We start from the raw sequence: 53,662 nt of genomic DNA on the forward strand, positions 1-53,662 counted from the left end.
GAGCTTCCGGGCGATGAGGCGCCCGCGGTCCGGCCGTCCGACCAGGATCGCGACATCGGCCTCGCGCCGGGAGAGCGAGAAGCCGCGCGGCGTGGGGACGAGCTGGATGCGCAGGTCTGGATGCCGTTCGCCGAGCCGGGCGAGCCGGGGCGCGAGGAAGGCCACGCCGAACCCGTCCGGCGCGCCGACGCGCACCACGCCCGCCACCCCGCCCTCGGCGCCGCGCAGCCGCGCCTGGCGCGCGATGAGCTCCGCCTCCACCCGCTCCAGCGTCTCGAGCAGTTCCTGCCCCGCCTCGGTCAGATCCGAGCCATGCGTGCGCCGGACCAGCAGCTTCGCGCCGATCGCCGCCTCGAGCGCGCCCATCCGGCGGCTCAGCGTCGCCTGGTTCAGTCCGAGCGCCCGGGCCGCCGCGAGGATCTGTCCCGCCCGCGCCACCGCGAGGAACAGCCGGCAATCGTCCCAGTTCAGGCCGGATTCGCTCATGATGTCGATTTTATGCATATCAGTTCGCGCATTCCGGGTGATTGCATGATGATTTCGATAATGTCACTTCGGCACGCAGAAACTCAAGGAGGAACCCGATGACCGAGATCAACAACTACGTCGGCGGCGAGGAAGTGGCCGGCACGTCCGGCCGGTTCGCGGATGTGTTCAACCCGGCGACGGGCCAGGCGGAGAAGCGCGTCGCGCTCGCCACGACCGCCGAGGTCGACGCCGTGGTCGCGAATGCGAAGGCCGCCTGGCCGAAGTGGGCCAAGACGCCGCCGCTGCGCCGCGCGCGCATCCTCGACAAGTTCAAGTTCCTCCTCCAGGAAAACGCCGACCGCATCGCCGAGGCGATCTCCGCCGAGCACGGCAAGACCCATGACGACGCGCTCGGCGAGGTGACCCGCGGCCTCGAGGTGGTCGAATTCGCCGTCGGCATCCCGCATCTCCTGAAGGGCGAGATCACCGAGAACGTCGGCACCAATGTCGACAGCCACTCGCTGCGCCAGCCGCTCGGCGTCGTCGCCGGCATCACGCCGTTCAACTTCCCCTGCATGGTGCCGATGTGGATGTTCCCCGTCGCGCTCGCCTGCGGCAACTGCTTCGTGCTGAAGCCCTCGGAGCGCGATCCGTCCCCCTCGCTCATCATCGCCGAACTGCTGACGAAGGCCGGCCTGCCGGCGGGCGTCTTCAACGTCGTCCATGGCGACAAGGAGGCGGTCGACGCGCTGCTGCACAACCCGGACGTGAAGGCGGTGAGCTTCGTCGGCTCCACCCCGATCGCGCGCTACATCTACGCGACCGGCACCGCGAACGGAAAGCGCGTCCAGGCGCTCGGCGGCGCGAAGAACCACATGGTCATCATGCCCGACGCCGACCTCGACATGGCGGTCTCGGCGCTGATGGGCGCGGCCTACGGCTCGGCGGGCGAGCGCTGCATGGCGATTTCGGTCGCGGTGCCGGTGGGCGAGGAGACCGCGAACCGGCTCATCGACAAGCTCGTGCCGCAGATCGAATCGCTCAAGATCGGCCCGGCGGCCGACCGCGCCTCCGAGATGGGACCGGTCGTGACCGCCCAGCATCTGGCGAAGATCCGGGGCTACATCGACCAGGGCGAGAAGGAAGGCGCGAAACTCGTCGTCGACGGCCGCGACTTCAAGGCGCCGCAGGGCTACGAGGGCGGCTATTTCATCGGCGGCACGCTCTTCGACGGCGTGACCTCCGACATGACGATCTGGAAGGAGGAGATCTTCGGCCCCGTCCTCGGCATCGCCCGCGCCAAGGACTATTCCGAGGCCGTGGACCTGATCGGCAAGCACGAATACGGCAACGGCGTCGCGATCTTCACCCGCGACGGCGACTCGGCCCGCGCCTTCGCCCATGACATCGAGGTGGGCATGGTCGGCGTCAACGTGCCGATCCCGGTGCCGATGGCGTTCCACTCCTTCGGCGGCTGGAAGGCCTCGCTCTTCGGCGACCACCACATGCACGGGCCGGAAGGCGTGCGCTTCTACACCCGGCTGAAGACGATCACGACCCGCTGGCCCACGGGCATGCGCGCGGTCTCCGAATTCGTCATGCCGACGATGGGCTGAGCCTCCGGGCTCTCTCCCTCTCCAGGACCAACTCTATGCCCCGGAGCACCGCTCCGGGGCCTTTTCGTTCGGGCGGTGGCGCCGCGCGACGCCGCGCCCAAGTACTTGCCATCCGCGGGTTTTCGGGCGCAGGCTCGCGAAACGAGCGACCGGAGCCAGCCGGCCGCCTTCCCGGGGGAGAACAATGGACCAAATCACACCGGCCTACGGCACGGCGACGCTGCTCCTGATCGCCGCCGCCGCCGTCGCGCTCCTGCTCGTCCTCATCCTGCGCTTCCGGCTGCACGCCTTCGTCGCGCTGACGCTGGTGAGCCTGCTCACCGCCCTCGTCACCGGCGTCGCCTTCAAGGACATCGTGCCGACGCTGCTCACGGGCTTCGGCTCCACGCTCGCCTCGGTCGCGCTGCTCGTCGGCTTCGGCGCGATGATCGGACGGCTCCTGCAGGTGACCGGCGGCGCGCAGGTGCTCGCGGACCGGCTGATCGCCGCCTTCGGCGAGCATCGCGCCCCGCTCGCGCTCGGCGTCGCCTCGCTGCTCTTCGGCTTTCCGATCTTCTTCGACGCCGGGCTCGTCGTGATGCTGCCGATCATCTTCTCGGTCGCCTCCCGGCTCGGCGGTTCGGTGCTCAGGTACGCCTTCCCGGCGGCCGGCGCCTTCGCGGTCATGCACGCCTTCGTGCCGCCGCACCCCGGCCCCGTCGCCGCCGGCGACCTGCTCGGCGCCGATCTCGGGCTGCTCGTGCTCGTCGGCCTCGTGATCGGCCTGCCGACCTGGTTCTTCGGCGCCTACCTCTACGGCCTCTGGGTGGGCCGGCGTTTCGACCTCCCCGTCCCGAAACTGATGAGCGGCGGTAACCTGCCCGCCCTCGCCGGTCCGCCGCCGAGCTTCGGCACGGTGATGTCCGTCCTGCTGCTCCCGCTCGCGCTCATCTTCCTCAACACCGGCCTCAACACCCTCGCCACCGCCGGGCTCGTCCCGGGCGACGCGGTCTGGGTCAACCTGCTGCGCATGATCGGCCAGACGCCGGTCGCGCTCCTGATCACCGTGCTCTTCGCGATGCGGGTGCTCGGCCGGGGCCATGGCGGCGTCGAGATCGAGAAGATCATGGACGGCGCGCTCGGCCCGGTCTGCGCGATCATCCTCGTGACCGGCGCCGGCGGCATGTTCGGCGGCGTGCTCCGCGCCTCGGGCATCGGTCAGGCGCTCGCGGGCAGCCTGTCGTCGATCGGCCTGCCGCTCATCGTCGCGGCCTTCCTGATCGCAACCGCGCTGCGTGTCGCGCAGGGTTCGGCCACGGTCGCGCTCACCACCACCGCCGGGCTGCTCGCCCCCACCGTCGCCGCGACCTCCGGCCTCTCGGCGCTCGACCATTGCTTCCTCGTGATCGCCATCGCCTGCGGTTCGACCGTGCTCAGCCATGTGAACGATTCGGGCTTCTGGCTGGTCGGCCGCTTCCTCGAGATGGACGAGAAGACGACGCTCAGGACCTGGACGGTGATGGAGACGCTGCTGGGGACGATCGGCTTCGCGATCGCGCTCGTCGGCTGGTGGCTGCTGTGAGCGAGACCGCGGACAGGCCCGCGCATATCGTCGTGATGGGCGTTTCGGGCAGCGGCAAGACGACGGTCGGGGAGGCGCTGGCCGCCGCCCTCGGCTGGCGCTTCGTCGAGGGCGACAGCTTCCACCCGCCGCGCAACGTCGAGAAGATGGCCGCCGGCCATCCGCTGGACGACGCCGACCGCCGCCCCTGGCTCGAGGCGCTCGCGGCAGAGATCGCGAAGGACGACGCGGCGGGCCGGTCCTCGGTCATCGGCTGCTCGGCGCTCAAACGGTCCTATCGCGACATCCTGCGCTCCGGCGCCCCGGACGTGCGCTTCCTCCACGTCCATGGCGACCGGACGCTGCTCGCCGAGCGCGTCTCGCACCGGCCGGGGCATTTCTTTCCGGCGGCGCTGCTCGAGTCGCAGCTCGCGACGCTGGAGCCGCTCGGGCCGGACGAGCGGGGCGTCGTCGTCGACATCGCGGCGCCCGTCGCGGAGATGGTCGCGGAGGCGCGCGCCGATTTCGGCCTCTGACGGAGGGGCGGAGGGCTCAGCCGTGAGCGCCGGCCGCCAGTTCCCGCACGAAGCCCAGCACCTGCTCGGGGGCGTCGCCGCGCCCGATCCGGTCCACGATCGCGGAGCCGACCACCGCGCCGTCGGCCACGCCCGCGATCTCGCGCGCGGAGTCGGCCGTCTTGATCCCGAAGCCGACGCAGACCGGCAGATCCGTCCCCGCCTTGATCCGCGCCACCTCCGGCGCGACCATCTCCGCGTTCGCGGAGGCCGAGCCGGTGATGCCGGTGATCGAGACGTAATAGACGAAGCCCGAGGTGTTGCTCAGCACCTTCGGCAGCCGCCGGTCGTCGGTCGTCGGCGTCGCGAGGCGGATGAAGTCGATTCCGGCGGCCTGGGCGGGCAGGCAGAGCTCGTCATCCTCCTCGGGCGGCAGGTCGACGACGATGAGCCCGTCCACGCCGGCCTCGACCGCCTCGGCGAGGAATTTCTCCACGCCCCGCGAATAGATCGGGTTGTAGTAGCCCATCAGCACGATCGGCGTCTCGGCGTCGCCCTCGCGGAACTTCCGGACCATCGCGAGCGTCCGGCTCATCGTCTGCCCGGCCGCGAGCGCGCGCTGGCCGGCGAGCTGGATCGCCGGCCCGTCCGCCATCGGGTCGGTGAAGGGCATGCCGATCTCGATCACGTCGGCCCCCGCGGCCGGCAGGCCGGCGAGGATCGCCTCGAAGGTCCCGGCGTCGGGATCGCCCGCCATCACGAAGGTGACGAAGGCCTTGCGGCCCTCGGCCCTCAGTTTCGCGAAACGCGCCTCGATCCGTGTCATGCCGCTCTCCCAGTCGATCGGTCCCCGTGAATGCCGCGCGCGGCGCCGAAACGCAATGGGCGCGCGGCTTGACGGACCCCACGCCGGGGCCATAGATGCGCCGCGCGCGCAAGAGGAGACGAGAGATGGGGTTCAAGACTGGAATCGTGGGACTGCCCAATGTCGGCAAGTCCACGCTCTTCAACGCGCTGACGCGGACCGCCGCGGCCCAGGCGGCGAATTTCCCCTTCTGCACGATCGAACCCAACGTGGGCGAGGTGAGCGTGCCCGACGACCGGCTCGACCGGCTCGCGGCGATCGCGAAGTCGAAGCAGATCATCCCGACGCGGATGACCTTCGTCGACATCGCGGGCCTCGTGCGCGGCGCCTCGAAGGGGGAGGGGCTCGGCAACCAGTTCCTCGCCAACATCCGCGAATGCGACGCGATCGCCCATGTGCTGCGTTGCTTCGAAGGCGGCGACGTCACCCATGTCGAGGGCCGGGTCGATCCGGTCGCCGATGCCGAGACGGTCGAGACCGAGCTGATGCTGGCCGATCTCGAGAGCGTCGAGAAGCGCCTCGCGGGGCTCCAGCGCAAGCTGAAGGGTGGCGACAAGGAAGCCGCCGACCAGGCGCGGCTTCTCGAAGCGGCGAAGGCCGTGCTCGAGGATGGCCGCCCCGCGCGCATGGTCGAGGTGGCGGAGGACGACGCGCGGACCTGGCGGCTCCTGCAGCTCCTGACCGCGAAGCCGGTGCTCTACGTCTGCAACGTCGACGAGGAGCACGCGGCGGAGGGGAACGAACATTCCGCCGCGGTCGCGCGGATGGCGGCGGAGCAGGGCGCGGCCTCGGTCGTGATCTCGGCCGCGATCGAGGAGGAGATCGCCCAGCTCGACGATGCCGAGCGCGCCGATTTTCTCGAGTCGCTCGGCCTCCACGAGGCGGGCCTCGACCGGCTGATCAAGGCGGGCTACGCGCTCCTCGGCCTCAGGACCTATTTCACCGTCGGCCCGAAGGAGGCCCGCGCCTGGACGATTCCGGACGGTGCCAGCGCGCCACAGGCGGCGGGGGTCATCCACGGCGATTTCGAGCGCGGCTTCATCCGGGCCGAGACCATCGCCTTCGACGACTACGTGGCACTCGGCGGCGAGCAGGGGGCGAAGGAGGCGGGCAAGATGCGCGCCGAGGGGAAGGCCTACCGGGTCGCCGACGGCGACGTGCTGCATTTCCTCTTCAACGCCTGAGCATGACGGGCAGCCTGACGTTCGTCCTCGGCGGCGCCCGCTCGGGCAAGAGCCGCCACGGCGAGGCGCTGATCGCCGAACACCCCGCGCCCTGGCACTACATCGCCACCGCCGAGGCGCTCGACGCCGAGATGGGCGCGCGCATCGCCGCGCACCGCGCCCGCCGGGATGCGCGCTGGATCACCGCCGAGGCGCCGCGCGACGTCGCGGGCGCGCTCGGCGCGATCCCGGACGGCGCGCCGGTCCTCGTCGACTGCCTGACGCTCTGGCTCTCGAACCTGCTGCTCGCGGAGGCCGATCTCGAAGCCGAGACCGGGCGCCTCGTGGAAATCCTCGCGGCGCCGCGCGGACCCTGGGTCGCGATCGCGAACGAGGTGGGGCTAGGCATCGTGCCGGAAAACGCGCTGGCGCGCCGCTTCCGCGACGCGGCCGGCGTCCTGAACCAGCGGCTGGCGGCGCGCGCCGACCGGGTCATCCTGACCGTCGCGGGCATCCCGATCCGGGCGCGATAGAGAAAGGCCCTCCGGGCGGTGGCGCCGCGTCCGGCGCTCCGCGCGTGGCAAGGCCGCGCCCGCGGCGCGCTTCGGGATCTTCGCCCGTGGCCGGGGCGCTTCGCTCCGAGGCACGACGCCGAACCCGCCGGCTGTTCGCCGTGCCGGGTGCTCGGCCAGGGCTCGCTTCTTCCTCATGTTTCATATGGGCATGAAATCTATCGGGCAGTCCGCGCCGGAGCCGTCAGGCTCCGGAACGAGGGGCCCCGCCAACAGGCGGGGAGAAACCGGACTCGCGGCCAAAGGGCCGCTCCGCCCGATCAGGGCCGAAGGCCCGGATCGCCCGTCACGACGCGTCGGGCAGGTAGAGCCGGAAGACCGTCCCCTCCGGTCCCGTCGAGGCGAGGCCGAGCGATCCGCCATGACCCTTGGCGATCTCGGAGGCGATCACCAGCCCGAGCCCCGAGCCGCCCTGGCGGGCGCCGCCCCGGAAGGGCTGGAACAGGTTCTCGCGTGCCTTGGGCGGCAGGCCGGGACCGGTATCGGCGACGGTGATCACGGTGCCCGCGCCTTCGCGGCTGGCCGCGATCACGACCTCGCCGGTCTTGCCCGCCCCGTCGATCGCCTGGGCGGCGTTGCGCACGAGGTTGGTCAGCACCCGGAACAGCTGGTCGGCATCGGCGCGCGCGCTCACCTCCGGCGCGACGCTGGCCCGGATCGAGACCTTCTCGCCGGCTAGGAGGCATTCGTTGTGCACCACCTCCTCGATCAGCGGCGCGAGGCGCAGGGTCTCGAGCGTGGGCGGCGGCTCCTCGGCGCGGCCGAAGGCGAGCGTGCGTTCGCAGAGCGCGATGGCGCGGGAGAGGGAGTTGACCAGCTTCGGCGCGCTGCGCTTCACCGCCGGGTCGGAACTCATCTCGATCCGGTCGGCGAGGAGCTGGGCTGTGGTGAGCAGGTTGCGCAGGTCGTGGCTGATCTTCGCCACGGCGCCGCCCAGCTGGGCCAGCCGATCCTTCTGGCGCAGGAGCGCGGTCAGCTGGATCTGGAGGTCGCGCAGCGCGGCCTCGGCCTCGCGCAGTTCGGCCGCGCCGCTCCGGGGCTCGATGACCCGGCCCGCGTCCTCGGGATTGGCGCGGTAATGCGACATGTTCGCCACCACCCGCCGGACCGGGCGCACGATGAACCAGCGCACCGCGAGATACATGAGCAGCGCGACGCCGATCGAGATCGCGAGCGAGGTGTAAAGTATCCGGAGCGCGTAGTTCACCATCGCCGCGCGGAGCGGTCCCTCGTACATCGTGATCTCGATCACGTTCTCCGACTGCCGGGCCTGGCCGATCACCATGATCACCCGGTTGCCGGGCACGAGGAAGACGCGCATCGCCGCCCGCGCGAGCTGGAGATCCGAGGCGGCCGTCAGGTCGTAGGTCTGCGAGACCCGGGGCGGGTTCTCCACCCGCAGCGCCATCTCGCGCACCTGCGGCCGGCGAAGCGCGATGGTGAGCACCTGGGCGTTGTCGAGAAGCTGCTTCTCGAGATCGGGCGCGGGCACGTCCCCGGGCGTCGCCAGCACGGCGAGCGCCGCCTGCTGCGAGAGCTCGAGCTGGTTCTGCAGGTAGTTCTGGCGGAACCGGGACACCGCGGGCACGAAGAACAGCGCCTCGACGATGACAAGGAAGATCGCGGCGAGCCCGAGAAAGCGACGCGACAGCGTGTTGAAGAACATATGGCTTTCCGCGCAGGTCCCTTCCGTCCCGAGCGCCCCCTTCCGCCCCGGCCTCTGACTCGCGCGAAATCTAGGGCTTCCGGCTCAGGGGAACAAGGGACCCCGGCGCGGGTGATTCGGCGCCGGGCGGGCGCCGCGCCGGGCGGGCACGGATTTTTCCGTCCGTCCGCCCCCTTCCGGGGCATTATCCGGGCGCGGAACGAATTGACTTCCCCCCGCCCGGTCCCTATAGGCAGGGCTTCGAATTTTCGGGGTTCCACGCGCCGGGCTCGTCCGGGGTGGGGAGCCTTTGGCCGGGTGAACCTCCGGCGCAGTCTGGAGATGGCGAAGATGAGCAAGCGTACCTATCAGCCGAGCAACCTGGTGCGGAAGCGCCGCCACGGGTTCCGCGCCCGCATGGCGACCAAGAACGGCCGGATCATCCTGAACCGCCGCCGGGCGCAGGGCCGCAAGCGCCTGTCCGCCTGAGCGGACGGGGCGCGCGCGAACCGATGACGGCGCCCGTCGCGACGACGCAGGCGCCCGACGGCGAGGCATCCGCCGCGCCGGCCCCGGGGCCGGGCGCGGCCTTCGCCGTTCTGCGCCAGCGGTCCGAATTCGTCGCCGCGTCGAAGGCCCGGCGCACCTCGCGCGCGGGGCTGAACCTGCAGGCGCGCCGCCGCGGCGCCGGGGAACCGGCCGAGGGGGTGCGCGTCGGTTTCACCTGTTCGAAGAAGGTCGGCAACGCCGTCGCCCGCAACCGGGCGAAGCGGCGGCTGCGCGCCGCCGCCGCCGCGGTGCTGCCCGAGGCCGGGCGGCCGGGCTGGGACTATGTGCTGATCGGCCGGCCGGAGGCGACCGCCGCCCGTCCCTGGCCGGACCTGCTCGACGATCTCAGGGACGGTCTGGCGCAGCTTCACCAGGGCAGGGGAGCCCCCCCGCGATGACCGCGCGCCGCGCCGCGCGGGCGCTCCCGGCGATGGGGCCGCTGGCCTTCCTCCTCGCGCTGCCGGTCCGGGCCTATCGTCTCGTCCTTTCTCCCTGGGTCGGGATGCACTGCCGCTTTCACCCGACCTGCTCGGCCTACGCGCTGGAGGCGCTGGCCCGGCATGGCGCCTTCCGGGGCGCCTGGCTCGCGGCGCGCCGGATCGCGCGCTGCCACCCCTGGGGCGGGTCCGGGATCGACGAGGTGCCGAGGTAGCGATGTTCGACGAGACCGAAATCCATCCGCTGTTTCACGGCGCTCCGGACACGACCGAGTTCCGGAAGCTCCGCAAGCGGATCGTGCGCCAGACGCGCGAGGCGATCGAGACCTATGGCATGATCCGCCGCGGCGACCGCTGGCTGGTCTGCCTCTCCGGCGGCAAGGACAGCTACACGCTGCTCGCCGCGCTCGTGGAACTGAAGTGGCGCGGCCTGCTGCCGGTCGATCTGCTCGCCTGCAATCTCGACCAGGGCCAGCCGGGCTTTCCGGCGACGGTGCTGCCCGAGTTCCTGACCCGGATGGGCGTGCCGCACCGGATCGAGTACCAGGACACCTATTCGATCGTGATCGACAAGGTGCCGGCGAAAAAGACCTATTGCGCGCTTTGCTCGCGGCTCCGGCGCGGCAATCTCTACCGGATCGCGCGCGAGGAGGGCTGCGCCGCCGTCGTGCTCGGCCACCACCGCGACGACGTGATCGAGACCTTCCTGCTGAACCTCTTCCACGGCGGCAAGCTCGCGGCGATGCCGCCGAAACTCCTGAACGACGAGGGCGATCTCTACGTGCACCGCCCGCTCGCCCTCGTCGCCGAGGCCGATTGCGAGAAGTTCGCGCGGTCGATGAACTACCCGATCATCCCCTGCGACCTCTGCGGCAGCCAGGACGGGCTGCAGCGCCAGCGGATCAAGCGCATGGTCGACGAATGGGAGGCGCGGAGCCCCGGCCGCCGCCAGATCCTGTTCCGCGCGCTGACCCAGGTGAACGCGAGCCACCTGCTCGACCCGGCCCTCTTCGACTTCAAGGGCCTCTGAGCGCGGGCGCTCCGGCTGCGGCGCGGCGTTCACCTTCAATGCGGCGCATTCCGCCCCCGGCGGATTAACGCTTGTTCACCCCCCGCGGGCCTAGCGTGCCGGCATGGAGAACGAGCCTGACATTCCCGTCCCACCCGATCCGCGCGCGCTCTTCCGCCGCGTGCTCGGGGCCACGGTCGGCGCGCTGGGCGTCATCGCGCTTACCCTCGCCATCGGGGCGCGCGCGCCGCTCGCCGGGCAGGCGGGCGCCAGGCGCGCGCTCGAGGCCGCGCGCGCGGAGACCGAGACGGCGCATGCGCTGCTCGGCGAGATCGCCACGCCAGTTCCCTTCGGTCATCGCGGGGGGCTCGACGCGCGGGTAGCGGCGCTCCGCGCGGCGGGGCTGCTCTCGGAAACGGCGGCCGGCGGCTTCTTCGCGATGTCGCACGATCTCACCGACCGGCCCGAGGCGCGGGCGCGGCTCGGCGCGCTCCTGACGACCGCGGTGCTGCCCGAGACCGACAGGCGGGCGCGGGAGGCCCTGGCCGGTCTCGCGGCGGCGGAGGCGCGCTGGGCGCGGCTTCTGCTCCTGCTCGCCGGCGGCGGCGCGCTGGCGGCGGGGGGGCTCCTGCTCTTCGTCGCGCTGCCCGCGGGAAGGCGGATCCGGGCCTGGGCGGCGCGGGCGGGCGAGGCCGAGCGCGAGAACCGGTTCCGCCTGCTTCACGATCCGGTGACGGGGATGCCGAACGGCACCTTCCTGCGCGCGCATCTCGGCCGGCTCGTCGCGGGCGCGGACCGCGAGGCGACGCAGACGGCGGTGCTCCGGCTCGACATCGACAGGTTCGGGATGCTGCGCGACACGCTCGGCCCGCGCACCAGCGACGAGATCCTGCGCATGGTCGCGCGGCGGCTGCGCAACACGCTGCGCGCGGGGGATTTCGCCGCGCACATGGGCCATGACGATTTCGTCCTCGTCGCGAGCGGCCTCGCCGACGCCGGCGCGGCCGCCGCGATCGCCGCGCGGACCCAGGCGGCGCTGTCGAAGCCCTTCGCGATCCGGGGCGGCACACAGCGGATCGCGACCAGCATCGGCGTCACCCTCGTCTCCGACGACGCGCCAGACACCGAACGGGTGCTCGCCAACGCCGAGATCGCCCTCGCCGCCGCCGAGGCCGCGAACGGCGCCTGCGTGGTACGCTATTTCCGCGACGAGCTGCGCGTCGAGGTCGAGCGGCGCGAGGCGCTCTTCACCGAACTGCTCGCGGGGCTCGGGCGGGGCGAACTCGTGCCCTATTTCCAGCCGCAGATCTGCCTCCGGACCGGCGCCCTCGCCGGGTTCGAGGCGCTGGTGCGCTGGCGGCATCCGCGCCGGGGGGTGCTCGCGCCCGGCGCCTTCCTGGATTTCGCCGAGGACGCGGACCTGACCGAGCGGATCGGCGAGGCGGTTCTCGGCCAGTCGCTCCGCGCGATCCGCGCCTGGGACCGGGCGAAGCTCGACGTGCCGCGCGTGGGCGTGAACTTCGCCGCGAAGCAGCTGCGCGACCCGGCGCTGATCGAGAAGATCAAGTGGGAGGTCGAGCGGGCCGACATCGACCCGTCGCGGCTGGCGATCGAGGTGCTGGAGACGGTGATGATCCGGGGCGACGCCGACATGGTGGCGCGCAACCTGCGCGGCCTCGCCTCGGCGGGGTTCCACATCGAACTCGACGATTTCGGCACCGGCCACGCCTCGCTCGCGAATCTCCGCCGGCTCATGGTCAACCGGATCAAGATCGACCGGAGCTTCGTCGACGGGATCGAGACCACCCCGGAGCAGCGCGAGATCACCGCCTCGATGATCGCGATGGCGGGCGCGCTCGGCATCGGCACGCTGGCCGAGGGCGTGGAGAGCCGGGCGGCCGCCGAGGTGCTGCGCGAACTCGGCTGCGATCTCGCGCAGGGCTATCTGATCGCGAAGCCGATGCCGCTCGGCGAGACCTTCGACTGGCTGCGCGCCTTCGAGGCGGCGGGGAAGGGCGGGGCTTGCCGGGTCGCGGCCGGGCCGAATACACCTTGACCTTTCAGGCGCGCGGCTGTTGAAGGCCTGTCAGTTTGCTTAGCTGACCGGAGAGCCGTCGCCATGGAAGACCAGACCAAGAATCTGATCCTGGCGACTCTGCTCAGCATCGCGGTGCTGGTGCTCTGGATGTTCCTGTCGCCGATCCTCATCGGCACGCCGCCGGTCGACGAGACCCCCACCCCCGCCGTCACCGCCGAGCAGGGCGAGACCGGGGCCACCGCGCCCGCCCCCGCTGGCGGCGGCGCGCCCGAGCTCGCCGCCGCGCCGACGGTGACCCGCGCCGAGGCGCTGGGCGAGACCCAGCGCGTGCGGATCGACACCGCTCGTCTCGGCGGCTCGCTTTCGCTGCGCGGCGGGCGGATCGACGATCTCGACCTGAAGGACTACCGCGAGACCATCGCGAAGGATTCGCCCGACGTCACGCTTCTGACCCCCGCCGGGGTGGCGCATGCCTATTACGCGCTCTACGGCTGGTCCCCCTCGGGCGGCCTGCCCGCCTCGGCCGTGCCGGGCCCGGCGACCAACTGGACGGTCGAGGGCAACGACACGCTGACCGAGACGACCCCGGTCACGCTCAGCTGGGACAACGGCCAGGGCCTCGTCTTCCGGCGCGAGATGGCGATCGACAAGAACTACATGTTCACGATCACCCAGACGGTCGAGAACAACACCGGCGCCGAGGTGAAGCTCGCCCCCTATGGCATCATCGCCCGCCACGGCATGCCGGCGGACCTGCTGAACTTCTACATCCTGCACGAGGGCGTGATCGGCGCCGCGGACGGCCAGCTGACCGAGATCAAGTACAAGAACGTCATGGAGCTGCCGACCGACGCCGCCGAGGGCGGCGCCGCGCTCGAGAAGATCGACGTGAAGGACAACGGCTGGATCGGCTTCACCGACCATTACTGGATGACCACGCTGATCCCGCCGCCGGGCCAGCCCTTCACGGCGGTCTCCAAGTACACGGCCGCCACCGATACCTTCCAGACCGACGTGCGGATGCCGCTCGTCACCGTCGCCCCCGGCCAGACCGCGAGCTCCACCACCTCGCTCTTCGCCGGCGCGAAGGAATGGGCGACGATCCGCGACTACCAGAACGACATGCATATCGACCGCTTCGTCGATTCGATCGACTGGGGCTGGTTCTTCTTCCTGACCAAGCCGATCTTCTGGATGCTGCACCACCTGCACATGCTGATCGGCAACATGGGCCTCGCGATCATCGGCCTGACCTTCTTCATCAAGGCGCTGCTCTTCCCGCTCGCCTACAAGTCCTACGTCTCGATGTCGAAGATGAAGGCGCTGCAGCCCGAGCTCGAGAAGATCAAGGAGAAGGCGGGCGACGACCGGATGAAGGTCCAGACCGAGATGATGGCGCTCTACAAGCGCGAGAAGGTCAACCCGGCCGCCGGCTGTCTGCCGATCCTGCTGCAGGTGCCGATCTTCTTCTCGCTCTACAAGGTGATCTTCGTCACGCTGGAACTGAGGCACGCGCCGTTCTTCGGCTGGATCCAGGACCTCTCGGCGCCCGACCCGTCGTCGATCCTCAATCTCTTCGGCCTGCTGCCCTGGGCGACGCCCGCGGCGACGAGCCCGTTGCACATCATCTCCATCGGGGTCTGGCCGATCCTGCTCGGCATCTCGATGTGGCTGCAGCAGAAGCTCAATCCGGCGCCGGCGGACAAGACCCAGGCGCAGATCTTCGCCTGGATGCCCTGGGTCTTCATGTTCATGCTGGGACGTTTCGCGAGCGGCCTCGTGATCTACTGGGTCGCGAACAACACGATCACCTTCACCCAGCAGTACCTGATCATGCGCAGCCAGGGCATCAAGCCGGACGTCTTCGGCAACATGTTCGGCTTCCGGGGCAAGTCGAAGAAGGCCGGGTAGCATGGCGCGGGTCAGCCATCTCTGGCGCCACCCGATCAAGGGCCATGGCGCCGAGGCGGTGCGCGAGACGAGGCTCGCCCCCAGCGAGACCATGCCCTGGGACCGGGTCTGGGCGATCGCCCACGACGCGGCCCGGATCACCCCCGGGGCGACCGGCTGGATGCCCTGCGCGAACTTCGCGCGGGGCGCGCGCACGCCCGCGCTGATGGCGATCCGCGCCAGGATGGACGAGGAGGCGGGGACCGTGACGCTGACCCATCCGCGGATGCCGGAACTGACCGTCGATCCCGACCTGCCCGAGGATGCCGAGCGCCTCGTCGCCTGGGCGCGGGGCCTCGCGGAGGAGGGCCGCGTGGCGCCGGCCTTCGTGGTGCGCCCGACGCGCGGCATGACCGACAGCGGCTTTCCCTCGATCGCGATCCTCAACCGCGCGAGTCTCGCCGCGCTCTCGGAACGCGCCGGGCAGCCGCTCGCGATGGAGCGGTTCCGGGGCAACGTCTGGCTCGACGGGCTCGAGCCCTGGGCCGAATTCGACCTCGTCGGCCGGGAGATCCGGATCGGCGAGTCGCTGCTGCTCGTGCGCGAGCGCATCACCCGCTGCCGCGCGACCGGGGCCAGTCCGGAAACCGGGCGGATCGACGTCGACACGCTCGGCCTGCTCCAGTCCGGCTGGGGCCACCGGGATTTCGGCGTCTACGCCGAAGTCGTCGAGGGCGGCCGCGTCGCGCTGGGCGATCCCGCGGAGGTGATGGCGTGAAACCGGTCTTCACCCTCGCCCCGGAACCCGCCCCCGAGGAGGTGGAGGCCGGGCGCAAGCTCTTCGCCGGCCCCTGCGACTTTCTCAAGGGCGTCGTCGCGATGGACGGCCTGCCGCCGGCCGACCGGCTGGAGGTGTGTTTCGCCGGCCGCTCCAACGTCGGCAAGTCGAGCCTCATCAACGCGCTGACCGGACGCAAGGCGCTCGCCCGCGCGTCGAACACGCCGGGCCGGACGCAGGAGATCAACTTCTTCACCCTGGGCGAACAGTTCTACCTCGTCGACCTGCCGGGCTACGGTTTCGCCGAGGCGCCGAAGCCGGTGGTCGAGAAATGGCAGGCGCTGCTGCGCGCCTATCTTTCCGGGCGGCCGACGCTGCGCCGCGTCATGCTGCTCATCGACGCGCGCCACGGGATCAAGGCGGTGGACGAGGAGATCATGACCTTGCTCAACCGCGCCGCCGTGACCTTCCAGGTCGTGCTCACCAAGGCGGACAAGCCGCGCGGCGGGGCGCTCAACGCCACCGTCGCGGAAGTGGCCGAGCGTCTCGGCAAGCAGCCGGCGGCCTTTCCGGAAATCCTCCTCACCTCGTCGGAGAGCGGCGCGGGAATCGAGCAACTCAGGGCTGTCATCGCCGCGATGCATTGACCATGGGCGGTATTCTATATTTGTTTCCCTGCCCGGGCATGGCATACTAATCCTCGAGTTTTGCTCGGGATTCGGCGGAAAAAATGCGTCTCGACCAGCGTGGGGCCGCGAACGGAGTTGACCTTTCGCCGCAAGATATTTGAACTGACATGGCTTGCTCACGAGTATGAGTGACGAGGGGTGGGAATGAATGACGAAGCATTGATCCGGGTCGCCCTGCGCGCGGCGCTCGATCACATCCTGGAACTCGACGGGGAGCGTCCGTTGACGGACGCGGAATGGGACGAGCGGCCCGACGCCGATCCGGAGCTTTTCTCCGCGCTGGTCAGCGCCGGCCATGTCGCGCTGAGCACGGCCCGGGCCTGCGGCGCGACGCGGGAGCGGGAAGTTCCCGCCCGCCACCTGCGCGTCGGTCCCGGCAAGCGGCCCGGCCATCTCCGCGTCCAGCATCTGCCGACCGGCGCCGTGGTCGAGGTGAGCCATCTCACCCCGCAGGTCGACGCCTCGCTCGCCCTCGGCATGGTCCGCGCCGCCTTCGAACAGCGCGCATGACGGCTCATCCGGCGCGGGCCGCCGGATGACACGCGGGCGGCGTCCTTCTCAGGGCGCCGCGTCGGGTTCGCGCGAGTCGAGGCGGGCGCGAAGCTCGGCGATCTCCGCCTCGGCGGCGGCGAAGCGGGCGACGAGCGCGTGATGCTCGGCGAGATCCACCCGCGGCCCCGCGTTGAGATGCCCGAAGATCCAGCGCAGCACCCAGCCGAGCAGCATGGCCCCGAAGAGCGCGCCGGCGAGGGCGAGCGTAAGCTGTTCCTGGTTCATTCGTCTCCCGATCCTTGCGGCGGCGGGGGTGCCACCTCCTCCGGCGCGGTCTCCACCGTGGCCCGCGGCGCGGGGGCCACCACCGTCGTGCCTGGCGCCGGCGCCGCCCCCGGGGTGCCTTCCGCCGTGTCCGGGGAAGCATCCGGCGCCGAGGTGACGCGGATGGTGATCCGCCGGTTCTTCGCCCGGCCCGCCTCGGTCGCGTTGTCGGCGATCGGCTCGGCCTCGCCATAACCCTTCGCGGTCAGCGTCACGCCCTCGGGGATCTCGGCGCGAAGCGCCGCCACCACCGCCTCCGCCCGGCTCTGGCTGAGGCGCAGGTTGCCGGCGTCCGAGCCTTGGGAATCGGTATGCCCGCCAAGCTCGAACCCCGCGCCCGGGCAGCCGCGCAGCACGTCCGCGATCGCAAGGATCGTGCCGTGGCTCTCCGGATCGATCTCGGCGGAGCCCGGGGCGAAGGCGATCTGCGAATCATCGAGGATCGCCGTCACGTCCTCGCTGCAATGCGCGGCGGTCTCGGGCGCCGGCGCGGCCGGGGGCGGGGGCGCCGGCGGGCGGTCGGGCGGCGCCGGGGCGGGCGGGGGTACGAGCGTCAGTTCCGCCGCGGCGCCGTCCCCGAGCTTCTCTGCGAGCAGGGCGCGGACGCGCGCGTTGGTTCCGACATCCGCGCCCTCGCCCCGGAGCGTGACCTGGTCCGGCGTCACCTCGGCCGCGCCCTCGCGAAGTTCGGAAAGCGCCGCGAGGGCGACCAGCACGCGGCTCGGCCAGCCGTCGGGCAGCGAGGGATCGATCACCGTCTCGTTCGTCACCCGGTCATGGCCCGCGAGCGCCGCCGCGTAGCTCTCGATCGCGTCGCGCGAGGTCGCGTTCTGGAGCGCCCCGGAGAGGCGCAGCGCGCCATCCGCTCCGAGCCGCGCGTCGAATCGCGGCGCGTAGTGCTCCGCCCCGTCCGGTCCGGCGGCGGTGCGCGGCGGGGCGATCGTGTTGAGGCTGAAGCCTTCGGGCAGGTCGCGGCCGAGGCGCGCGCCGGCCTCGGCGAGCCGCGCGGGATCCATGCCCTCGGGGCCGGTCAGCGTCGCCTCGAGGTCGCGGATCGCGAACCGGCCGCCGCCGAGCGCGCGCAGCGCGTCGAGCCCCGTCACCACCGCCGCCGTCCAGTCGGCCGAGGGCGCGCCGAGGCCGATGGCGCAATCCGGATCGCCCTCGGCGCCGAGCCGATGGGCGGCGACGCTGATCTCCACCACGTCGGCGACGCTCTCCGCCGAGCAGGCCTCGAAATGACCGCTTTCGCCGGTCGAGACGAAATCGATCCGGAAGGGCGAGATGACTTGCCGGGGCGCGGTGACGTCGAGCGTCAGCATCACGCTGCGCGGCCGCGCCCCGCGCAACGCCGCCTCGAGCGCGCGCCGCGCCTCCTCGGTCTCGACGGCGGCGGCGACGCGCACATGGCCGGGGTCGATGCTGACCTTCGAGCGCGGCGCCTGCCGGAGCGCGCGCAGGCCGAGCGCGAGCGCGTCGGTCCAGCCGGCGGGGATGGGCTCCTCCGCCGTCTGCAGCATGTCGCTCACCGTGCCGCCGAGGCCTGCGTCCTCGAGCCCGGTCCGGATCGCCGCGCGCCCGCCGCGCGCCGGAACGAGGCCGATCAGCGAGACCTCGTCGCCGTCGCGCAGCAGTTCGAGCGAGAAATCGGGCGGGGCGACCGGGTCGGCGGCCCTGACCGTCACATGGTCCCGGACCCGGCCCTCGTCGACGAGGGAGCGGGCGACCGCGACGGCGCGCACCCGCGCCGCCTCGTCGGGGGCCTCGCCCGAGAGCGCGACGACGAGCCCGTCGGTCGTGACCCGCGCCCAGTCCTGCCCGGCCTCCGAGAGCGCGCCCGCGACCTCCGCGCGCGAGGCGGCCTCGAACCGCGCGACGCCGAGCCGGGCGAGTTCGAAGGCGCCGGCTCCCGCCGCGCCGAAGGCGATCACGCCGAAGATGAGGGCCGCTGGCCGCATCGATCAGGTTGCCTCGATTGTCTCCCCGGGCCGCGCGCCCAGCGGGCGGCCGCCGTGTTTACCCCCAAGCCGCGGGGCGCTTCAACGGCCCGGCCCTCACGACCCCGTCACGTCCCGGAGCGCCGCCGCCGCGATGGCGAGCAGGAAGCCCGCCACGAGCAGCAGCCCCGCGTCGCGGTTCGAGCGGAACAGCGTCAGGCAGCCGTCGGGATCGTCGATGTCGAGCCGCCGCAGCTGCCAGAGGAGATGGCCCGCCATCGCCGCGAGCCCGGCGAAGGCGCAGGCGCGCGCGAGCGGTTCGAGCCCCGCCGCGAGGATGGCGAGCGCGAGCAGCGCGACGGTCAGCGTGGCGAAACCCGCGAGCCAGCGTTTCGTCGCCGTTCCGAAGAGGCGCGCGGTTGATTTGACCCCGATCAGCGCGTCGTCCTCGCGGTCCTGATGAGCGTAGATCGTGTCGTAGAACAGCGTCCAGGAGATGCCCGCGAGATAGAGCAGGACCGGGGGCCAGCCGAGCCCGCCCGCATGCGCCGCCCAGGCGAGCAGCGCGCCCCAGTTGAAGGCGAGGCCGAGAAAGACCTGCGGCCACCAGGTGAAGCGTTTCGCGAAGGGGTAGATCGCGACGAGCGCGAGCGAGGCGACGCCGAGCCAGATCGCCGCCGGGGGGAAGGTCAGGAGGATCGCGCAGGCCAGGAGCGCCTGGATCACCATCCAGGCGGCCGCGCCGCGCGGCGTCACCTGGCCCGAGGGCAGGGGGCGGGATCGGGTACGCGCGACCTTCGCATCGAAATCCTGGTCGGTCAGGTCATTCCAGGTGCAGCCGGCGCCGCGCATCAGCACCGCGCCGAGCGCGCAGCCGAGCGCGATCCAGAGATCGGGCGGCCGCGCGCCGCCCGCATCGGCCGCGGCCGCCAGCGCGACGCCCCACCAGCAGGGGATCAGCAGCAGCCAGGTTCCGATCGGCCTGTCGGCCCGGCTCAGCCTGAGATAAGGGCGGGTCCAGCGGGGGGCGCGGAAGTCGACCCAGTTGCCGCGGACCGCGTCCGCGACGCTTCCCTGGGAGGCTCCGCTCGGATTAGATTGCGCGCTCATGGGGGGATATATGGCAGAAGTCGGCGGCAAGATCAGGCTTTTTGTGCATCCCGCGCTCGACACCGGCGCCGAGGTTCCGCTCGCGCCGGAGCAGGCGCATTATCTCTTCAATGTCATGCGCCTGGGCCCCGAGGCGCCGGTCACCGTCTTCAACGGGCGCGACGGCGAATGGTACGCCCGCGTGACACGCGTCGCGCGCAACGGCGGCGCGCTCAGGGTCTTCGCGAAGGGCCAGCCGCAGCGGCGTCCGCCGGATCTCACGCTGCATTTCGCGCCGATCAAGAAGGCGCGGACCGATTTCATCGTCGAGAAGGCGACGGAGCTCGGTTGCGCCCGGATCGCGCCGGTCTTCACGCGTCATACCAATTCCGAGCGGCTGCGGCTCGACCGGCTGCGCGCCCATGCGATCGAGGCGGCCGAGCAATGCGGCGAGACCCATGTGCCCGAGATCGTCGAGCCGGCGAAGCTCGACCGGCTGCTCGACGGCTGGGATTCCGCGCGGCGGCTGATGTTCTGCGACGAGACGCGCATGGCGCGCCCGGCCGCCGAGGCGCTCGCCGAGGCCGCGCCCGGCGCGCCCTGGGCGATCCTGATCGGCCCGGAGGGCGGTTTCGCGGAGGAGGAACTCACGCGGCTGCGCGGTCTGCCCTTCGTCCTGCCGGTCACGCTCGGCCCCCGGGTGCTGCGCGCCGATACCGCCGCCGTCGCCGCGGTCACGCTCTGGCAGTCGGTGCTGGGGGACTGGCGGTGAGCTTCCTCGGGGCGGGCATCGTCGCGCGGCTGCGCGACTGGCGCGAGCCGATTCTCTGGGGCGCGCTCCTCGCGCTCGGCCTCTGGCTGATCTTCATCGGCTACATGAATCTCGCGCCGCTCAGCTTCGTCGTCGGCCTCGTCGCGGCGGCGGCGGGCTTCGGCCTGCTGCGCGACGCGCTGCGCCGGCGGCGGCTGCGGAGCGACGTACCCTCCGAGGGGATGGTCGTGATCGACGAGGCGCGCATCGGCTATCTCGGGCCGCGCGGCGGCGGCTTCGTCGACCTGCCCGCCGTGGTCTCGGTCGAGATCGTCACCCGGCCGCATGTTCCGCCCGATTCGTCCCACGCCTGGCTCATCCGGGCCGAGGACGGGTCCGAACTCGTGATTCCCCTCGGCGCGCACGGGGCCGAGGCGCTCGTCTCCACGCTGAGCGCGCTTCCCGGGATCGACTTCGATCTGGGCGCCGCGACGATCACCGAGCCGGGCGCGCGCCGCGCCACGCTCTGGCGCAAGGCGGGCTGAGCGGAGGCGGCGCGGGCGCCCGATTCGGGACTTTTCCACGACTTGCCTTGGCCATGGCGCGGCACTAAGGCTGGGCCGCGTTGAACGGCCGGTGCCACGAATTCGAAGGCGAGCTATCCCATGTCGATCCCACAATCCGGCGGCGGCCTCATCGAGTCGCATGACCAGCTCGCCGAATATCTCGCCTCCGGCTGCAAGCCCGCCGAGGACTGGCGCATCGGCACCGAGCACGAGAAGTTCGGCTATACGATCGCCGATCACAAGCCGCTGCCCTACGAGGGCGCGGCCTCGATCCTGACCATGCTCTCGGGCCTGCGCGACCGCTTCGGCTGGGCGCCGGTGGAGGAGGGCGGCAAGCTCATCGGGCTCGAGAAGAACGGGGCCAACGTCAGCCTCGAACCCGGCGGCCAGCTCGAGCTCTCCGGCGCGACGCTGAGGACGATCCACGAGACCTGCGACGAGGTGAACGCGCATCTGCGCGAGGTGAAGGCGATCGCCGACGAGGTGGGCGCGGCCTTCCTCGGCCTCGGCGCGGCGCCGGAATGGACCGCGGACGAGATGCCGGTGATGCCGAAGGGCCGCTACGCGCTGATGACGCGCTACATGGGCCAGGTCGGAAGCCACGGCACGCAGATGATGTACCGCACCTGCACCGTGCAGGTGAATCTCGACTTCGCCTCCGAGGCGGACATGGTGAAGAAGTTCCGCGTCTCGCTCGCGCTGCAGCCGGTCGCGACCGCGCTCTTCGCCTGCTCGCCCTTCTTCGAGGGCAAGGTGAACGGCTGGCAGTCCTGGCGCGCGCGGATCTGGCGCGACACCGATCCGGCGCGCACCGGCATGCTGCCCTTCGTCTTCGAGGACGGTATGGGCTTCGAGCGCTACGTCGACTACGCGCTCGACGTGCCGATGTATTTCGTCTACCGCGACGGCCGCTACATCGACGCGCTCGGCCAGAGCTTCCGCGACTTCCTGAGGGGCGAGCTTCCCGCGCTGCCGGGCGAGAAGCCGACGCTCTCGGACTGGGCGGACCACCTGACGACGATCTTCCCCGAGGTCCGGATCAAGAAGTTCATGGAGATGCGCGGCGCGGACGGCGGCCCCTGGCGCCGGCTCTGCGCGCTGCCGGCGCTCTGGGTCGGGCTCCTCTACGACACGGCCGCGCTCGACGGCGCCTGGGATCTGGTGAAGGGCTGGAGCGCGGAGGAGCGCGACCGGCTTCGCCACGACGCGGCGAAGGACGGGCTTCGCGCGACCATGCCCGACGGGCGCCCGCTTCGCGATTTCGCCCGCGACGTGCTCGCCGTCGCCGAGGCGGGGCTCAGGGCGCGGGCGCGGCCCGGCGCGGGCGGGCTGATGCCCGACGAGACCCACTTCCTGAACGCGCTGCAGGAGATCGTCGAATCGGGCCAGACCCAGGCCGACGAGATGCTCGCCCGCTACCGGGACGCGTGGAATGGCAAGCTTTCCCCGCTCTACGAGGCATATAGTTACTGATCCGGGGCGCGCGGGCGACGGTTTGTAACGGGCCTATCACGGCCGCATCACGGGGCGGGGCGCATCCTTGAGTCATTGATCAAGGAGATTCGCCATGCCCCGCCCGCGAAAGACCGCCCCCAGGGACGAATTCGAATTCGAGTCCGAAGACGACCTCTACGCCGATCCCGACGATTTCGTGGAGGGATTGCGCTACGCCGTGGCCCGCGCGCGCTGCTCGGTGAGCGGCGCCTTCGACCTCGGCGCCGGCCGGTGCTACGTCGATCTCGACAGCCTCGGCGCCGCCGATTTCGGCGATTGAGCGACAGTCGGGTAACGAAGCCGGGCCTGACCCGCGCGCCGGTTACGAATTGCTAACCGGCGGGGCCGCACGCTCGGCGCGAACCCCGTGGAGGACATCATGCAACCGTCGCTGACCCAACCGCATCCGATACCGCCCGCCGGCGCCCTCTATCCCGAGGAATGCGGCCTGATCGCCGCGCTCCAGCGTCTGGTCGATCAGGGCCAGCAGGTCGCCGCCGAGTCGACGCCCGGGGCCGATCCCAGGGCGCAGCTCGCGAAGATCTTCGCCGCCTTCGGCTGAGAGGCCTCAGCCCTTCGCGCCGATCCGGGGTTCCGTCCCGTTCATCAGGCGCCGGATATTGGCGTGGTGCCGCGCGAGGATCAGCGCGGCGAGCACGATCCCGAGCCAGACCGAGCCCGGCGGGCCGAGCAGCGCCAGCCAGACCGGCGCCAGCACGGCGGCGACGAGCGCCGAGAGCGAGGAGATCCGCGTGAGCTTGGCGACGAGAAGCCAGGTCGCGCAGCAGATCAGGCCGACGAGCGGCGCGAGCGCCAGCACCACGCCGAGGAAGGTCGCGACCCCCTTGCCGCCCCGGAAGCCGAGCCAGACCGGAAAGCAGTGGCCGAGGAAGGCCGCGCCACCCGCGACGAGCGCCGCCTCCGGCCCCGCGATCCGGCCGGCGAGCAGCACGGCCACCGCCCCCTTCAGCCCGTCGAGCAGCAGCGTGGCCGCCGCCGCGCCCTTGTTCCCGGTCCTGAGCACGTTGGTCGCGCCGATATTGCCCGAGCCGATGCCGCGCAGGTCGCCGAGGCCCATCGCCCGCGTGATCAGCAGGCCGAACGGGATCGAGCCGAGAAGATAGGCGCCGAGCGCCACCAGCGCGAGCATCAGGCCGCCTCCCGCGTGAAGACCCGGTTGCCGGCGACCCAGGTGCCCTCGACCCGGCCCTGCATCCGCGTCAGGTCGAAGGGCGTGTTCTTCGACTTCGAGCGCAGCTTCGCCCGGTCGAGCACGTAGGGCACGTCCGGATCGAAGAGCACGAGATCGGCGGGGGCGCCGGGGGCGAGCCGGCCCGCCTCGAGCCCGAGCAGCCGCGCGGGGTTGAGGGCGAGCGCGCGCCAGAGCGCGGGCAGCGTCATCTGCCCGGCGTGATGGAGGCGCAGCGCCGCCGGCAGCAGCGTCTCGAGCCCGACCGCCCCGGCCGCGGCCTCCTCGAAGGGCAGCCGCTTCTCCTCCTCGTCGCGCGGCGTGTGGAAGGAGCCGATGATCTCGATCTCGCCCGCCATCACCGCCTCGACCATCGCCATCCGGTCCGCCTCGGAGCGGAGCGGGGGCGTGAGCTTGAAGAAGGTGCGGTAGTCGCCGACGTCGAATTCGTTGAGCGTCAGATGGTGGATCGAGACGCCCGCGGTGACGTCGAGCCCGGCCTCGCGCGCGCGGCGCAGCGCCGGCAGGCTCCGCGCGGTCGAGAGCTGATCGGCGTGGTAGCGCGCCCCGGTCATCTCGACGAGCGCGAGGTCGCGTTCGAGCCCGATCCGCTCGGCCATCGGCGAGACGGCGGGCAGGCCGAGCTGGCTCGCGAACTGGCCCGAGGTCGCGCAGGCGCCTTGCGACAGCACCGGCTCCTGCGGATGGCCGATGACGAGCGCGCCGAGCCCGGCGGCGTAGGTGAGGCAGCGCTGGAAGACGCGCGGATTGGCGACGGCCGTCACATCGGTGAAGGCGACCGCGCCCGCGTCGGTCAGGAAGCCGATCTCGGTCATCTCCTGGCCCGCGCGCCCCTTGGTGAGCGCCGCGAGCGGCAGCACGTTGACCGGGCTCGCGTCGACCGCGCGTCGCAGCAGGAATTCGAGCACCTCGGGATCGTCGATCGCGGGTTCGGTGTCGGGCCGCGTCACCATGGTCGTGACGCCCCCGGCCGCCGCGGCGGCGCCCGCGGTGCGGAAGCTCTCCTTGTGCCGCTCGCCCGGCTCGCCGATCTTGACGCCGATGTCGATGATGCCGGGCGCGAGGCAGAGGCCGCGGCAATCCTCGACCGCGCCCCTGGCGGGCGCCCGCTCGCCGGGGCTCAGCAGTTCGACGATCCGCCCGGCGTCGATCACGATCCCGCCCTCGCGGATCTTGCCCTCTTCCGGGTCGATCAGGCGCGCGTTCACGAGGGTCAGCATGGCACGGTCTCGTCGCGATCATTGCGGGCGCGGAGGTTGCGCGCGAGCAGGTCCATCGCGGCCATGCGCACGGCCACGCCCATCTCGACCTGCTCCTGGATCACGCTCACGTTGATGTCGTCGGCGAGCAGCCCGTCGATCTCCACGCCCCGGTTCATCGGGCCGGGATGCATCACGATCGCATCCGGCTTCGCATGGACGAGCTTCTCCGCGTCCAGGCCGAAGCGGTGGTAGTATTCGCGCATCGACGGGATGAAGGCGCCGTCCATCCGCTCCTTCTGCAGCCTCAGCATCATCACCACGTCCGCGTCCCTCAGCCCCTCGCGCATGTCCTCGAAGACCTCGACGCCGAAATTCCCGATGCCGGGCGGCAGCAGCGTCGGCGGGCCGATGATCCGCAGCCGGTTCTCCATCCGGCCAAGCAGCAGGATGTTGGAGCGCGCCACCCGGCTGTGCGCGATGTCGCCGCAGATCGCGACGGTGAGCCGCGAGAGCCGCCCCTTGCGCCGGCGGATCGTCAAGGCATCGAGCAGCGCCTGCGTCGGATGCTCGTGCCGCCCGTCGCCGGCGTTCAGCACCGCGCAATTGACCTTGGAGGCGAGCAGGTTGACCGCGCCCGAATTCGGATGGCGCACGACGAGCAGGTCGGGATGCATCGCGTTCAGCGTCATCGCCGTGTCGATCAGCGTCTCGCCCTTCTTCACCGAGGACTGGGCCACGGCCATGTTCATCACATCCGCGCCGAGCCGCTTGCCCGCGAGTTCGAAACTCGCCTGGGTCCGGGTCGAGTTCTCGAAGAACATGTTGATCTGGGTCATGCCGCGCAGCGCGTCGGCGCGCTTGTCGCGGCCGCGGTTCAGCTCGACATAGCTGTCGGCGAGGTCGAGGATCGTCTCGATATCGGACCGGGAGAGGCCCTGGATGCCCAGAAGGTGGCGATGCGCGAACAAGAGGCCCTCCGCTTCCCGTGTCGCGGCATCTATACCAAGGTCGGCCGCGCGGGCAAGGTCGGCCGGCCGTCGCCGCCGGGCTTCGCCCGTCGCCCCCCTCCGGCGGGGGGCGCCGCGTCGGGCGGAGCGCCCGTGGCGGTGTCGCGCCCGCGGCGCGCTGCCGATGTCGCGCCGGCGGCGCGCTGCCGATGTCGCGCCCGCGGCGCGCTCCGGATGCCACGCCCGTGGCCGGTGCCTCGGCTCCGGGCGGGCTTTCTCCCGGGGCCGCGGCGGGGTAGAACCGGGGTCATGACAGCGGTTTCCTCCACCTTCGCGGCCGATCTCGCCGCGCTCGCCTGGCAGGTCGAGGCCGGCGCCGACGAGGCGATCGGCGAGGCGCCGGTCAACCGGTTCGAGGCGGCGGAGCGTCCGGCGAAGCCGCCCCGGCCCGCGCCGCCGCCGGCCGAGGCGCGCGTGGCCACGCCCGAGAGCGAGGCGGAGGCGGCGGCGGAGGACGCGCGCGCGATCGCCGCCGGCTGCGCCGATCTCGCGGCGCTCCGCGCCGCGATCGCGGCCTACGAGGGCTGCCCGCTCAAGGCGGCGTCGAAATCGACCGTCTTCGCCGACGGGAACCCGGCGGCGCGGGTGATGATCGTGGGCGAGGCGCCGGGGCGGGACGAGGACATGGCGGGCCTGCCCTTCGTCGGGCGCTCCGGGCGGCTGCTCGACCGGATGTTCGCCACGATCGGCCTGTCGCGCCAGGCGGAGGAGCCGGGGCAGGCGCTCTACATCACCAACGTGCTGCCCTGGCGCCCGCCGGAGAACCGCGACCCGGCGGGGGCGGAATCGGCGATGATGATGCCCTTCCTGTTCCGCCACATCGAACTCGCGGCGCCGGAGGTGATCGTCGTGATGGGCAATCCGGCGGCGCGCACGGTGCTCGGCACCACGACCGGGATCACCCGGCTGCGCGGGCAATGGGCGGAGTGGCGGGGCAGGCCGGTGCTGCCGATGCTCCATCCCGCCTATCTGCTCCGGAACGGGATCGCGAAGCGGGAGGCCTGGGCGGATCTGCTCGCGCTCCGCGTCTGGCTGGACGGAAACGGGCATGGCTGAGGAACGGGACTTCCTGCCGGTCAACATCGCGGTGCTGACCGTCTCCGACACACGCGATCTCGCGAGCGACCGCTCGGGCGATACGCTGGTCCAGCGGATCGCGGAGGCGGGGCACAGGCTGGCCGACCGGCGCATCCTGCGTGACGAGGAGGCGGAGATCGCGGCGAGCCTGCGCGAATGGATCGCCGATCCGGGGGTCGACGTGGTGATCTCGACCGGCGGCACCGGGCTCACCGGGCGCGACGTGACGGTGGAGGCGCATCGCGCGGTCTACGAGAAGGAGATCACGGCCTTCGCGACGGTCTTCACGCTGGTCTCGTACCAGAAGATCGGCACCTCCGCGGTGCAGAGCCGGGCCTGCGCCGGAGTCGCGGGCGGAACCTATCTCTTCGCGCTGCCAGGCTCGCCCGGAGCGTGCCGCGATGCCTGGGACGAGATCCTGAAGGGCCAGCTCGACTACCGCCACCGGCCCTGCAACTTCGTCGAGATCCTGCCGCGGCTCGAGGAGCACCGGCGGCGGAAGTAGGATGATATGCATATGCATATTGCGCCGCGGGGCTTTTCAGGCGGCGATTATGCATATGCATATCGCGCGGGTCAGAGTCCCTCGACCCAGGCGCGGGTCCGGGACGAGGTCGCGATCGCCTCGACCAGCGTCATGATCCGGGCGCCGGCGCGGAAGTTGAAGGGCTCCGGCTGCTCGCCCGCGATGGCGCGGACGAAGCCCGCGACCTCGATCGCCTTCAGGTCGTTGAAACCGAGCTGGTGCCCGCCCGCGACGCAGAAGCGGCCATAGGGCGGATGCTCCGGTCCCGAGAGGATGGTCCGGAAGCCCCGGCGGCCCTCGGGATCGCCCGCGTTGAAGTAGCGCAGCTCGTTCAGCCGCTCCTGGGAGAAGGTGATCGCGCCCTTCGAGCCGTAGACCTCGAATTCGTGCTGCATCTCCTGGCCCGTGGCGATCCAGCTCGCCTCGAGGCTGCCCGAGGCGCCGCTCTCGAAACGCAGGAAGGCGCGGCCGATGTCATCGACCTCGATCCTGCGCGCGCCGCCCTGGCCGTCCGGGCGCTCGGCGATCGCGGTCACGTGGTCGCCCATCACCGCGGTGATCGGCCCGAGCAGGTATTCCGCCGTGGCGAGCGCGTGGCTGCCGATGTCGGCGAAGGCGCCGCCGCCGGCCGGATCGACGCGGAAGCCGCCGGAATTCGCGGCGTCGGCCATGTAGTCCTCGGCATGGACGCCGCGGTAGGAGCGGATCTCGCCGAGCTCGCCCGAGCGGATCATCTCGCGCGCGAGCAGCATGATCGGGTTGCAGAGGTAGTTGAAGCCGACCTGCGTTTTGACGCCCGCCTTCTCGGCCGCGTCCGCCATCTCGATGGCGTCGGCGGCGAGCGGGGCCAGCGGCTTCTCGCAATAGACGTGCTTGCCGGCCGCGATGGCGGCCAGCGCCATCTCCTTGTGGAGCGCGTTCGGGGTGGTGATGTCCACCACGTCGATCGCGGGATCGGCGATGATCGCGCGCCAGTCGCCGGTCGAGCTCTCGAAGCCGAAGGAGGCGGCGGCCTCGGCGGCGAGCGCGTCGGTCCGGTCGGCGACCGCGCGCAGGGTGAGCGCATAGGGCAGGTCGAACACACGGTCGGCGGCGGCGAAGCCGAAGGTATGGGTCTTGCCCATGAATCCGGTGCCGATCAGGCCGATCCTCAGTTCGCGTTTCGCGACTGCCATTCCTTGTCCTCCCCCTCCGTTCCGTGACCCGCGGCCATTGGGAACAAAAATTCTGTCAGTTGTATCATTTGGAATGCTTGTGCTGTCAATCCGGAATCCCTAATCATCGCGAAGCCGCGCCGCGCCCGCGAATCGACGCCGCGGCCATATCGACCGGGAGGGTCCGCAATGAAGGCGAAACTTGGAATCGCGCCGATCGCGTGGTGGAACGACGATCTGGCGGAGCTGAGCGACGACGTGTCGCTCGAGGAATGCCTGCGCCAGGCGCGCGAGGCGGGCTATACCGGCATGGAGACCGGGCGGCGCTTCCCGATGGATCCGAAGGAACTCGGGCCGATCCTCGCGAAATACGGGATCTCGGTCTGCGGCGGCTGGTTCTCGGGCCTGCTGCTCGACGGCGAGATCGCGGTGGAGAAGGACCGGATCGCGCCGCAGATGGAGCTCTTCAAGGCGATGGGGGCGCCCTGCATCGTCTATGGCGAGACCGCGCGCTCGATCCAGGGGGTGAAATCGGCGCCGCTCGCGACCAAGCCGAAGCTCTCCGAGGAGGAGATCCGGGTCTATGGCCGCAAGATGACCGAGTTCGGTGAATGGTGCGCCGAGCAGGGGATGCCGCTTTCCTACCATCACCACATGGCGGCGGCGATCGAGACCGAAGAGGAGCTCGACCTTTTCATGAAGCATTCGGGCGAGGGCATTCCGCTTCTCTACGACGCGGGCCACATGGCCTTCGCCGGCGGCGACGTGCTGCGCGTGATCGACAACCATCATGCGCGGATATCCCATGTTCACACCAAGGACGTGCGGATGGGCGTGATCGACGGGCTCGACCGGACGCGCGAGAGCTTCCTCGACGCGGTGGTGAAGGGCGCCTTCACCGTGCCGGGCGACGGCTCGCTCGATTTCGAGGCGATCGTGAGGAAGCTCGCCGGCCACGGCTACGAGGGCTGGTTCGTCGTCGAGGCGGAGCAGGATCCGAAGGTCTCGCCGCCGCTCGAGATGGCGAAGATCGGGCACCGGGAACTCCTGCGCGTCATGGACGCGGCGGGATACGAGGTGGAAGGCACCGTCGGGGCGTGAGGCCTCGGGCCGGGGGCGGACAGATGTCCGCCCTACGGCGTGTGGCAGATGTGGACGGTCGCGGCGAGCGGCATCGCGAAGGGCGGCGGACCGAAGGCCGCGGTGAGCGCGCGGGCGACGGCGGCGACGGCCTCGGCCGGATCGACCGCCGCCGCGCGGATCTCGGCGCTTACCGGGGAGCCGAGCACCAGCCCCCTGGCGAATCCCTCCGGATCGGCGACGCGCGCGGTCACCGCGACCTCGGCCGCGTCGATCCGGCACCAGCCGGCGGCGCGCAGGTCGAGGCTGATCCGGCGCGGATCGGCATAGGCGTGGGGCGTCGTCCAGCTCTCCGGCGGATGGCCGATCAGCGTCGCGATCGCATCCCCCGCGATCCTGGCATAGGGATTGGCGGCGATCGGCCCCCAGCAGTTGAAGAGATAGGTCCCGCCCGGACGCACCACCCGCGCCACCTCCTGGAAGGCATCGGTCTTGCGCGGGAAGAGCGCGACGCCGAACTGGCAGACGGCGAGGTCGAAGGCCGCGTCCGCGAAGGGCAGGGCGGCGCAATCGGCGAGTTCGAAATCCGCGCCGTCGCCCATGCTGGCGCGGGCGCGGGCGAGCATCGCCGCGTCGATGTCGGTCACCGTCAGCGCCGCGCCGGGCAGCCGCGCGCGGAGCGCCCGGGTCAGGACCCCGGTCCCCGCGGCGAGTTCGAGAATGCGCCGGGGGCCGAGTTCCGCGGCGCGCCAGGCGAGATCGGCGGCGAAGCCCTCGAGCAGCACCGGTCCCAGCCCCGCGTCGTAGAAATCGGCGTGGTGGTCGAGGGAGGAGTGAATGAGCACGGACATCCGGACCTCGCGAAAAGCCGCGGCCTGAGCGGAGAATAGCGCGAAACGGGCGCCCAGGCGACTCGCCGGAGCGGCGCCGGCCCAGATCGCTCGCATTTTCGGCATTGGGGCGAGACGTCCCCTCCCGGCCGCGTTACCATGCCCGAAAAGCCAAAGAGCGATTCGGAACATGAGGCAGTGGCAGTCGCGGAAGTTTCTTCCGTCCCTAATCCCTTGTGCGCTCCTGTTGATCCTCGGATCCTGCGGTGGCGGACACGAGACGCCGCGGCCCGAGGCGGCGCGCGCCGCGCTGGGCGGCGCGCCGCTGTTCGACGATACCGATCCGCATGACTGGGTCGGGACCGCGCCCTGGCACTACGCGGTGCATGGCGTCGACGTCTCCCGCTACCAGGGCGAGATCGACTGGCACCGCGTGCGGAGCGCCGACATCTCCTTCGCCTATATCAAGGCGACCGAGGGCGGCGACGTGGTGGACGGGATGTTCGAGACCAACTGGTCCCGCGCCCGCGCCGCCGGCGTGCCGCGCGGCGCCTATCACTACTACTATTTCTGCCGGAGCCCGGAGGAGCAGGCGCGCTGGTTCGCCGCCCATGTGCCGGTCGACCCCTCCGCCCTGCCGCCGGTGCTCGACATCGAATGGACGCACCAGTCGAAGACCTGCCGCTTCCGGCCGGAGCCGGAGGAGGCGCGGGAGATGATCTATCGCTTCCTGAAGGCGCTGACGTTGCGCTATCACAAGCGGCCGGTGATCTATTCGACGGTGGATTTCTACGCCGACAACGAGCTCTGGAAGGTGACGGGGTTCAATTTCTGGCTTCGCTCCGTCGCCGGGCATCCCTCGGTCACCTATCCGGCGCAGGACTGGATCTTCTGGCAGTACACCGGGACCGGGGTCGTGCCGGGGATCGCCGGACGCTCGGATCTCAACGCCTTCGTGGGATCGCGCGCGGAATTCGCGACCTGGGCGGCGCGGTAGCGGGGCGGGGGGAGGCGGCGGGGGCGGCGGACCGAGGTCCGCCCTACGGTGGCGCGGGGGGGCGGACGGATGTCCGCCCTAGCGGCGGATCCAGCCGCCGCCGAGCACGCGGCTGCCCTCGGGCGCGTAGAAGACGCAGGCCTGGCCCGGCGCCACGCCCTCCTCGGGGTCGAGCAGGTCGACGCGGGCGCGGTCCGGCCCGAGCGGATGGAGGCGCGCGGGTTTCGGCGGCCGGGTCGAGCGCACCCTGACCGCGACCTCCCAGCCCTCCTCCGGCGCCGCCTCGAAGGGCGCGTCGCCAAGCCAGTTGATCTCGGCGAGCGGGAAGGAGCGGCTCGCCAGCGCCGCGCGCGGTCCGACGATCACGCGCCGGCCCCCGGCGTCGAGCCGGATCACGAACAGGGGCTCGCCGCCCGAGGGACCGCCGCCGATGCCGAGGCCGCGGCGCTGGCCCACGGTGTAGTGGATCACCCCCTCGTGGCGGCCGAGCACGCGGCCGTCGAGATAGACGATCTCGCCCGGCTCCGCCGCGCCGGGGCGGAGCTTCTCGATGACCGCCGCGTAGGAGCCGTTCGGCACGAAGCAGATGTCCTGGCTGTCGGGCTTGTCCGCGACCGCGAGGCCGAAGCGCGCCGCGAGCGCGCGCGTCTCGGCCTTCGAGCCGAGATGCCCGAGCGGGAAGCGCAGGAAGTCGAGCTGTTCGGGCGTGGTCGAGAACAGGAAATAGCTCTGGTCGCGTGACGGATCGGCGGCGCGGTGGAGTTCCGGCCCGGCCGGACCCTCGAGGCGGCGGATGTAATGGCCGGTCGCCATGCAGTCGGCGTCGAGGTCGCGCGCGGTCCCGAGCAGGTCGCGGAACTTCACTCGCTCGTTGCAGCGGATGCAGGGGACCGGGGTCGCGCCGGCGAGATAGGATTCGGCGAATTCCTCGATCACGCTTTCCCGGAAGCGGTTCTCGTAATCGAGCACGTAATGCGGAAATCCCAGCGTTTCCGCGACGCGGCGCGCGTCGTGGATGTCGCGCCCCGCGCAGCAGGCGCCCTTCCGCGCCAGCGCGGCGCCGTGGTCGTAGAGTTGCAGCGTGACGCCCACCACGTCGTAGCCCTCGGCGTGGAGCATGGCCGCGACGACGGAACTGTCGACGCCGCCCGACATGGCGACGACGACCCGCGTGTCGGCGGGGGCGCCGGGCAATCCGAGACTGTTCAGACCCGTCCGGGCCGTCTTGTCGAGCATGGGAGCGTTCCTCTGGATGACCCGCAATATAGTAAAAGCCTAAACAATGACAAGGGCTTGCTTCATGGGCACTTAAGAGTTGAAGGCGCAAGTATTCGCTCGGGTGAAACGTGGGTAACGGAGTGGAACATGTATATTCGCCGGGAGAAGGGGCCAGTCTTCGTGGTATTGCCGGACGGGAGCAAGATGACGCGTTCGGATCTGCCGCCGAGCAACACGCAGCGTTGGGTGGCGCGGCGCAAGGCGACGGTGGTTTCCGCCGTCGATCACGGGCTGCTCGGCGCCGAGGAAGCCTGCGAGATGTATCGGCTGTCGGCGGAGGAGCTCGAACTCTGGCGCGAGGCCGTGCACCGGCACGGGGCGGCCGCGTTGCGCGTCACGGCGCTTCAGCGATATAGACAACTATAGGTTGCGATGATAGCGTTCGGCTATCGTAATCAGTCGTTAACCCTGTGACGGTCTAGTCGGGGGCGAGTTATGGGGACCCGTCCCCGGGAAAACGGAGAGCAGCCAATGCGTATCCTGCTTGTCGAGGACGATGCGACCACGTCGAAGAGCATCGAACTGATGCTGCGCAACGCGAATCTGAACGTCTACGCGACCGATCTCGGGGAAGAAGGCATCGATCTCGCCAAGCTCTATGACTACGACCTGATCCTGCTCGACCTGAACCTGCCCGACATGACCGGGCACGAGGTGCTGCGCCAGCTCCGGATCGCGAAGGTGGAGACGCCGATCCTGATCCTGAGCGGGACCGACGACACCGAATCGAAGCTCAAGGGCTTCGGCTTCGGCGCCGACGACTACATGACGAAGCCGTTCCACCGGCAGGAGCTGATCGCGCGGATCCACGCGATCGTGCGCCGCTCGAAGGGCCACGCGCAATCGGTGATCACGACGGGCAAGTTCACCGTCAATCTCGATGCGAAGACGGTCGAGGTGGACGGGCGGACGGTGCATCTGACCGGCAAGGAATACCAGATGCTGGAGCTCCTCTCGCTCCGCAAGGGGACGACGCTCACCAAGGAGATGTTCCTCAACCATCTCTACGGCGGGATGGACGAGCCGGAGCTGAAGATTATCGACGTCTTCATCTGCAAGCTCCGCAAGAAGCTCTCCGAGGCGACGGGGGGCGAGAACTACATCGAGACGGTCTGGGGCCGGGGCTATGTGCTGCGCGATCCGAACAGCGCGGAGGCGCGGCGGAAGCTCGCGATGGGGGCGTGAGCGCGACGGCGCGCGCGCCCCGCCGCGGACGGAGGTCCGCCCGAAGATAGGACGGCCGCCCCGGAGGCGGCCGTTTCGTTTCCGGGGCGGTTGAGCGGCCGGGGCGAAGCGGATATTCCGGCGGGACCATCCCGCGGAGTGCGCGCCAATGACCGATCCCCGCCCCCTCGCTGAACTGAGCCTCGACGAGGCGGCGGAGGAGCTGAGGGCGCTCGCCGACCGGCTGAACGCGGCGAACCGCGAGTACCACCAGGAGGACGCGCCGAAGCTCTCGGACGCGGAATACGACGCGCTGAAGCGGCGCAACGCGGAGATCGAGGCGCTCTATCCCGAATTGCGCCGGGCCGATTCGCCCTCGGAACAGGTAGGCGCGGCGCCGGCCGAGGGCTTCGCCAAGGTGCGCCACGTCGTGCCGATGCTGAGCCTCGAGAACGCCTTCGAGGATGCCGAGCTCGTCGAGTTCGACGCGCGCGTCCGCCGCTTCCTCGGCCTCTCGGCGGAGGAGCCGCTGGCCTTCACCGCCGAGCCGAAGATCGACGGGCTGTCGCTGTCGCTGCGCTACGAGAAGGGCGTGCTGGTCCAGGCCGCGACGCGGGGCGACGGCGAGACCGGCGAGAACGTCACCGCGAATGCGCGCACGATTCCCGATATCCCCGAGCAGCTCGACGGCGCGCCGGAGGTGCTGGAGGTCCGGGGCGAGGCCTATATGAGCCACGCCGATTTCGCGGCGCTCAACGCGCGGCAGGCGGAGACGGGCGGCAAGACCTTCGCCAATCCGCGCAACGCCGCCGCCGGCTCGCTGCGCCAGCTCGACGCGCGGATCACCGCGGGCCGGCCGCTGCGGTACTTCGCCTATGCCTGGGGCGCGCTCTCCGAACCGCTCGGCGCGACGCAGACCGAGGCCATCGCCCGGCTCACGGCGCTCGGCTTCCAGGTCAATCCATTGATGCGCCGCTGCGAGCATATCGAGGAGATGCTGGCGCAGTACCGCGCGATCGAGGAGCGGCGGGCGACGCTCGGCTACGACATCGACGGCGTGGTCTACAAGCTCGACCGGCTCGACCTGCAGGCCCGGCTCGGCTTCCGCTCCACCACGCCGCGCTGGGCGCTGGCGCACAAGTTCCCGGCGCAGGTGGCGAGCACGCGGGTCGAGGGGATCGACATCCAGGTCGGCCGCACCGGCGCGCTCTCGCCCGTCGCGCGGCTCACCCCGGTCACGGTCGGGGGCGTCGTCGTCTCGAACGCGACGCTGCACAACGAGGATTATATCAAGGGCCTCGATTCGAAGGGCCAGGAGATCCGGGGCGGGCGCGACATCCGCGTCGGCGACTGGGTCCGCGTCTACCGCGCGGGCGACGTGATCCCGAAGGTCGAGGACGTGGACCTGTCGCGGCGGCCCGCGGACAGCGTGCCCTACGAGTTCCCCCACACCTGCCCGATCTGCGGCTCCGATGCGATCCGCGAGGAGGGGGAGGCGGTGCGCCGCTGTACCGGCGGGCTGATCTGCCCGGCCCAGGCGGTGGAGAAGCTCCGGCATTTCGTGAGCCGGAACGCCTTCGACATCGAGGGGCTGGGTTCCAGGCAGGTGGAGGCGCTGTTCGCGGATGGCTGGATCCGGGAGCCGGCGGATATCTTCAAGCTCCGCGAACGCTACGGGCCGGGCCGGCCGCTGCAGCTCAGGAACCGCGAGGGATGGGGTGCGAAATCGGCGGAGAACGTGCTGGCCGCGATCGACGAGCGCCGGGCGATTCCGTTGAACCGGCTGATCTTCGGCCTCGGCATCCGGCATGTCGGCGAGACGGGTGCGATGCTGCTCGCGCGCCACTACGGCTCCTGGGACCGGTTCCGCGACGCGATGGAGGCGGCGCGGACGCATGAGGGGCCGGAATGGGAGGAGCTGAACGCGATCGACGGGGTGGGCCCGGTCTTCGCGGCGGCGCTGGTCGACTATTTCCACGAACCCGCCGCGCGGGCCGCCGTCGACCGTCTGGTGGCGGAGCTCGCCATCCAGGACGTCGAGGCGCCGCGCACGGAAGGTTCCCCGGTCGCGGGCAAGACGGTGGTCTTCACCGGCACGCTCGAGAAGATGACGCGGGCCGAGGCGAAGGCGCGGGCCGAGGCGCTGGGCGCGAAGGTCGCGGGCTCGGTCTCGGCGAAGACCGATATCGTCGTCGTCGGCCCCGGCGCCGGATCGAAGGAGAAGAAGGCGCGCGACCTCGGGCTCGAGGTGCTCGACGAGGAGCAATGGCTGAGCCTGATCGGGGCGTGAGCGCGCGATGAGCCGCCCCGAGATCCTGTTCCCGCTCTTCGGCGAGATGACCGGCTTGGCCGGCGTCGGACCGAAGGGAGCGAAGCTCTTCGAGAAGCTCGGGGTCGAGAAGCCCGCCGATCTGCTGATGACGCTGCCCGCGGGCGTGGTGGACCGCCGGCTCCGCGCCACGGTGCGGGACGCGGCCCTGCCCGAGGTGGTGACGGTCGAGGTCGAGATCGGCGCGCATCATCCGGCGGCGCGCAAGGGCCGGCCCTACCGGATCGAGGTGCGCGATTCCGCGACGAGCTTCCATCTCGTCTTCTTCCATCCGCGCGCCGAGTGGCTGCGCGACACCTTCCCGACCGGGCAGCGGCGGATCGTCTCCGGGCGGGTCGAACTCTTCGACGGGATCGCGCAGATGGCGCATCCCGATCATGTGCTGCGGCCCGGCCCGGATGCGAGTCTGCCCGCGTTCGAGCCGGTCTATCCGCTGACTCAGGGGCTGACGACGCGGGCGGTGGGCCGGGCGGTGGCGGAGGCGCTGCGCCTCGCGCCCGAGCTGCCCGAATGGATCGAGCCGAGCCTGATGCGCCGTCGCGGCTGGCCGTCCTGGCGCGCGGCGCTGGTGAGCGCCCATGCGCCGGAGGGGGCGGGGGATCTCTCGCCCGACACGCCGGCGCGGGCGCGGCTCGCCTATGACGAATTCCTCGCGCATCAGCTGACGCTGGCGCTCGCCCGCGCGCATGCGCGCCGGCCGAAGGGCTACGAGACGAAGGGCGACGGGCGGCTCAGGGCGGCGGTGCTCATGAGGCTGCCCTATCGTCCGACCGGGGCGCAGGAGCGGGCGGTGGCGGAGATCGCCGCGGACATGGCGGCGCCGATCCGGATGAACCGGCTGCTGCAGGGCGACGTCGGCGCGGGCAAGACGCTGGTCGCCTTCCTCGCGATGCTGGCGGCTGTCGAATCGGGCGGGCAGGCGGCGATGATGGCGCCGACCGAGATCCTCGCGCGCCAGCACCTCGCCGCGCTCGCGCCCTTCGCCGCGTCGGCGGGGGTGCGCGTCGAATTGCTGACCGGGCGGGACAAGGGGGGCGAGCGGGCGGGCAAGCTCGCGGCGCTCGTGGAGGGGCGGGTCGACGTGCTGGTGGGCACGCATGCGCTCTTTCAGGGCGACGTGGCGTTCAACGATCTGCGCCTCGCCGTGGTGGACGAGCAGCACCGCTTCGGCGTACGGCAGCGGATGGAGCTCGGCGCCAAGGGGCGCGGGGTGGACATCCTCGTGATGACCGCGACGCCGATCCCGCGCAGCCTCGCGCTCGCGCAATACGGCGACATGGACGTGTCGGTGCTCGACGAGAAGCCACCGGGGCGCCGGCCGGTCAGGACCGCGCTCGTCTCCGCCGGGCGGACCGACGAGGTGATCGACCATCTGCGCGCCGCGCTCGCGGCGGGGCGCCAGGCCTACTGGGTCTGCCCGCTGGTCGAGGAATCGGAGACAGCCGAGATGGTCGCGGCTGAGGAAAGGCACCGCGCGCTCGCCCTCGCGCTGGGCGGGACGGTGGGGCTGGTCCACGGCCAGATGCCGCCCGCGCGCAAGGACGAGGCGATGGCCGATTTCGTCGCCGGGCGCACGCGGCTTCTCGTCGCGACCACGGTGATCGAGGTCGGCGTCGACGTGCCCGACGCCTCGATCATGGTGATCGAGGGCGCGCAGCATTTCGGCCTCGCGCAGCTGCACCAGCTGCGCGGGCGCGTGGGGCGCGGCGGGACCGAATCGACCTGCATCCTGCTCTACGATCCTCCGCTCGGCGAGGCGGCGCGGGCGCGGCTCGAGATCATGCGCGCGACCGAGGACGGTTTCGCGATCGCGGAGGAGGATCTGCGGCTCAGGGGCGCGGGCGATCTGATCGGGACCGCGCAATCGGGCCTGCCGCGGTTCCGGATCGCGGATCTCGAGACCCAGGCCGGGCTGATGCGGATCGCGCAGGACGACGCGCGGATGCTGCTGGCGGGGGATCCCGGCCTGGTCTCGGAGCGGGGGCGGGCGGCGCGGGTGCTGCTGCACCTGATGGAGCGGGACAAGGCGATCCGGCTTCTCGGGGTGGGCTGACGCTCGTGTTCCCTTAATGTTCCAGATTTTCTTGACTCGCGGACGAGAATCGGGAACATTAAGGGAACAAAGCAGCCACCCGGAGAACAGACGATGATTTCCGAGATTGCCCGCCTGCTGAACGCCGCCCCCCGCAAGATCGCCTTCGAGGCGCTGGGCCTGACCGGGCTCTGCGCGGCCATCTTCGCGCTCTTCTGCCTGCCGGCGCTGACCTGATCCGATTGCCCGCGGTGCCTGGCGCGGATTGCCTCTCCGCGCCCCTGTCGACCTGCCTTGGACACCGCCACCTGGCCGTGCCTCCCCCCGGAGGCGCGGCCCCTTTGCGTGGCGGGTCGCTCAGCGGTGCAGGCTGCGCGACAGGGCGACCTGGATCGCGGGGAAGAAGGCGAGGATGAAGGCGCCGATCAGGCCGAGGGCGCCCGGCGGTCCGGAATAGGAGCGCAGCACGGAGACGAACCGGTCGCCCGCCAGGACCGAGAGAAGCATCTCCGCGAGGATGAGCAGGACGAAGGTCAGCGCCCCCATGGCGGCCGCGTGCGGCAGGCGGCGGCGCATCCCGAAGAGCCGGATCAGCGCCCGCGATGCCATCCAGGCGATCAGGAGCACGACCGGCAGTTCCAGGATGGCGGTCAGCGCATGGCCCAGCATCGGCGCCAGCAGGTAGACGCGAAGCAGGTTGCCGGCGAGGCGGGTCAGGAAGAGGATCGCGAAATAGACGAGAGCCGCCGCGAAGGTCGCCGCCATGATCCCGGTCCGGCTCAGGCCGCGCGCGCGGCTTGATCCATCGCCTCGAGCGTGGCCTCGATCGCGAGCATGATCGAATCGTGCCGGTTGCGGTAGTCGCGCGCGGGCACCAGCACCTCGTATCCGTCGAAGGGCGCGCCGGGCACCGGGCCGCCGTCGCGCAGCATCGCGCGAAGCTGGTCGCGCAGGCGCTGGATCGCCGCGCGGTCGCAGCCGATCACGTGCTCGGCGAGCAGCGCGGCCGAGGCCTGGCCCAGCGCGCAGGCGCGCACGTCCTGGCCGAAATCCGCGATCCGCCCCTCCGCGTCGAGGTCGAGGTCGACGGTCACGGTCGAACCGCAGAGCGGCGCGCGCCGGCGCACGGAGAAGCCCGGCGCGGCGAGCCGTTCCGCGCGGGGAATGTCGCTCGCGAGCGCGAGGATGCGCTGCGAGTAGAGCTTGATCAGATCCTGTTCGGCCATGAGTCGCCCCGGCTTTGCATTCGGCCCCACTGGCCCCTAGATAGGCCGGAAACGCGGCGCGGAAAAGGGGAGGCGGGGTCGATGGCCGAGCAGGAGGCGGGGAACCGGCGGGAAGGCGCGCGCTTCGAGATCGCGAGCCTGCGGTTCGACGCGCGGGGGCTCATCCCCGCCATCGCGCAGGCGCGGAGCGGTGAAGTGCTGATGATGGCCTGGATGAACGCGGAGAGCCTCGGCGAGACGCTCGCCACCGGGCAGGTCACCTACTGGTCCCGCTCGCGCTCCGAACTCTGGCGCAAGGGCGCGACCTCGGGCCATGTCCAGCGCCTCGTCGAGTTGCGCGTCGATTGCGACCGCGACTGCCTGCTGCTGATCGTCGACCAGATCGGCCCCGCCTGCCACACCAACCGCCCGAGCTGCTTCTACACCGCCGTGCGCGACGGCGCGGAAGTCGTGCTGACCGAGCCCGCGTAGGGCGGACATCTGTCCGCCTCGATCCCGCGCGCGCCGAACGGGGCGGACGGATGTCCGCCCTGCGCGGGGCGGGGGCGGGGGGCGGCGGACAGATGTCCGCCCTACGGCGCCGGGGAGGGGGCGAGGCCGACGAGGCGCCGGATGTCTTCCGGCGTCGCGCCGGCGGCGCGGAGCGTGGCGAGGGCGCGGGCGTCGTCGCGCTTGGCGAGCCGCCCGCCGCTTTCGTCGCGGATCAGCCGGTGGTGGTGCCAGAGCGGGACCGGCAGGCCGAGCAGTGCCTGGAGCAGCCGGTGCAGCGGCGTCGCCTCCCGGAGATCGGCGCCGCGCACGACATGGCTGATGCCCTGCGCCGCGTCGTCCACCACCACCGCGAGGTGATAGGCCACGCCGATGTCGCGGCGCCCCAGCACCACGTCGCCGAGGTTGGCGCGCATCGCCTCCGGATCGAGCGCGTGGGTGCCGGAAAGGAGCGGCCCGGTCTCGGTGAAGGCCACGCCCGGCCCCGCCGTCTCGAGCGCGGCGGCGAGGTCGAGGCGGATCGCATCCTCCGGCCGCCGCGCCGCCATCGGCCGGCCGCGGCAGGTACCGGGATAGACCGCCGGGCCCGGCGCCCCTTCCTGCGGCGCCGAGAGCGCGGCGCGGATCTCCGCCCGGGTGCAGGAGCAGGGATAGGTGAGTCCCATCGCCCCGAGCCGGTCGAGCGCGGCGGCGTAGCGCGGCCGGTGCTCCGATTGCCGGAGCACCGGCTCCGGCCAGTCGAGCCCGAGCCAGCGCAGGTCCGCGAGGATCGCCGCCTCGTATTCGGGGCGCGAGCGCGTCGTGTCGATATCCTCGATCCGGAGCAGGAATTCGCCCCCCGCCGCCCGCGCGAGATCCCGGGCGGTCAGCGCCGAGAAGGCATGGCCGAGATGGAGCCGCCCGGTGGGCGAGGGTGCGAAGCGGGTCCGCATCAGCGGCGGCGGAGCACGTAGATATCGGCCTTCAGATCCGCGCCGGGCAGGAAGCGGCCGTATTCGCGGAAGGCGATCTCGACGAAGCCGCAATCGACATTCTCGCGGATCCGGCCGACGTAATCGATTTCGTTCCGGGCGAGATCGCTGATCGAGAAGACGAAGAGCCCGCCGGGCGGGATCAGCCGCAGGCCCTGGTCGATGACCGAGGCGGGCGCCCAGCCGGGGGCGAGCACGCCGACCGCCGCGGCGTTCATATAGGTGCCGGGCTCCACCGGTGGATCGCCCTGCCAGTCCCAGGCGAGCAGTTGGCGGTAGATCCCGCCCGGCCGCGCCCGCGCGATGGCGCGCATGTCCGGGTCGGGTTCGAGCCCGTCGATCGCGGTGAAGCCGAGGCTTCGCAGCGCGACGCCGACGAGGCCGGTGCCGGCGCCGAACTCGATCAGCGGCGCGTCATGCGCCGCGCCCGCGCCCGCGAGCGCGGCGGCGGCGCGGGTCGGCCCCTCGTAGCCCGCCTCGGCCATCACGCGGTCGTAGTCGGCGGCGGGCGGATGCAGGATGTCAGGCGGATCGGCGCGCTTCTTGGTCATCGGATGGCCCCCGGTTTTCCCAGGGGGAAACGCTAGACCGCCGCGGCGCTCGCTGTCGAGAGGGCGAGCCAGCCGGTGAAGTCGGCCTTGGCCCGGTCGGTATAGCCCTTGTAGCGTTCCCGCCGGCCGCGGCGGCCGCCCCGGACCGCGTCGAGCGGCGGGAAGAGGCCGAAATTCACGTTCATCGGCTGGAAGGTCTTCGCATCCGCCCCGCCGGTGATGTGGCGCACGAGCGAGCCCATGGCCGTCGTCTCCGGCGGCGGGGGCAGGTCGCGGCCGAGCCGCTCCGCCGCGGCGATCCGCCCGGCGAGCAGGCCCATCGCCGCGCTCTCGACATAGCCCTCGACGCCGGTGATCTGGCCCGCGAAGCGCAGCCGGGGCTCCGCGCGAAGCCGCAGCCGGTCGTCGAGCAGGCGGGGCGAATTGAGGAAGGTGTTGCGGTGGATGCCGCCGAGCCGGGCGAAGGCGGCGTTACCGAGCCCCGGGATCATGCGCAGGACTTCCGTCTGCGCGCCGTATTTCATCTTGGTCTGGAAGCCGACGATGTTGAAGAGCGTGCCGAGCGCGTTGTCGCGGCGCAGCTGGACCACCGCGTAGGGCTTCTTCTCCGGCGCGTGCGGATTGGTGAGGCCCACCGGCTTCATCGGCCCGAAGCGGAGCGTGTCGCGGCCGCGCGCGGCCATCACCTCGATCGGCAGGCAGCCGTCGAAATAGGGCGTGTCGGTCTCGCCCTCGCGGAACTCGGCCCTGTCGGCGGCCAGCAGCGCGTCGATGAAGGCCTCGTACTGGTCGCGGTCCATCGGGCAGTTGAGATAGGCCGTGCGCTCCGCCTCGGTCTCGCCCTTGTCGTAGCGCGACTGGAACCAGGCCTTGGAGAGGTCGATCGAGTCGAAATGGACGATGGGCGCGATCGCGTCGAAGAAGGTGAGGGCGCGCTCGTCGGTCAGGCCCCGGATCGCCTCGGCGAGCGCGGGGGAGGTGAGCGGGCCGGTCGCGACGATGACGCTCGACCAGTCGGCGGGCGGCAGGGCCGCGATCTCGCCGCGCTCGATCCGGATCAGCGGATGGGCTTCCAGCTTCGCCGTCACGGCGGCGGAGAACGGGTCGCGGTCGACCGCGAGCGCGCCGCCGGCCGGCAGCGCATGGGCGTCGGCCATCGCCATGACGAGCCCGCCGCCCGCGCGCATCTCCCAGTGCAGCAGGCCCACGGCGTTGTTCTCGTCATCGTCGGAGCGGAAGGAGTTGGAGCAGACCATCTCAGCGAGCCCGTCGGTGCGATGGGCGAAGGTGCCCGTGACGGGCCGCATCTCGTGCAGGATCACCGGGACGCCGGCCTCGGCCGCCTGCCAGGCGGCCTCGGAGCCGGCCATGCCGCCGCCGATGACGTGAATGGGTTCGATCGCGCTCATGGCGCCCGCTTCTAGGGGCGAATCACCCTGAAGGGAAGGGTGGCGGGGGCTGGCCCCCGCCGGGGTCTCAGGCCCGCGCCGCGCGCGAGCGGCCGAGGAAGGCGTCGACCGAGAAGGCGCCGGCGCCGGCGGCGATCAGCGCGAGGAAGCCGCCCGCGATGGTGATGTTCTTCTGGAAGTTGATCATCTGGCCCATCTGCTCCATGCCCGTCAGGCCCTGCGCGGGGACGTAGTGGAAGAGGTAACCGGTCACGACGCAGAAGACGGCGAGGGCGAGGGCGGCCCAGCGGGTCTGGAAGCCGACGAGCACCGCGAGCCCCCCCAGCGCCTCGATCGCGATCGCGGGGAAGACCATGAAGCCCGGGATCCCGCCCGAGGCGGTATAGGCCATCGAACCCTGGATGTCGCCGAGCTTGCCGAAGCCGGCCGTTATGAACATGTAGGACAGCAGGATCCGCGCCAGAAGGAGCAGCGGAGCGTTCAGGTTCTTCATCGGGAAGCCTCTCGGGTCACGGCGCGGAACTGCGCTTGGGCGCAGAGATAGCAGCCGCGCCGCGCCCGACATAGCCGGGCGGGCGGACAGGCTATGTTTCCCTCGCGGACATAATCGGGGAGAAGGCGGGCGCATTCATGCCGGGACGCGGGTTCCGCCGTCCCGGCAATGGCCTGCCCGCGGGACGCGGCGCTATTCCTCGCCGCTCCCGGCGCCGCCCTCGACATCCTCGCCGTTCTCCGCCACCAACGCCACGGAGACCACCCGCTCGCCGCCCTGGGTGTTGAACACCCGCACCCCGCCCGCGCCGCGCGAGCGGAAGGAGATGCCGGCGATCGGAACGCGGATCGACTGGCCGGCGTCGGTGGCGAGCATGATCTGGTCGGCGGGATCCACCGCGAAGAGCGTGACGAGCGGCCCGCCGCGCAGCGCGCGGTCCATCGCCGCGACGCCCTGGCCGCCGCGGCCGCGCACCGGATAGTCGTGGCTCGACGAGAGCTTGCCGTAGCCCTTCTCGGTCACGGTCAGCAGCAGATCCTCCGCCTCGGACATCGCGACGTAGCGCGCCTGGCCGAGCTCGAAATTGCCGCCGGCGGTCTCCTCGCCCTCGTCGGTCTCGACCTCCTCCTCGGCGACGCCCGCCACCGCGCGGCGCATCTTGAGATAGGCGGCGCGTTCGTCCGGGGTGGCCTCGAAATGGCGGATGATCGCCATCGACACGACCTCGTCGCCGGGCGCGAGCCGGATGCCGCGCACGCCGGTCGAATCGCGGCCCTTGAAGACGCGCACGTCCGGGACCGGGAAGCGGATCGCCCGGCCGCCCTTGGTCGTCAGCATCACGTCGTCGTTCTCGTCGCAGATGCGCGCGTTGATGAGCCGCGTGCCCTCGGGCAGCTTCATCGCGATCTTGCCGTTCTTCATGATCTTGGTGAAGTCGTCGAGCGCGTTGCGGCGCACGTCGCCGTCGGAGGTCGCGAACATCACCTGAAGGCTCGCCCAGTCCTCCTCCGGCACGTCGACCGGCATGATCGCGGCGATCGAGGTGCCCTGGTCGATCGGCAGGATGTTGACGATCGCCTTGCCCCGCGCGTTGCGCGCGGCGGCCGGCAGGCGCCAGGTCTTGAGCTGGTAGACGATTCCATCCGTCGTGAAGAAGAGCAGCGCGGTATGGGTGTTGGCGACGAAGAGCGTGGTGACGAAATCCTCGTCCTTCGTGGCCATGCCCTGCGTGCCCCGGCCGCCCCGGCGCTGGGCGCGGTACTCGGTCAGGGGCGTACGCTTGATGTAGCCGCCGGAGGTCACGGTCACGACCATGTCCTCGCGCTCGATCAGGTCCTCGTCCTCGAGATCGGTGTCATGCTCGACGAGTTCGGAGCGGCGCGGCACGGCGAACTGGGCGCGGACCTCGCGCAGTTCGTCCGAGATGATCCCGAGGATGCGGGCGCGCGAGGCGAGGATCGCGAGATAGTCCTTGATCCTGCCCGCGAGTTCCTCGAGCTCGTCCGTCACTTCCTTCACGCCAAGCGCGGTCAGGCGCTGGAGCCGCAGGTCGAGGATCGCGCGCGCCTGCGTCTCGGAGAGGTTGTAGGTCCCGTCCTCGTTCATCCTGTGGCTGGGATCGTCGATCAGCCGGATGTAGGGCGCGATCTCCTCGGCGGGCCAGCGGCGCGTCATCAGGCGTTCGCGCGCCTCGGCCGGGTCGGCGGAGGAGCGGATCGTCGCCACCACCTCGTCGACGTTCGAGACCGCGACGGCGAGGCCGCAGAGGATATGCGCCCGCTCGCGCGCGCGGCGCAGCTCGAAGGCGGTGCGACGCGCGACCACTTCCTCGCGGAAGGCGAGGAAGGCGGTCAGGAACTTGCGCAGGTCGAGCTGCTCCGGCCGCCCGCCGTTCAGCGCCAGCATGTTGCAGCCGAAGGAGGTCTGCATCGGCGTGAAGCGGAAGAGCTGGTTCAGCACCACCTCGGGCGTCGCGTCGCGCCTCAGTTCGACGACCACGCGCACGCCGAAGCGGTCGCTCTCGTCCTGCACATGGGCGATCCCCTCGATCTTGCGGTCGCGGGCGAGTTCCGCGATGCGCTCGATCATCGTGGCCTTGTTGACCTGGTAGGGGATCTCGGTCGCGACGATCGCGAAACGGTCCTTGCGGATCTCCTCGATCTTCGTGCGCGCGCGCAGGATCACCGAGCCCCGGCCCTCGTGATAGGCCTTCCGCGCGCCGGCCCGGCCGAGGATGATGCCCCCGGTCGGGAAATCGGGCGCCGGGATGTAGTCCATGATCTCGGCGACCGTGAGATCGGGGTTCTCGATCAGCGCGAGCGTCGCGTCGATCACCTCGCCGAGGTTGTGCGGCGGGATGTTGGTCGCCATGCCGACCGCGATGCCGCCCGCGCCGTTGACGAGCATGTTCGGGAACCGCGCCGGCAGCACCGACGGCTCCATGTCCTTGCCGTCGTAATTCGGCTGGAAGTCGACCGTGTCCTTCTCGATATCCGCCATCAGGAAATCGGCGGGCTTGTCGAGCCTTACCTCGGTGTAGCGCATCGCCGCCGGCGCGTCGCCGTCCATCGAGCCGAAGTTGCCCTGCCCGTCGAGCAGCGGCAGCGACATCGAGAACGGCTGCGCCATCCTGACCAGCGCGTCGTAGATCGCGCTGTCGCCGTGCGGGTGGTACTTGCCCATCACGTCGCCGACCGGTCGGGCCGACTTGCGATAGGCCTTGTCATGCGTGTTGCCGGTCTCGTTCATCGCGAAGAGGATGCGGCGGTGTACCGGCTTCAGCCCGTCGCGCAGATCCGGGATCGCGCGGCTGACGATCACGCTCATCGCATAGTCGAGATAGGCGGTGCGCATCTCCGACTCGATCGCGATGGCGGGTCCGCCATGGGACGGGCGCGGAGCCTCCGGCTCCTGGTCGGGAGTCTCGTCGTCGGGAGTGTCGGTCAAGGGAAGGCGATCCTGTTCCGGGGCGCGCAAGCGTCTGATAAGGGGTTATAGGCGGGCGGACAGGCGTTCGCAATCGGGGGGCGGGAAATGCCACACGACGACCATGGCGACGATCAGGGACACGGCCACGGGCACGGGCCGGACAACCATCTCGACCCGATGACGGCGCGGGTGATGGCGCTCGAGACCATCCTGACCGGGAAGGGCCTGGTCGATCCCGCGGCGCTCGACGCCATCATCGAGACCTATGCCTCGAAGGTCGGGCCGCGCAACGGGGCGCGGGTGGTGGCGCGCTCCTGGCTCGAGCCGGGCTACGCCGACTGGCTGCGCCGCGACGCGACGGCGGCCATCGCGGAAATGGGCTATTCCGGCCGCCAGGGGGAGCACATGCGCGCGGTGTTCAACGGCGTGGGCACGCATAACCTCGTCGTCTGCACGCTCTGCTCGTGCTACCCCTGGGCGGTGCTCGGCCTGCCGCCGGTCTGGTACAAGGCGCCGCCCTATCGCGCGCGGGCGGTGAGCGATCCGAGGGGGGTGCTGAGGGAGTTCGGGCTGGACCTGCCGGCGGCGACGAGGATTCGCGTCTGGGACTCGACGGCGGAACTGCGGTATCTCGTCGTGCCCGAGCGGCCGGCGGGGACCGGGGGGCTCGGGCTCGAGGATCTCGCGGATCTCGTGAGCCGGGATGCGATGATCGGGACCGCGCTCGCCGGGGCGCGGCCGTGAACGGGCCGCAGGATCTCGGCGGCCAGCAGGGTTTCGGCGCGGTGGCGCCGGAGGCGGACGAGCCGCTCTTCCACGCGCCCTGGGAGGCGCGGGCGATGGCGCTGACGCTTGCCTGCGGCGCGCTCGGCGCCTGGACGATCGACGAGAGCCGCCATGCGCGGGAGACGCTCGGCTGGGTCACCTACTACCGTTCGAGCTATTACGAGATCTGGATCCGGGCGCTCGAGACGCTGCTCGCGCGCCATGGATTCGTCGCCTCGGAGGAGCGCGCGGCGGGGCGGGCGCTCCGCCTCGCGCCGGAGGCGCCGCGGGTGCTCCGCGCCGAGGCGGTGGCCGGGACGCTGGCGCGCGGCGGGCCTTGCGACCGCCCCGTCGCCGCGCCGCCGCGCTTCGCGCCGGGGGCGCGGGTACGGACGGTGGCGATGAACCCGGAGCACCACACGCGCCTGCCGCGCTATGCCCGCGACAAGCCGGGCGTGGTGGAGGCGGTCCAGGGCGGTTTCGTATTCCCCGACAGCAACGCCCATGGCGGCGGCGAGCGGCCTCAGTGGGTCTATACCGTCGTCCTCAGGGGCGAGGATCTCTGGGGCGCGGATGCCGATCCCGGCTCGGAAGTCTCGATCGATGCCTGGGAGAGCTATCTTGAACCCGCCTGACACCGTGCCCCTTCCGGCCGCGGAGCCGGTCTTCGCCCGGCCCTGGGAGGCGAAGGCCTTCGCGCTCGCCGTGCTGCTCGCCGATCGGGGAGTCTTCGCCTGGTCCGACTGGGCGGAGGCGCTGGGCGCCGAATGCGCGAAGGGCGGTCCCTATTACGAGGCCTGGCTCCAAGCGCTGGAGGCGATGCTCGCGCGATCGGGCGTCGCCTCGGCGGCGGAGGTCGCGGCCCTCGCCCGCGACTGGGAGCGCGCGGCGGAGGCGACGCCGCACGGGACGGCGATCCGGCTCGAGAACATTCGGGGGGCCTGAGGCCCCCGGACCCTCAGTGCCCCGCGTCCCCCATATCCGCGCTCCGCGCGTGGTGCGCGAGGCCGAAGACCGCGAGGTAGAGCAGCGGCAGCGTGGCGAAGACCGGGCCGAGGCCGACATGGGCGGCGACGAAGCCGATCAGCGACGGCGCGAAGAGCATGCCCGAATAGCCGAGGAAGGTGACGAGGGAGATGCCGACGCCGGGCGGCAGGCCGGGCAGGTTGCCCGCGGCCGAGAAGGCGATCGGGACCAGGTTGGCGATGCCGAGCCCCGCGGCCGCGAAGCCGAGGATGGCGACCGGGGCCGCCGGGGCGAACCCCGCGGTGACGAGCCCGGCGGCGGCGATCAGCGCCGAGATCCGGAAGGTCCGGACCGCGCCGAACCGGTCGCGGATCGGATCGCCGGTGAAACGCATCACCGCCATCGTCGCGGAGAAGGCGGCGAAGGCGAGGCCCGACACCTCGACCGAGGCGCCGAGTTCGGAGCGCAGGTAGAGCGCGCTCCAGTCAAGAACCGATCCCTCGGGGATCATGCAGAAGAGCGCCATGGCGCCGAGGATCCAGGGCAGCGCCTGCCGGGGCAGCCGGAGCGGTTGCCGCTCCTCCTGCGCCGGCGCGCGGTCGTGCAGGATCGCGCCCCAGGTCAGCGCGAGCAGGGCGAGGCAGGCGACGACGATCACGACGCTCTGCGCCGTGCCCCCGAGCCGGCCGAGCAGCAGCCCGCCGGTCGCCGAGCCGATCAGTCCGCCGAGGCTCCAGAACCCGTGGCAGGACGACATGATCGCGCGGCGCATCGAGCGTTCGACCGAGACCGCGTTCGAATTCATCGCCACGTCCATCCCGCCGATGACGCCCCCGAAGAGGAAGGCGCCGGCGAAGGCCACCGGCAGCGCGGGGGCGAGGGTGATGAGCAGCCAGCAGGGGGCGAGGCAGAGCGTGAGCGCGCGCAGCACGCGCTGCGACCCGTCCCGCGCGATCGCCGCGCCGACGAGCGGCATCATGACGAGCGAGCCGACGCCGAAGGCGAGGATCAGGAGCCCGAGCATCGCCTCGTCGATGCCGAGCCCGGCCTTGAAGCCCGGGATCCGGGGCGCCCAGTTGCCGACGACGTAGCCGTTCAGCAGGAAGGCCATCGAGACGGCGATCCGGCGCGGCGGCATGGCCGCGGAGGCGGCGCGGGGCAGGGAGGTGTCGCTCATGCGCCGGTCTCCACTTCGATGATCTCGGGGCCGAGTTCGGCGAGGCGCGCGCGGATGGCGGGGGGCAGGCCCGCCTCGACCACGAGCGTGTCGCAGGTGGCGGCGTCGATCACGGTGAAGGGGCCGGCGGTGTCGATCTTGCCGCGGTCGCAGGCGGTGGCGATCGCGCCGCTGTTGGCGGCGAGCCGGCGCTTCAGCACCGCGTCCTCGATCGAATGCGCGCTGAGGGCCCCCTCGGGATCGAGGCCGCAGGTGCCGAGCAGCAGCAGGTCGGGCCGGATCGCCGAGACCTCCTCGAACGCGCGGGCGCCGATCGCCGCGCCGATGACCGGGTCGACCCGGCCGCCGATGGTGACGAGGCTCGCGCCCCGCGCCTCGACCAGCGCGGCGGCGATCGCGGGGGCGTGGGTGACGAGCGTCGCGCCGCCGAGATCCGGGGTCGCGGCGAGCGCGCGGGCGGCGGCGAGATTGGTGGTGCCGGCGTCGAGGAACACGGTCATCCCCGGCAGCACCAGCCGCGCCAGCGCCGCGCCGAGCGCATCCTTGGCGGGCGCCGACAGACGGGCGCGGCTGCTGACCGGTCCCCGGGACGGCGTGGCGGGCAGCGCGCCGCCATAGACGCGGCGGCAGCGCCCGGCGGCGGCGAGCGCGCGCAGGTCGCGCCGGATCGTGTCCTCGGAGGTGTCGAAGTCGCGCGCGAGTTCGGCCGCGACGACCCGGCCCTCGCTCTGGAGCCGCGCCTCGATCGCGTCGAGCCGTTCGGAGGTCAGGAGACTGCTCATGGAGATTCTTCTGGATGGGCGTTGAATCGGCAGTATCAGGCGAGAATGCGCATAATCCTGCATTCTGCCGCGGTCAAGGGGGCGCGTTGCTCGCGGGGGGAAGCGCCGCTACCTTCCCGAGGCGAGAGGAGATCCCATGCGCACGATATACTCACCCAGGCACGCCGGTCACGCCGGGAATGTGGAGCTCAATTCGGGCGCGATCGTTCCCGCCTTCGAACTGCCGCGGCGGGCGGAGATCATCCGGGACCGGGTGCGCGAGGTCGGGCTCGGGCCGATCGAGGCGCCGCGCGAATTCGACCTCTCGGTGGCGGCGCGGGTGCACGACCGGGGCTATCTCGACTTCCTGCCGCGGGCCTGGCCGATGTGGGCGGCGGAAGGCCGCGGCGGCACGGCGATGCCCTTCGTCTTTCCGGTGCCGGGCCTGAGGCGCGACCGGCCGCCGGAGGATATCGACGGGCTGCTCGGCTTCTACGCCTTCGATGCCGGGGCCACCTTCGTCGAAGGCACCTGGGACGCCGTCAGGGCGAGCCACGACGTCGCGCTGACGGGCGCGGCGCTTCTCGCGGAGGGCGAGCGCGCGGTCTTCTCGCTCTGCCGTCCGCCGGGCCATCACGCCGGGAGCCGCTTCGCCGGCGGATACTGCTTCGTCAACAACGCGGCCGTCGCGGCGGAATACCTGCGCGGGCGCGGGCACGAGCGGGTGACGGTGCTCGACATCGACTATCACCACGGCAACGGCACGCAGGAGATCTTCTACGCGCGGGGCGACGTGCAGGTCGTGAACCTGCACGCCGATCCGGTCCGCGAATATCCCTATTTCCTCGGCCATGCCGACGAGCGCGGAACCGGCGCGGGGGAGGGGGCGAACCTGAACCTGCCGCTGCCCTGGGGCACGGGGATCGAGCCGTTCATGGCCGCGCTCGCGACCGGGCTCGCCGCCATCGCGGATTTCGGTCCCGGCGCGCTCGTCGTCTCGCTCGGGGTCGATACCTACCGGGAGGATCCGATCAGCCGCTTCCAGCTGGACACGCCCGACTATCCCGGAATCGGCGCGGCGGTCGCGGCGCTTGGCCTGCCGACGCTCTTCGTGATGGAGGGCGGCTACGCGGTGGAGCCGATCGGCGCGAACGCGGTCGGCGTGCTGACCGGATTCGAGGAGGGATGAGCGGACGCCCCGCGGCCTGTTGTGGTCGCGACGAAGCCTCTACCCAATCTGTGGTCTTGTGCCTATAGTGCCGGCGGTGCGGGGCCAGGGTAGGGATGGGGCATGCGCTGTCCGTTTTGCGGAAACATCGATACGCAGGTCAAGGACAGCCGTCCCGCCGAGGATCACGTCTCGATCCGCCGCCGCCGCTTCTGCCCGGCCTGCGGGGGCCGCTTCACCACCTACGAGCGGGTGCAACTGCGCGACCTCGTCGTGGTCAAGAAGAGCGGCCGGCGCGAGCCCTTCGACCGCGACAAGCTCGAGCGCTCGATCCGGATCGCGATGCAGAAGCGCCCGATCGAGGCGGACCGGCTGGAGCAGCTGATCTCGGGCATCGTGCGGCGGCTCGAATCGCTCGGGGAGACGGATGTGCCCTCCGACACGATCGGCACCATCGTGATGGAGACGCTGGCGCGCATTGACACCGTCGCCTATGTGCGCTTCGCAAGCGTCTACAAGAATTTCCAGGCGGCCGACGATTTCGAGGACTTCGTCTCCGAGCTCCGGCCGGCCCCGGCGGTACAGGACGAAGACTGAGCATCATGACATTTTCGGATCTGGACGCGGGCTTCATGCGCGCCGCGATCGGCCTCGGCGCGCGCGCGCTCGGCCGGGTTTGGCCCAATCCCGCGGTCGGCTGCGTCATCGTCTCGCCGGCGGGCGAGGTGGTGGGGCGCGGCTTCACCCAGGACGGCGGCCGCCCGCATGCCGAGGCGATCGCGCTGGCCCAGGCGGGCGAGCGCGCCCGGGGCGCGACGGCCTATGTGACGCTCGAACCCTGCGCCCATGTCGGCCGCGCCGGCCCCTGCTCGCAGGCGCTGATCGCCGCGGGCGTCGCGCGCGTCGTGGTGCCGATGGAGGATCCGGACCCGCGGGTGGACGGCAAGGGCCTGGCCGCGCTGCGCGCCGCGGGCGTCGCGGTCGAGACCGGCTGCCTCGCCGAGGAGGCGGAGGCGCTGAACCGGGGCTTCCTGCGCCGGGTGCGGACCGGCCGGCCGATGCTGACGCTGAAGATCGCCACCTCGATCGACGGCCGGATCGCGACGGGAAGCGGCGAGAGCAAGTGGATCACCGGCCCGCGCGCCCGGGCCGAGGTGCATCTGATGCGCGCCCGCGCCGACGCGGTGCTGGTCGGCGCCGCCACCGCGCGCGACGACGATCCGAAGCTCAACGTCCGGGGCCTCGGCGTCGCCGACGCCGATCCGGTGCGCGTCGTGGTCACCGGCTCGCTCGCGCTGCCCCGGTCGAGCCATCTCGGCCAGACCGCGCGCGACATCCCGCTCTGGCTCTGCCACCACGCCGAGGCGGAGGAGGGGCGCCGGAGCGCCTGGGAAGAGTTGGGCGCCGAGCTCATCCAGGTTCCGTTCCAGCAGGACGGTCAGCTCGATCTCTCGGCGATGATGCAGCTGCTCGGGGACCGGGGCCTGACGCGCGTGCTCTGCGAGGGGGGCGGCCGGCTCGCCGGCGCGCTGATCGAGGCGGGTCTGGTCGACGAGCTCGTCTGCTACACCGCCGGGATCGTGATCGGCGCCGAGGGCCTGCCGGGCGTGGGGGGGATCGGGCTCGAGTCGCTCGCGCTCGCGCCGCGCTACCGGCTCGCCGACGTCGCGCGGATCGGGCCGGACACGCGGACGCGCTGGGTCCGGAGCTGAGCGCCCCGCGGGCGTCGGCCGCCCGCCCGGGGCGGCCGGTCAGTTCGCGAGGTTGTCGACCGAGGCGGTGAAGTTGACCGCCGTGACCGCGACCGCGAGCACGCGGCTCCAGGCGGCGAAGGGCGCCTCGGTCATGTAGATCGTGTCGCCGTCGCGGACGACGAAGTCGCGCGCGGCGAAGAGGCCTTCGGGCTTGGTCAGGTCGATCAGATAGGCCATGCGCTGCGCGCCGACGAGATCGCCCCGGCCGAGCACGCGGTTGGCGATGTCGGAGCGTTCCTCGCGGAAGATGAAGACGCCGGTCGGATCGGCCGCGCGCCCGTCGAGGCCGCCGGCCGCGGCGATCGCCTCGATCGCGCTCATGTCGCGCTGGGTGAAGTTCACCCGGCTCTGCCGCCCGGAAGCGCCGAGCGCGGTGAAGGCGCGGCGGTCGGTCTCGACGATCACCCGGTCGTTCGGCCGGAGCGCGACATCCTCGACCGGATTGTCGTAGAGATCCTGGAGCCAGACCCGGCCCGTCGTGCCGCCGCGCTCGAGCTTCACCTGCCCGACCTCGATCGGAACCTTGGCGCCCCCGGCGCGCGCGAGCATCGCCGAGAGCCGCCGCGTCGGCGCCTCGATCGGATAGACGCCGGGCTCGGCCACCTCGCCCATCACCGCGACGGTCGAGCCGTCGCCCGCGACGCGGCGCACCTCGATCTGCGGATCCGGGGTCTGCTGCTCGAGGCTCGCC

Annotated in this window: 57 protein-coding genes (2 of these 57 only partly in view); 35 read left to right on the forward strand and 22 right to left on the reverse strand. The window is 71.4% G+C overall.

Annotated features, from left to right (window positions below; translation table 11 throughout):
- A protein-coding gene (locus FJM51_RS11655) for a LysR family transcriptional regulator (RefSeq protein ID WP_233713083.1) crosses the window boundary here: on the reverse strand, positions 1 to 486 show its 5' portion. It extends 423 nt beyond the left edge of the window; 486 of the gene's 909 nt are visible here — the first part of the coding sequence; its start codon is at positions 484 to 486; its stop codon lies off the left edge, out of view.
- 98 nt (positions 487 to 584) lie between these two features.
- Here FJM51_RS11655 and FJM51_RS11660 point away from each other — a divergent pair, with 98 nt between their 5' ends.
- The 3 genes from FJM51_RS11660 to FJM51_RS11670 all read left to right on the forward strand — a co-directional run bounded on the left by FJM51_RS11660 (position 585) and on the right by FJM51_RS11670 (position 4,160).
- Complete coding sequence (locus FJM51_RS11660; RefSeq protein ID WP_140454323.1) at positions 585 to 2,084, forward strand: CoA-acylating methylmalonate-semialdehyde dehydrogenase; 1,500 nt, start codon at positions 585 to 587, stop codon at positions 2,082 to 2,084.
- Positions 2,085 to 2,268: 184 nt separating this feature from the next.
- Positions 2,269 to 3,645, forward strand: a complete 1,377-nt coding sequence (locus tag FJM51_RS11665) for a GntP family permease (protein ID WP_140454324.1) — start codon at positions 2,269 to 2,271, stop codon at positions 3,643 to 3,645.
- Positions 3,642 to 4,160, forward strand: coding sequence for a gluconokinase (locus tag FJM51_RS11670; RefSeq protein WP_306419433.1), 519 nt, complete (start codon positions 3,642 to 3,644; stop codon positions 4,158 to 4,160). The genes FJM51_RS11665 and FJM51_RS11670 overlap by 4 nt, the downstream gene beginning before the upstream one ends.
- A gap of 16 nt (positions 4,161 to 4,176) precedes the next feature.
- Here the strand turns inward: FJM51_RS11670 and trpA are convergent, their stop codons facing one another.
- Complete coding sequence (gene trpA / locus FJM51_RS11675) at positions 4,177 to 4,965, reverse strand: tryptophan synthase subunit alpha (RefSeq protein ID WP_140454325.1); 789 nt, start codon at positions 4,963 to 4,965, stop codon at positions 4,177 to 4,179.
- 125 nt (positions 4,966 to 5,090) lie between these two features.
- Between trpA and ychF the strand changes: the two genes are divergently transcribed.
- A complete protein-coding gene (ychF, locus tag FJM51_RS11680; protein ID WP_140454326.1) occupies positions 5,091 to 6,188 on the forward strand; it encodes a redox-regulated ATPase YchF in 1,098 nt (365 codons plus the stop codon).
- Between the two features lie 2 nt (positions 6,189 to 6,190).
- Entirely contained in the window at positions 6,191 to 6,700 is a 510-nt protein-coding gene (cobU, locus tag FJM51_RS11685; RefSeq protein ID WP_140454327.1) for a bifunctional adenosylcobinamide kinase/adenosylcobinamide-phosphate guanylyltransferase, read from the forward strand.
- Positions 6,701 to 7,025: 325 nt separating this feature from the next.
- Here the strand turns inward: cobU and FJM51_RS11690 are convergent, their stop codons facing one another.
- Entirely contained in the window at positions 7,026 to 8,405 is a 1,380-nt protein-coding gene (locus FJM51_RS11690) for a sensor histidine kinase (RefSeq protein WP_140454328.1), read from the reverse strand.
- Positions 8,406 to 8,735: 330 nt separating this feature from the next.
- Here FJM51_RS11690 and rpmH point away from each other — a divergent pair, with 330 nt between their 5' ends.
- The 9 genes from rpmH (at position 8,736) to FJM51_RS11735 (ending at position 16,284) form a co-directional block, all read left to right on the forward strand.
- Positions 8,736 to 8,873, forward strand: coding sequence for a 50S ribosomal protein L34 (gene rpmH / locus FJM51_RS11695; RefSeq protein ID WP_140454329.1), 138 nt, complete (start codon positions 8,736 to 8,738; stop codon positions 8,871 to 8,873).
- Between the two features lie 23 nt (positions 8,874 to 8,896).
- Positions 8,897 to 9,331 (forward strand): ribonuclease P protein component, encoded by a 435-nt coding sequence (gene rnpA / locus FJM51_RS11700; protein ID WP_140454330.1) that lies wholly within the window; start codon positions 8,897 to 8,899, stop codon positions 9,329 to 9,331.
- Between the two features lie 32 nt (positions 9,332 to 9,363).
- On the forward strand, positions 9,364 to 9,585 hold the full coding sequence (gene yidD, locus FJM51_RS11705; protein WP_140454408.1) for a membrane protein insertion efficiency factor YidD: 222 nt from the start codon (positions 9,364 to 9,366) through the stop codon (positions 9,583 to 9,585).
- A 2-nt stretch (positions 9,586 to 9,587) separates the two neighbouring features.
- A complete protein-coding gene (ttcA, locus tag FJM51_RS11710) occupies positions 9,588 to 10,400 on the forward strand; it encodes a tRNA 2-thiocytidine(32) synthetase TtcA (protein ID WP_140454331.1) in 813 nt (270 codons plus the stop codon).
- 103 nt (positions 10,401 to 10,503) lie between these two features.
- A complete protein-coding gene (locus FJM51_RS11715) occupies positions 10,504 to 12,435 on the forward strand; it encodes a putative bifunctional diguanylate cyclase/phosphodiesterase (RefSeq protein ID WP_140454332.1) in 1,932 nt (643 codons plus the stop codon).
- A 63-nt stretch (positions 12,436 to 12,498) separates the two neighbouring features.
- On the forward strand, positions 12,499 to 14,328 hold the full coding sequence (gene yidC / locus FJM51_RS11720) for a membrane protein insertase YidC (protein WP_140454333.1): 1,830 nt from the start codon (positions 12,499 to 12,501) through the stop codon (positions 14,326 to 14,328).
- Position 14,329: 1 nt separating this feature from the next.
- Positions 14,330 to 15,085 (forward strand): MOSC domain-containing protein, encoded by a 756-nt coding sequence (locus tag FJM51_RS11725; protein WP_140454334.1) that lies wholly within the window; start codon positions 14,330 to 14,332, stop codon positions 15,083 to 15,085.
- Positions 15,082 to 15,732 carry a ribosome biogenesis GTP-binding protein YihA/YsxC gene (gene yihA, locus FJM51_RS11730; protein ID WP_140454335.1) on the forward strand — a complete coding sequence of 217 codons (651 nt, stop codon included), beginning with the start codon at positions 15,082 to 15,084 and terminating at the stop codon, positions 15,730 to 15,732. Before FJM51_RS11725 ends, yihA begins: the two co-directional genes overlap by 4 nt.
- A 186-nt stretch (positions 15,733 to 15,918) precedes the next feature.
- Entirely contained in the window at positions 15,919 to 16,284 is a 366-nt protein-coding gene (locus FJM51_RS11735; protein WP_140454336.1) for a hypothetical protein, read from the forward strand.
- A 48-nt stretch (positions 16,285 to 16,332) separates the two neighbouring features.
- Here the strand turns inward: FJM51_RS11735 and FJM51_RS11740 are convergent, their stop codons facing one another.
- The 3 genes from FJM51_RS11740 to ubiA form a co-directional block, all read right to left on the reverse strand.
- Entirely contained in the window at positions 16,333 to 16,551 is a 219-nt protein-coding gene (locus FJM51_RS11740; protein ID WP_140454337.1) for a hypothetical protein, read from the reverse strand.
- On the reverse strand, positions 16,548 to 18,548 hold the full coding sequence (locus FJM51_RS11745; protein WP_140454338.1) for an OmpA family protein: 2,001 nt from the start codon (positions 18,546 to 18,548) through the stop codon (positions 16,548 to 16,550). The genes FJM51_RS11740 and FJM51_RS11745 overlap by 4 nt, the downstream gene beginning before the upstream one ends.
- A gap of 96 nt (positions 18,549 to 18,644) precedes the next feature.
- Positions 18,645 to 19,637 carry a 4-hydroxybenzoate octaprenyltransferase gene (gene ubiA, locus FJM51_RS11750; RefSeq protein ID WP_140454339.1) on the reverse strand — a complete coding sequence of 331 codons (993 nt, stop codon included), beginning with the start codon at positions 19,635 to 19,637 and terminating at the stop codon, positions 18,645 to 18,647.
- A gap of 10 nt (positions 19,638 to 19,647) precedes the next feature.
- Here ubiA and FJM51_RS11755 point away from each other — a divergent pair, with 10 nt between their 5' ends.
- The 5 genes from FJM51_RS11755 (at position 19,648) to FJM51_RS11775 (ending at position 22,989) form a co-directional block, all read left to right on the forward strand.
- Positions 19,648 to 20,388 (forward strand): 16S rRNA (uracil(1498)-N(3))-methyltransferase, encoded by a 741-nt coding sequence (locus FJM51_RS11755; RefSeq protein WP_140454340.1) that lies wholly within the window; start codon positions 19,648 to 19,650, stop codon positions 20,386 to 20,388.
- Complete coding sequence (locus FJM51_RS11760; RefSeq protein ID WP_140454341.1) at positions 20,385 to 20,912, forward strand: hypothetical protein; 528 nt, start codon at positions 20,385 to 20,387, stop codon at positions 20,910 to 20,912. Before FJM51_RS11755 ends, FJM51_RS11760 begins: the two co-directional genes overlap by 4 nt.
- 120 nt (positions 20,913 to 21,032) lie before the next feature.
- Positions 21,033 to 22,406: a glutamate--cysteine ligase gene (locus FJM51_RS11765; RefSeq protein WP_140454342.1), complete on the forward strand. Its 1,374-nt coding sequence runs from the start codon at positions 21,033 to 21,035 to the stop codon at positions 22,404 to 22,406.
- Between the two features lie 94 nt (positions 22,407 to 22,500).
- Positions 22,501 to 22,707, forward strand: coding sequence for a hypothetical protein (locus FJM51_RS11770; RefSeq protein WP_140454343.1), 207 nt, complete (start codon positions 22,501 to 22,503; stop codon positions 22,705 to 22,707).
- Between the two features lie 99 nt (positions 22,708 to 22,806).
- A complete protein-coding gene (locus tag FJM51_RS11775; RefSeq protein ID WP_140454344.1) occupies positions 22,807 to 22,989 on the forward strand; it encodes a hypothetical protein in 183 nt (60 codons plus the stop codon).
- Positions 22,990 to 22,995: 6 nt separating this feature from the next.
- On the opposite strand, the gene plsY is transcribed toward FJM51_RS11775, so the two are convergent.
- From plsY to FJM51_RS11790, 3 genes are read right to left on the reverse strand one after another with little or no spacing between them, the layout of a single operon-like run.
- Positions 22,996 to 23,577 carry a glycerol-3-phosphate 1-O-acyltransferase PlsY gene (gene plsY / locus FJM51_RS11780; RefSeq protein ID WP_140454345.1) on the reverse strand — a complete coding sequence of 194 codons (582 nt, stop codon included), beginning with the start codon at positions 23,575 to 23,577 and terminating at the stop codon, positions 22,996 to 22,998.
- On the reverse strand, positions 23,577 to 24,857 hold the full coding sequence (pyrC, locus tag FJM51_RS11785) for a dihydroorotase (RefSeq protein ID WP_140454346.1): 1,281 nt from the start codon (positions 24,855 to 24,857) through the stop codon (positions 23,577 to 23,579). The genes plsY and pyrC overlap by 1 nt, the downstream gene beginning before the upstream one ends.
- Positions 24,851 to 25,840, reverse strand: a complete 990-nt coding sequence (locus FJM51_RS11790) for an aspartate carbamoyltransferase catalytic subunit (RefSeq protein WP_140454409.1) — start codon at positions 25,838 to 25,840, stop codon at positions 24,851 to 24,853. The genes pyrC and FJM51_RS11790 overlap by 7 nt, the downstream gene beginning before the upstream one ends.
- A gap of 255 nt (positions 25,841 to 26,095) precedes the next feature.
- Here FJM51_RS11790 and FJM51_RS11795 point away from each other — a divergent pair, with 255 nt between their 5' ends.
- A complete protein-coding gene (locus tag FJM51_RS11795) occupies positions 26,096 to 26,902 on the forward strand; it encodes a uracil-DNA glycosylase (protein WP_140454347.1) in 807 nt (268 codons plus the stop codon).
- Positions 26,895 to 27,428 carry a molybdenum cofactor biosynthesis protein B gene (gene moaB, locus FJM51_RS11800; RefSeq protein ID WP_140454348.1) on the forward strand — a complete coding sequence of 178 codons (534 nt, stop codon included), beginning with the start codon at positions 26,895 to 26,897 and terminating at the stop codon, positions 27,426 to 27,428. Before FJM51_RS11795 ends, moaB begins: the two co-directional genes overlap by 8 nt.
- Before the next feature lie 71 nt (positions 27,429 to 27,499).
- On the opposite strand, the gene FJM51_RS11805 is transcribed toward moaB, so the two are convergent.
- On the reverse strand, positions 27,500 to 28,624 hold the full coding sequence (locus FJM51_RS11805; RefSeq protein WP_140454349.1) for a Gfo/Idh/MocA family protein: 1,125 nt from the start codon (positions 28,622 to 28,624) through the stop codon (positions 27,500 to 27,502).
- A gap of 168 nt (positions 28,625 to 28,792) precedes the next feature.
- On the opposite strand from FJM51_RS11805, the gene iolE reads away from it, so the two are divergent.
- Positions 28,793 to 29,704 (forward strand): myo-inosose-2 dehydratase, encoded by a 912-nt coding sequence (gene iolE / locus FJM51_RS11810; RefSeq protein ID WP_140454350.1) that lies wholly within the window; start codon positions 28,793 to 28,795, stop codon positions 29,702 to 29,704.
- Between the two features lie 32 nt (positions 29,705 to 29,736).
- Here iolE and FJM51_RS11815 read toward each other — a convergent pair whose 3' ends face one another.
- Positions 29,737 to 30,534, reverse strand: a complete 798-nt coding sequence (locus tag FJM51_RS11815) for a class I SAM-dependent methyltransferase (RefSeq protein WP_181164536.1) — start codon at positions 30,532 to 30,534, stop codon at positions 29,737 to 29,739.
- 169 nt (positions 30,535 to 30,703) lie between these two features.
- Between FJM51_RS11815 and FJM51_RS11820 the strand changes: the two genes are divergently transcribed.
- The gene (locus FJM51_RS11820; protein WP_140454352.1) at positions 30,704 to 31,510 is read left to right on the forward strand and encodes a glycoside hydrolase family 25 protein; all 807 of its coding nucleotides are present in this window, start codon (positions 30,704 to 30,706) and stop codon (positions 31,508 to 31,510) included.
- 78 nt (positions 31,511 to 31,588) lie between these two features.
- On the opposite strand, the gene mnmA is transcribed toward FJM51_RS11820, so the two are convergent.
- Positions 31,589 to 32,746 carry a tRNA 2-thiouridine(34) synthase MnmA gene (mnmA, locus tag FJM51_RS11825; protein WP_140454353.1) on the reverse strand — a complete coding sequence of 386 codons (1,158 nt, stop codon included), beginning with the start codon at positions 32,744 to 32,746 and terminating at the stop codon, positions 31,589 to 31,591.
- 129 nt (positions 32,747 to 32,875) lie between these two features.
- On the opposite strand from mnmA, the gene sciP reads away from it, so the two are divergent.
- From sciP to FJM51_RS24715, 5 genes are all read left to right on the forward strand, one after another.
- On the forward strand, positions 32,876 to 33,154 hold the full coding sequence (gene sciP, locus FJM51_RS11830; RefSeq protein ID WP_140454354.1) for a CtrA inhibitor SciP: 279 nt from the start codon (positions 32,876 to 32,878) through the stop codon (positions 33,152 to 33,154).
- A 105-nt stretch (positions 33,155 to 33,259) separates the two neighbouring features.
- A complete protein-coding gene (gene ctrA, locus FJM51_RS11835; RefSeq protein ID WP_140454355.1) occupies positions 33,260 to 33,973 on the forward strand; it encodes a response regulator transcription factor CtrA in 714 nt (237 codons plus the stop codon).
- A 148-nt stretch (positions 33,974 to 34,121) separates the two neighbouring features.
- The gene (ligA, locus tag FJM51_RS11840) at positions 34,122 to 36,242 is read left to right on the forward strand and encodes an NAD-dependent DNA ligase LigA (RefSeq protein ID WP_140454356.1); all 2,121 of its coding nucleotides are present in this window, start codon (positions 34,122 to 34,124) and stop codon (positions 36,240 to 36,242) included.
- Between the two features lie 7 nt (positions 36,243 to 36,249).
- Entirely contained in the window at positions 36,250 to 38,334 is a 2,085-nt protein-coding gene (gene recG / locus FJM51_RS11845) for an ATP-dependent DNA helicase RecG (RefSeq protein ID WP_140454357.1), read from the forward strand.
- Between the two features lie 93 nt (positions 38,335 to 38,427).
- Positions 38,428 to 38,550: a hypothetical protein gene (locus FJM51_RS24715; protein ID WP_267901410.1), complete on the forward strand. Its 123-nt coding sequence runs from the start codon at positions 38,428 to 38,430 to the stop codon at positions 38,548 to 38,550.
- Positions 38,551 to 38,670: 120 nt separating this feature from the next.
- Here FJM51_RS24715 and FJM51_RS11850 read toward each other — a convergent pair whose 3' ends face one another.
- Complete coding sequence (locus FJM51_RS11850) at positions 38,671 to 39,078, reverse strand: hypothetical protein (RefSeq protein WP_140454358.1); 408 nt, start codon at positions 39,076 to 39,078, stop codon at positions 38,671 to 38,673.
- A 14-nt stretch (positions 39,079 to 39,092) separates the two neighbouring features.
- Entirely contained in the window at positions 39,093 to 39,539 is a 447-nt protein-coding gene (locus tag FJM51_RS11855; RefSeq protein ID WP_140454359.1) for an iron-sulfur cluster assembly scaffold protein, read from the reverse strand.
- A gap of 81 nt (positions 39,540 to 39,620) precedes the next feature.
- Here FJM51_RS11855 and hisI point away from each other — a divergent pair, with 81 nt between their 5' ends.
- The gene (hisI, locus tag FJM51_RS11860; protein WP_140454360.1) at positions 39,621 to 40,010 is read left to right on the forward strand and encodes a phosphoribosyl-AMP cyclohydrolase; all 390 of its coding nucleotides are present in this window, start codon (positions 39,621 to 39,623) and stop codon (positions 40,008 to 40,010) included.
- A 101-nt stretch (positions 40,011 to 40,111) separates the two neighbouring features.
- Here the strand turns inward: hisI and gluQRS are convergent, their stop codons facing one another.
- From gluQRS to gyrA, 5 genes are all read right to left on the reverse strand, one after another.
- Complete coding sequence (gluQRS, locus tag FJM51_RS11865; protein WP_140454361.1) at positions 40,112 to 40,960, reverse strand: tRNA glutamyl-Q(34) synthetase GluQRS; 849 nt, start codon at positions 40,958 to 40,960, stop codon at positions 40,112 to 40,114.
- The gene (locus FJM51_RS11870) at positions 40,960 to 41,550 is read right to left on the reverse strand and encodes a class I SAM-dependent methyltransferase (protein WP_140454362.1); all 591 of its coding nucleotides are present in this window, start codon (positions 41,548 to 41,550) and stop codon (positions 40,960 to 40,962) included. Before FJM51_RS11870 ends, gluQRS begins: the two co-directional genes overlap by 1 nt.
- 32 nt (positions 41,551 to 41,582) lie before the next feature.
- On the reverse strand, positions 41,583 to 42,959 hold the full coding sequence (gene trmFO, locus FJM51_RS11875; RefSeq protein WP_140454363.1) for a methylenetetrahydrofolate--tRNA-(uracil(54)-C(5))-methyltransferase (FADH(2)-oxidizing) TrmFO: 1,377 nt from the start codon (positions 42,957 to 42,959) through the stop codon (positions 41,583 to 41,585).
- Between the two features lie 67 nt (positions 42,960 to 43,026).
- A complete protein-coding gene (locus FJM51_RS11880) occupies positions 43,027 to 43,452 on the reverse strand; it encodes a DoxX family protein (RefSeq protein ID WP_140454364.1) in 426 nt (141 codons plus the stop codon).
- A 192-nt stretch (positions 43,453 to 43,644) separates the two neighbouring features.
- The gene (gyrA, locus tag FJM51_RS11885) at positions 43,645 to 46,398 is read right to left on the reverse strand and encodes a DNA gyrase subunit A (RefSeq protein ID WP_140454365.1); all 2,754 of its coding nucleotides are present in this window, start codon (positions 46,396 to 46,398) and stop codon (positions 43,645 to 43,647) included.
- 87 nt (positions 46,399 to 46,485) lie between these two features.
- On the opposite strand from gyrA, the gene nthA reads away from it, so the two are divergent.
- Genes nthA through FJM51_RS11900 form a run of 3 tightly spaced genes read left to right on the forward strand, consistent with a single transcriptional unit; the run spans position 46,486 to position 48,090 of the window.
- Positions 46,486 to 47,124: a nitrile hydratase subunit alpha gene (gene nthA / locus FJM51_RS11890; RefSeq protein WP_140454366.1), complete on the forward strand. Its 639-nt coding sequence runs from the start codon at positions 46,486 to 46,488 to the stop codon at positions 47,122 to 47,124.
- Positions 47,121 to 47,780 carry a nitrile hydratase subunit beta gene (gene nthB, locus FJM51_RS11895; RefSeq protein ID WP_140454367.1) on the forward strand — a complete coding sequence of 220 codons (660 nt, stop codon included), beginning with the start codon at positions 47,121 to 47,123 and terminating at the stop codon, positions 47,778 to 47,780. The genes nthA and nthB overlap by 4 nt, the downstream gene beginning before the upstream one ends.
- Entirely contained in the window at positions 47,767 to 48,090 is a 324-nt protein-coding gene (locus tag FJM51_RS11900; RefSeq protein WP_233713085.1) for a nitrile hydratase accessory protein, read from the forward strand. The genes nthB and FJM51_RS11900 overlap by 14 nt, the downstream gene beginning before the upstream one ends.
- 13 nt (positions 48,091 to 48,103) lie before the next feature.
- On the opposite strand, the gene FJM51_RS11905 is transcribed toward FJM51_RS11900, so the two are convergent.
- Together FJM51_RS11905 and FJM51_RS11910 are read right to left on the reverse strand one after the other, a co-directional pair.
- On the reverse strand, positions 48,104 to 49,288 hold the full coding sequence (locus FJM51_RS11905) for an MFS transporter (RefSeq protein WP_233713086.1): 1,185 nt from the start codon (positions 49,286 to 49,288) through the stop codon (positions 48,104 to 48,106).
- Complete coding sequence (locus FJM51_RS11910) at positions 49,285 to 50,070, reverse strand: DeoR/GlpR family DNA-binding transcription regulator (RefSeq protein WP_181164537.1); 786 nt, start codon at positions 50,068 to 50,070, stop codon at positions 49,285 to 49,287. Before FJM51_RS11910 ends, FJM51_RS11905 begins: the two co-directional genes overlap by 4 nt.
- A 136-nt stretch (positions 50,071 to 50,206) precedes the next feature.
- Between FJM51_RS11910 and FJM51_RS11915 the strand changes: the two genes are divergently transcribed.
- The 3 genes from FJM51_RS11915 (at position 50,207) to ribD (ending at position 52,929) form a co-directional block, all read left to right on the forward strand.
- Entirely contained in the window at positions 50,207 to 51,238 is a 1,032-nt protein-coding gene (locus FJM51_RS11915) for a histone deacetylase family protein (protein ID WP_140454370.1), read from the forward strand.
- A gap of 102 nt (positions 51,239 to 51,340) precedes the next feature.
- Complete coding sequence (gene nrdR / locus FJM51_RS11920) at positions 51,341 to 51,814, forward strand: transcriptional regulator NrdR (protein ID WP_140454371.1); 474 nt, start codon at positions 51,341 to 51,343, stop codon at positions 51,812 to 51,814.
- A 5-nt stretch (positions 51,815 to 51,819) separates the two neighbouring features.
- On the forward strand, positions 51,820 to 52,929 hold the full coding sequence (gene ribD / locus FJM51_RS11925) for a bifunctional diaminohydroxyphosphoribosylaminopyrimidine deaminase/5-amino-6-(5-phosphoribosylamino)uracil reductase RibD (protein WP_140454372.1): 1,110 nt from the start codon (positions 51,820 to 51,822) through the stop codon (positions 52,927 to 52,929).
- Between the two features lie 39 nt (positions 52,930 to 52,968).
- Here the strand turns inward: ribD and FJM51_RS11930 are convergent, their stop codons facing one another.
- On the reverse strand, positions 52,969 to 53,662 hold the 3' portion of the coding sequence (locus FJM51_RS11930) for a polysaccharide biosynthesis/export family protein (RefSeq protein WP_438502754.1). The gene runs 428 nt beyond the window's last position; only the last 694 of its 1,122 coding nucleotides appear in the window; its start codon lies off the right edge, out of view; the stop codon is at positions 52,969 to 52,971.

Source organism: Amaricoccus solimangrovi (genome assembly GCF_006385685.1).
Classification (GTDB): domain Bacteria; phylum Pseudomonadota; class Alphaproteobacteria; order Rhodobacterales; family Rhodobacteraceae; genus Amaricoccus; species Amaricoccus solimangrovi.

Excerpts from the sequence above, each read along its gene's own strand:
- pyrC (WP_140454346.1), bottom strand. The coding sequence starts at position 24,857 with ATGCTGACCCTCGTGAACGCGCGCCTGATCGACCCGGAAGAGGGCAAG.
- FJM51_RS11820 (WP_140454352.1), top strand. The coding sequence starts at position 30,704 with ATGAGGCAGTGGCAGTCGCGGAAGTTTCTTCCGTCCCTAATCCCTTGT.
- nrdR (WP_140454371.1), top strand. The coding sequence starts at position 51,341 with ATGCGCTGTCCGTTTTGCGGAAACATCGATACGCAGGTCAAGGACAGC.
- FJM51_RS11725 (WP_140454334.1), top strand. The coding sequence starts at position 14,330 with ATGGCGCGGGTCAGCCATCTCTGGCGCCACCCGATCAAGGGCCATGGC.
- FJM51_RS11740 (WP_140454337.1), bottom strand. The coding sequence starts at position 16,551 with ATGAACCAGGAACAGCTTACGCTCGCCCTCGCCGGCGCGCTCTTCGGG.
- ctrA (WP_140454355.1), top strand. The coding sequence starts at position 33,260 with ATGCGTATCCTGCTTGTCGAGGACGATGCGACCACGTCGAAGAGCATC.
- FJM51_RS11805 (WP_140454349.1), bottom strand. The coding sequence starts at position 28,624 with ATGGCAGTCGCGAAACGCGAACTGAGGATCGGCCTGATCGGCACCGGA.
- FJM51_RS11850 (WP_140454358.1), bottom strand. The coding sequence starts at position 39,078 with ATGGCGGCGACCTTCGCGGCGGCTCTCGTCTATTTCGCGATCCTCTTC.
- ychF (WP_140454326.1), top strand. The coding sequence starts at position 5,091 with ATGGGGTTCAAGACTGGAATCGTGGGACTGCCCAATGTCGGCAAGTCC.
- yidC (WP_140454333.1), top strand. The coding sequence starts at position 12,499 with ATGGAAGACCAGACCAAGAATCTGATCCTGGCGACTCTGCTCAGCATC.
- FJM51_RS11690 (WP_140454328.1), bottom strand. The coding sequence starts at position 8,405 with ATGTTCTTCAACACGCTGTCGCGTCGCTTTCTCGGGCTCGCCGCGATC.
- FJM51_RS11755 (WP_140454340.1), top strand. The coding sequence starts at position 19,648 with ATGGCAGAAGTCGGCGGCAAGATCAGGCTTTTTGTGCATCCCGCGCTC.
- FJM51_RS11795 (WP_140454347.1), top strand. The coding sequence starts at position 26,096 with ATGACAGCGGTTTCCTCCACCTTCGCGGCCGATCTCGCCGCGCTCGCC.
- FJM51_RS11665 (WP_140454324.1), top strand. The coding sequence starts at position 2,269 with ATGGACCAAATCACACCGGCCTACGGCACGGCGACGCTGCTCCTGATC.
- FJM51_RS11880 (WP_140454364.1), bottom strand. The coding sequence starts at position 43,452 with ATGAAGAACCTGAACGCTCCGCTGCTCCTTCTGGCGCGGATCCTGCTG.
- ribD (WP_140454372.1), top strand. The coding sequence starts at position 51,820 with ATGACATTTTCGGATCTGGACGCGGGCTTCATGCGCGCCGCGATCGGC.
- cobU (WP_140454327.1), top strand. The coding sequence starts at position 6,191 with ATGACGGGCAGCCTGACGTTCGTCCTCGGCGGCGCCCGCTCGGGCAAG.
- sciP (WP_140454354.1), top strand. The coding sequence starts at position 32,876 with ATGTATATTCGCCGGGAGAAGGGGCCAGTCTTCGTGGTATTGCCGGAC.
- FJM51_RS11775 (WP_140454344.1), top strand. The coding sequence starts at position 22,807 with ATGCAACCGTCGCTGACCCAACCGCATCCGATACCGCCCGCCGGCGCC.
- trpA (WP_140454325.1), bottom strand. The coding sequence starts at position 4,965 with ATGACACGGATCGAGGCGCGTTTCGCGAAACTGAGGGCCGAGGGCCGC.
- FJM51_RS11660 (WP_140454323.1), top strand. The coding sequence starts at position 585 with ATGACCGAGATCAACAACTACGTCGGCGGCGAGGAAGTGGCCGGCACG.
- rpmH (WP_140454329.1), top strand. The coding sequence starts at position 8,736 with ATGAGCAAGCGTACCTATCAGCCGAGCAACCTGGTGCGGAAGCGCCGC.
- FJM51_RS11915 (WP_140454370.1), top strand. The coding sequence starts at position 50,207 with ATGCGCACGATATACTCACCCAGGCACGCCGGTCACGCCGGGAATGTG.
- FJM51_RS11815 (WP_181164536.1), bottom strand. The coding sequence starts at position 30,534 with ATGTCCGTGCTCATTCACTCCTCCCTCGACCACCACGCCGATTTCTAC.
- FJM51_RS11770 (WP_140454343.1), top strand. The coding sequence starts at position 22,501 with ATGCCCCGCCCGCGAAAGACCGCCCCCAGGGACGAATTCGAATTCGAG.
- plsY (WP_140454345.1), bottom strand. The coding sequence starts at position 23,577 with ATGCTCGCGCTGGTGGCGCTCGGCGCCTATCTTCTCGGCTCGATCCCG.
- nthA (WP_140454366.1), top strand. The coding sequence starts at position 46,486 with ATGCCACACGACGACCATGGCGACGATCAGGGACACGGCCACGGGCAC.
- FJM51_RS11905 (WP_233713086.1), bottom strand. The coding sequence starts at position 49,288 with ATGAGCGACACCTCCCTGCCCCGCGCCGCCTCCGCGGCCATGCCGCCG.
- trmFO (WP_140454363.1), bottom strand. The coding sequence starts at position 42,959 with ATGAGCGCGATCGAACCCATTCACGTCATCGGCGGCGGCATGGCCGGC.
- recG (WP_140454357.1), top strand. The coding sequence starts at position 36,250 with ATGAGCCGCCCCGAGATCCTGTTCCCGCTCTTCGGCGAGATGACCGGC.
- ttcA (WP_140454331.1), top strand. The coding sequence starts at position 9,588 with ATGTTCGACGAGACCGAAATCCATCCGCTGTTTCACGGCGCTCCGGAC.
- moaB (WP_140454348.1), top strand. The coding sequence starts at position 26,895 with ATGGCTGAGGAACGGGACTTCCTGCCGGTCAACATCGCGGTGCTGACC.
- FJM51_RS11870 (WP_140454362.1), bottom strand. The coding sequence starts at position 41,550 with ATGACCAAGAAGCGCGCCGATCCGCCTGACATCCTGCATCCGCCCGCC.
- FJM51_RS11765 (WP_140454342.1), top strand. The coding sequence starts at position 21,033 with ATGTCGATCCCACAATCCGGCGGCGGCCTCATCGAGTCGCATGACCAG.
- FJM51_RS11715 (WP_140454332.1), top strand. The coding sequence starts at position 10,504 with ATGGAGAACGAGCCTGACATTCCCGTCCCACCCGATCCGCGCGCGCTC.
- yidD (WP_140454408.1), top strand. The coding sequence starts at position 9,364 with ATGGGGCCGCTGGCCTTCCTCCTCGCGCTGCCGGTCCGGGCCTATCGT.
- ligA (WP_140454356.1), top strand. The coding sequence starts at position 34,122 with ATGACCGATCCCCGCCCCCTCGCTGAACTGAGCCTCGACGAGGCGGCG.
- ubiA (WP_140454339.1), bottom strand. The coding sequence starts at position 19,637 with ATGAGCGCGCAATCTAATCCGAGCGGAGCCTCCCAGGGAAGCGTCGCG.
- iolE (WP_140454350.1), top strand. The coding sequence starts at position 28,793 with ATGAAGGCGAAACTTGGAATCGCGCCGATCGCGTGGTGGAACGACGAT.
- mnmA (WP_140454353.1), bottom strand. The coding sequence starts at position 32,746 with ATGCTCGACAAGACGGCCCGGACGGGTCTGAACAGTCTCGGATTGCCC.
- FJM51_RS11855 (WP_140454359.1), bottom strand. The coding sequence starts at position 39,539 with ATGGCCGAACAGGATCTGATCAAGCTCTACTCGCAGCGCATCCTCGCG.
- FJM51_RS11735 (WP_140454336.1), top strand. The coding sequence starts at position 15,919 with ATGAATGACGAAGCATTGATCCGGGTCGCCCTGCGCGCGGCGCTCGAT.
- FJM51_RS24715 (WP_267901410.1), top strand. The coding sequence starts at position 38,428 with ATGATTTCCGAGATTGCCCGCCTGCTGAACGCCGCCCCCCGCAAGATC.
- FJM51_RS11745 (WP_140454338.1), bottom strand. The coding sequence starts at position 18,548 with ATGCGGCCAGCGGCCCTCATCTTCGGCGTGATCGCCTTCGGCGCGGCG.
- gluQRS (WP_140454361.1), bottom strand. The coding sequence starts at position 40,960 with ATGCGGACCCGCTTCGCACCCTCGCCCACCGGGCGGCTCCATCTCGGC.
- FJM51_RS11910 (WP_181164537.1), bottom strand. The coding sequence starts at position 50,070 with ATGAGCAGTCTCCTGACCTCCGAACGGCTCGACGCGATCGAGGCGCGG.
- hisI (WP_140454360.1), top strand. The coding sequence starts at position 39,621 with ATGGCCGAGCAGGAGGCGGGGAACCGGCGGGAAGGCGCGCGCTTCGAG.
- rnpA (WP_140454330.1), top strand. The coding sequence starts at position 8,897 with ATGACGGCGCCCGTCGCGACGACGCAGGCGCCCGACGGCGAGGCATCC.